Genomic DNA, 57,671 nt, shown 5'->3' with positions numbered 1-57,671 from the left:
TCGCGGGCGAGGGAGACGATCTCCACCACGCCGGACGCGATCTCGGGGACCTCGAGGGCGAACAGCTTGCGCACCAGCGACGGGTGGGTGCGGGACACCTGGACCGACGGGCCCTTGGGTCCGCGGCCGACGCTCGTGACGTAGACGCGGATGCGGCGTCCGTGGCTGTAGTCCTCGCCGGGCACCTGCTCCTCGGGCGAGAGGATCGCCTCGATGGAGCCGAGGTCGACGTGGATCATCCGCGGGTTGGGGCCCTGCTGGATGACGCCGGCGACGATGTCGCCCTCGCGGCCCTTGAACTCGCCGAGCACGTGCTCGTCGGCGATGTCGCGCAGGCGCTGGTTGATGACCTGCTTCGCGGCGAAGGCGGCGATGCGGCCGAAGTCGCGCGGGGAGTCCTCGGCCTCGCCCACGACGGCGCCCTCCTCGTCGAGCTCGGGCACGAAGACCGAGACGTGACCGGTCTTGCGGTCGAGGTGCACTCGCGCGTCGACGGCGGTGGCCTTGTCGGCGTCGTCGGCCTGGCCGATGTGCTTGAGGTAGGCGGTCAGGATCGCCTGCTCGATGATCTGCACGAGTTCCTCGAAGGGGATCTCGCGCTCGCGCTCCATGAGTCGCAGAACGCTCAGGTCGATGTCCACGGGCGGGCCTTTCTCTCTATTCACTTGGATGCCGCGGTGGTGACCGCGGTCGTTCGCCTGCCGGGCTCTCACCCGGATCAGCCCTCAAGGGTACCCGACGCGGCCCGGGGTTCCACCCGCGGATCCTGCCGACGCACGGAGGGCCCCGCCTGCCACGGGAAGCGGTGGCGGGGCCCTCGGCGTGTCGGGTCTAGGCGCCCAGCCGGGCGAGCGCCTCGGCGACCGGGAGCTGCTCGCGCTCGCCGGACCGGCGGTCCCACAGCTCGACGATCCCGTCGGCCGCTCCTCGGCCCGCGATGACGATCACGGGCACCCCGATCAGCTCGGCGTCGCCGAACTTGACGCCGGGCGAGACCTTCGGGCGGTCGTCGATCAGCACGTCGCGGCCGGCGGCCTCGAGGGAGGCGCCGACCGACTCGGCGAGCTCGAGAGCCGCCGCGTCCTTGCCGGTCGCGATGACGTGCACGTCGAACGGCGCGACGTTCGCGGGCCAGAGCAATCCTCGGTCGTCGTGGGTGGCCTCGGCGATGATGGCGAGGATGCGGGTCACGCCGATGCCGTAGGAGCCCATCGTGACGGTGACGAGCTTCCCGTTCTCGTCGAGCACCTTCAGCCCGAGGACGTCGGCGTACTTGCGGCCGAGCTGGAAGACGTGGCCGATCTCCATGCCGCGGGCGGTCTCGATCGGGCCCGAGCCGTCGGGCGCCTCGTCGCCGGTGCGGACGTCCGCGACCTCGACGGTGGCGTCGCCGTGGAAGTCTCGGCCGGCGACCAGATCGAGGACGTGCTGCCCGGAGACGTTGGCCCCGGTGATCCAGGCGGTGCCGTCGACCACGCGCGGGTCGAGCAGGTAGCGGACGCCGGTCGCCGACTCCTCGCCCAGGACGGCTCCCTCGGCCGACCAGGGTCCGATGTAGCCCTTGACCAGTCCGGGGTGCTTCGCGAAGTCCTCCGCGGTGGCGGCCTCGACCTCGGCCGGGGCGAAGGCCACTTCGGCGCGCTTGAGGTCGACGTCGCGGTCGCCGGGCAGGCCGACGATCACGAGCTCGCGGGTGCCGTCGAGCGCGGTGAGCGCGAGGACGACGTTCTTCAGGGTGTCGGCGGCGGTCCAGGCGCGGCCGTCGGGGCGGGGCTGCGTCGCGTTCGCCAGGTCGACCAGGGTCTGGATGGTCGGGGTGTCGGGCGAGTCGAAGACGCGCGCCTCGGGCAGGCCCTCGACGGGCAGCGCCGCGGGGACGGGCGTGCGGTACGCCTCGACGTTCGCCGCGTACCCTCCCGCCGACCGGACGAAGGTGTCCTCGCCGACGGGGGTGGGGTGCAGGAACTCCTCGCTCCGGGAGCCGCCCATCGCTCCGGCGTCGGCCTGCACGATCACGTACTCCAGGCCCAGGCGGGCGAAGATCCGCTCGTAGGCGTCGCGCTGGCGCTGGTAGCTCGCGTCGAGGCCGGCGTCGGTGTAGTCGAAGGAGTACGCGTCCTTCATCGTGAACTCGCGGCCGCGCAGGAGGCCCGCGCGGGGCCGCGCCTCGTCCCGGTACTTGTCCTGGATCTGGTAGATCGACAGGGGCAGGTCCTTGTAGGAGGAGTAGAGGTCCTTCACGAGCAGCGTGAAGAACTCCTCGTGCGTGGGAGCCAGCATGTAGTCGGCGTCCTTGCGGTCCTTCAGGCGGAACACGCCGTCGCCGTACTCGGTCCAGCGGCCCGAGAGCTCGTAGGGCTCGCGGGGCAGGAGCGCGGGGAAGTGCACCTCCTGGGCGCCGGCGGCCTCCATCTCCTCGTGGATGATCCGCTCTATGCGGCGCTTGACGCGCAGTCCCAGCGGCAGCCAGGCGAAGACGCCGGGCGCCTGACGGCGGATGTAGCCCGCGCGGACGAGGAGGCGGTGGCCCGCGACCTCGGCGTCGGCGGGATCCTCCCGGAGCGTGCGGACGAACAGATGCGAGAGACGGGTGACCACGAGGGACGATCCTATCCGCTGCGCTCCCCCGGCTCGCGAGGGCGCCGGGAGCCTCAGTCGGGGATCCGCGAGAAGACGACCGCTCCGCCCGTGCCGTCCAGCAGCACGTCGTCGGGGGTGCCGCCGATCGTCATCGGGCCGGAGAGGAGCGCCCGGAGCCGGATGGCCTCGGGGCTCGGCGTGTCGGAGCAGGTGTCGGAGCCGGTCACCTCGTCGCCGGGGATCAGCACGCCGTCGTCGATCCGGTAGGCGGCGCTGACCAAGAGGCAGCCGGTGCCGACGACCAGGGTCGGCGCACCCCCGACGCTCTCGGAGCGGAGGCGGACGCGGGCGTCCTCGACCCAGGCCGTGTACGGGGTCTCCCCCTCGGCCGCGGTCAGCACCCAGCGGTCGCAGCCGAAGGGGTCCTGCGGGGTGCGGCTGTCGATGCACTCGCCGGCCTCGGAGGACGGGCCGCTGCGGAGCGCGGCGACACCGGAGGCGAGGAGCGCGGCGGCGACGACCACGAGCGCGAGGCGCAGTGCGGGGCGGACCACGTCGATCCGCCCCGCGCCGTCAGTTCGCGCCGACGGTGACGACCGGGGCTCCGGTCGAGGTGTCGTCGGCCGGCATCTCGGCGGCCAGGCGGTTGGCCTCCTCGATGAGGGTCTGGACGATCTCGGCCTCGGGGACGGTCTTGATGACCTCGCCCTTGACGAAGATCTGGCCCTTGCCGTTGCCGGAGGCGACGCCCAGGTCGGCCTCGCGGGCCTCGCCGGGTCCGTTGACGACGCAGCCCATGACGGCGACGCGCAGCGGGACGCTCATGCCCTCGAGGCCGGCGGTGACGTCGTTGGCGAGCGTGTAGACGTCGACCTGCGCGCGGCCGCAGCTGGGGCAGGAGACGATCTCGAGCTTGCGCTCGCGGAGGTTCAGCGACTGGAGGATCTGCAGGCCGACCTTGACCTCCTGCGCGGGCGGGGCCGAGAGGGACACGCGGATGGTGTCGCCGATGCCCTCGCCGAGGAGGATGCCGAAGGCGGTGGCGGACTTGATCGTCCCCTGGAACTCGGGGCCGGCCTCGGTGACGCCGAGGTGGAGGGGCCAGTCGCCGCGCTCGGCGAGCTGGCGGTAGGCCTTCACCATGACGACGGGGTCGTTGTGCTTGACCGAGATCTTGAAGTCGTGGAAGTCGTGCTCCTCGAAGAGGCTGGCCTCCCAGACGGCGCTCTCGACGAGGGCCTCGGGGGTGGGCTTGCCGTACTTCTGGAGGATGCTCGGCTCGAGCGAGCCGGCGTTGACGCCGATGCGGATCGAGACGCCGGCGGCCTTCGCGGCGGCGGCGATTTTGCCGACCTGGTCGTCGAACTTGCGGATGTTGCCGGGGTTCACGCGGACCGCGGCGCAGCCGGCGTCGATCGCGGCGTAGACGTAGTTGGGCTGGAAGTGGATGTCGGCGATGACCGGGATCTGGCTCTTCTTGGCGATGATCGGCAGCGCCTCCGCGTCGTCGCGGCTCGGCACCGCGACGCGGACGATGTCGCAGCCGGACGCGGTGAGCTCGGCGATCTGCTGGAGGGTCGCGTTGATGTTCGTCGTCGGTGTGGTGCACATCGACTGGACGCTGACCTGCGCGTCACCGCCCACGAGCACCTTGCCCACCTTGATCTGGCGGGACTTGCGGCGGGGGGCGAGGGTCATGGGGACCTTGGGAAGACCCAGATTCACTGCTGGCACGCGCCCCATCGTACGCGCGCCGCGGGACCCCTCGTCCGCTCGCCGCACCTTCCCAGCCGCCGCCCCTCCTGCGCGCCTCGGAACCCGTCCACCGCACCTGCTCTCAGCCCGAGACCGCACGACGATCCGCGGTCGCCGCGCCCCGAGCCGAACCGCCGATCCCGTCCAAGCGATTCACCGCAGACGCTGCCAGCCCGCTCCCTTCACAGAGCGGACCGCGCCACGCCGGTCAGCGACCGCCCTGCCACCCCCGAGGCGAACGGGTGAATCGCGTCCCAGCGATTCGCCCTAGCCGTCCGCACCCCGCTCCACCCACGCCCCCACCCCGAGAAGCCGACCGCGCCACGCCGGGCGAGGCCCGTGCTCCCACGCTCGAGGCGAACGGGTGAATCGCGTCCCAGCGATTCGCCCCAGCCGTTCGCACCCCGCTCCACCCACGCCCCCACCCCGAGAAGCCGACCGCGCCACGCCGGGCGAGGACCGGCGTGGAATCCAACTCAGAACAGCGTGATCGGCTTGACGATGTCGGCGTAGATAAGGAGGGCGCTCATGCCGCCGAGGACGAGGACGACGACGTAGGTGAGCGGGAGCAGGCGGGCGATGTCGACGGGGCCGGGGTCGCGGCGTCCGAAGAGCTTGGCGATCCGGCGGCGCAGGCCCTCCCAGAGGGCGCCGGCGATGTGGCCGCCGTCCATGGGGAGCAGCGGCACCAAGTTGAAGACGAGGAGGGCGACGTTGAGCGAGGCGAGGACGCCGACCATCGTCTGCACCTTCGACACGACGGGGAGCTGGTCGGAGGCGGCGATCTCGCCCGCGATCCGGCCGACTCCGACGACGCTGATCGGGCCGTTGGCGTCGCGTGCCTCCGAGCCGAACGCCGCCTGGGCGACGTCGATGAGGCGCTGCGGCAGGTTGAGGATCACGTGGGCGACGCTGGTGATGTTCGACCAGACCGTCTCGGGCACCGCGGTGACCGGCTGCTGCGCGAGGGCCGACGTGGGCGAGATGCCGATGAAGCCGACCGTCTGCGTCTCGATCGCACCGGAGGCGTCGGTGACGGGGGCGCCGTTCGCGTCGGTCACCGCGACCTCGTTCTCGGCGGGGGTGATCGTGAGGGTCAGCGGCGCGCCGTCGCGCTGGACGGACACGCTGAGCGGGACGCCCGCGGAGCGCTGGATGATCGGGGTCAGGTCGTTCCAGGTGCTCACCGGAGTGCCGTCGATCGCCGTGATCGTGTCGCCCGGCAGCAGGCCGGCCGCGGCTCCGGGTGCCAGCGGGTCGTCGGCGGTGCAGGTCGCGGTCGCGCGCTGCGACTCCGGGACCACGCACTGCGAGACCGCGGCGAGGGTGCTGGTGCTCTGCGGGATCCCGATGCCGCAGAGGAGGACGGTGAAGAGGACCGTGGCGATCACGAGGTTCATGAAGGGGCCGCCGGCCATGACGATCACGCGCTTCCACACGGGGAGCCGGTAGAACGCGCGATGGTCCTCGCCGTCGCCGATCGTCTCGGCGCTGGCGGCACGGGCCTCGTCGATCATCGTGGCGTAGGCGCCGCGCCGGGGCTCCTCGAGCTGGGCCTCGGAGGACGCCAGGCCGTTGAAGAAGCCTGTGCTCGACTCCGTGGGCCGGTCCCCCGGGTGCTTCGGCGGGTACATGCCGATCATGGCGATGTAGCCGCCGAGCGGGATCGCCTTGACGCCGTACTCCGTCTCGCCTCGGCGCCGGGAGAAGAGGGTCGGCCCGAACCCGATCATGTACTGCGTGACCTTGACCCCGAACAGCTTGGCGGGGAGCAGGTGCCCGACCTCGTGCAGGGCGATGGAGAGGGCGACGCCGACGGCGATGATGACGACGCCGAGGACGAAGAGCAGCACGGATTCCACCGACACACTGTAGGCCGGGCCCGCCCGTCCACGCTGGGGTGCGCCTGCACGGATCCGATGAACTCCGCGGCCGAGCGGATCAGCGGCGCGACGTCCGCCGACACGGATCCGCGGAGAAGGAGCCCGTTCGGATGACCCCTGGTCAGACTCCGGCGATCCGCTCGTCCGCCGTGCGGCGCGCCCACTCCTCCGCCGCGGCCAGCGACTCGCGGGTCAGCGAGCCGTCGACGCTGTGCGCGTCGACCACCGCCTCCACCGTCTCGAGGATGTCGAGGTAGCCGATCCGCCCCGCGTGGAACGCCTGCACGGCCTGCTCGTTCGCCGCGTTGAACACGGCCGGGTAGGAGGCGCCCGCCTCCCCGACGCGCTTCGCGAGCCGGACCGAGGGGAACGCCTCCTCGTCCAGCGGCTCGAACGTCCAGGAGTGGGAGCGGGTCCAGTCGAGCGGGACGCCGACCCCGGCGACGCGGTGCGGCCAGTCGAGGCCGAGCGAGATCGGGAGCCGCATGTCCGGCGGCGAGGCCTGGGCGATCGTCGAGCCGTCGACGTACTCGACCATCGAGTGGATCACCGACTGCGGGTGCACGGTGACGTCGATCCGGTCGTAGGGGACGTCGAAGAGCAGGTGCGCCTCGATCACCTCGAGCCCCTTGTTGACCAGAGTGGAGGAGTTGGTCGTGACGACCAGGCCCATGTCCCAGGTCGGGTGTGCGAGCGCCTGCGCCGGAGTGACGTCGCGGAGGGAGGCGCGGTCGCGTCCCCGGAACGGCCCGCCGGACGCGGTCAGCACGAGGCGGCGGACCTCGCGGTGCTCGCCCGCGAGGAGGGCCTGGGCGATCGCGGAGTGCTCGGAGTCGACCGGCACGATCTGGCCGGGACCGGCGAGCGAGGTGACGAGCTCGCCGCCGACGATCAGCGACTCCTTGTTGGCGAGGGCGAGCGTCCTGCCCTCCTCGAGCGCCGCGAGCGTCGGGCCGAGCCCCACCGAGCCGGTGATCCCGTTCAGCACGACGTCCGCGTCGACCGAGCGGATCAGCTGCTCGGCCTCCTCCGCGCCGAACGCCGTGTGCTCGACGCCGAACGCGGACGCCTGCTCGTCGACCGCCGTCCGGTTCGAGCCGGCGGCGAGGCCGACGACCTCGAACCGCTCGCGGTTCGCGCCGATGACGTCGAGAGCCTGCGTGCCGATGGACCCGGTCGAGCCGAGGATGATGACCCTGCGCATCCGCCCATCCTGGCACGGAGCGCCCAGCGCCTCCCGGTCAGCTGATGGCGAGGATGTCGACCACGAAGACGAGGGTGTCGGTCCCGCTGATCCCCGCGTTCTGGTTGCCCTGGTCGCCGTAGCCCTTCGACGGCGGGATGGTGACCAGCACCTGCGAGCCGACGGTCTGGCCTACCACGGCCTCCTTGAAGCCCTCGATCACGTCGCCGGTGCCGAAGGCGGCGGGAGCGGGCTTCCCCCAGCTCTGGTCGAACACCTCGCCGGTGCCCCAGACCACGCCCTGGTACTGCACGATCAGCTGGTCGCCGTCGGCCACGGTCGCGCCGCTCCCCTTCTTGAGGACGGCGAGCTGCAGGTCGGCGGGCGGGTCGGTCGAGGGGATGGTGACGGTGGGCGCCCCGTCCTCGGCGAGCGCCACCGTCGGCAGGCCGTCGACCGGGGGCTGCGGCTCGCCGTCGGCGGCGGTCGGCACGATCTGCTCGACGTCGATCACCATGACGATCGAGTCGGTCGCGGCGATGCCGAACTGGCTCTGCCCGGCGTCGCCGAACGCGTCGGCCGGGGGAACGACGGCGACGACGCGCGAGCCGACGGTCGCGCAGTTGACGGCCTTCACGAGGCCGGCGAGGTACTGGTCGGTGTCGACCTCGAAGGCCGCGCGGCCACCGGACGCGTAGCTGCTCGCCGAGAACTCGGCACCGCTCGTCCCGTTGTAGAGCGTGTAGTCGACCAGCACGGTGTCGCCCTCGGCGACCTCCTCGCCGGTGCCCTCGATCGCGACGGAGCGCTCGGTGGCGTCCACGCTGACCGGGCTGGGGAACACGGTGACCGGCTTGGTGGCGAAGTCGCCGCTGGTCTGCACCGCGGCGGTCGCCTCGCCCTCGGTCGCGCAGCCGAGCGGGGTGGCGGAGGCGGACGGCGCTGCATCCGGCTCCCCGGGGGTGCAGGCCGCCAGGCTCAGGGAGGCGCCGAGGACGGCGAGGATCGCGAGGGTTCTGCGCACAGGGGCACCTTTCGTGACCGGCGGCGGCCGGTGGACGTTTGGGGATCGGCTCCATCCTGCACGGCGCGCCTCGCAACGCGCTGGGTGCGGGTCCTCGAACGGTCCCAGGCCTACCATCGGGGAATGCGTGAATTCTCGGTCCCCCAGTCCCGAGAGCTCGTCACCGAGCTCCCCGGCCCGCGCTCCGTCGCCCTCCAGGAGCGCCGCGTCGCCAGCGTCTCCCGCGGCGCCGGGACGCTCGCGAACATCTACATGGACCACGCGTCGGGCGCGGTCCTGGTCGACGTCGACGGCAACCGCCTGATCGACCTCGGCTGCGGCATCGGAGTGACCACCATCGGCCACGCGCACCCCGCGGTCGCCGCGGCGGCCGCCGCGCAGGCCGAGAAGCTGACGCACACCCTCTTCACCGTCACTCCGTACGAGAACTACGTCCGGGTCGCCGAGAAGCTCGCCGAGATCACCCCCGGGGACTTCGAGAAGCACTCGATCCTGGTCAACTCCGGCGCGGAGGCGGTCGAGAACGCCGTCAAGATCGCGCGGAAGTTCACCGGCCGCCGCGCCATCGCGACGCTCGACCACGCCTTCCACGGCCGCACCAACCTCACGATGGCGATGACCTACCGCCCCTGGCCGGAGCGCGCGGGCATGGGCCCCTTCCCGGGAGAGATCTACAGCCTCCCGATCAGCTACCCGTTCCGCGACCCCGAGGGCATGACGGGCGAGGAGGCGGCCGAGCGCACCATCGACTACATCACCACCCACATCGGCGCGCAGGAGCTGGCCGCGCTCTTCGTCGAGCCGATCCAGGGCGACGGCGGCATCATCATCCCGGCGCCGGGCTACTTCCGCCGCCTGTCCGAGTTCTGCACCGAGAACGGCATCGTCTTCGTCGCGGACGAGATCCAGGCCGGCATCGCCCGCACCGGCACCTGGTACTCCATCGAGCACCACGGCGTGGTCCCGGACCTCATCACGACGGCCAAGGGCATCGCCGGCGGCTTCCCGCTCGCCGCCGTCACCGGCCGCGCCGAGATCATGGACGCCGTGCAGCCAGGCGGCATCGGCGGCACGTTCGGCGGCAACCCCGTCTCCACCGCCGCGGCGCTCGCGACGTTCGAGGCGATCGAGTCCGAGGGCCTGCTGGAGGAGGCGCAGCGGGTCGAGCGCCTGCTGCAGGCGCGGATCGGCGACTGGGCCGAGCGCTTCGCGGTCGTGGGCGAGGTCCGCGGCAAGGGCGCGATGTGGGGCGTCGAGCTCGTCCACCCGGGCACGAAGAAGCAGTACCCGGAGGCGCTCACCGCGATCCTGAAGCACGCCACCACGAACGGCGTGATCGTCCTCGACGCGGGCAGCTGGGACAGCGTGCTGCGGATCATGCCGAGCGTGGTCATCAGCGAGGAGCTCATCGACGACGCCGCGACGGTCATCGAGGAGGCGCTCGCCCAGTTCGGCTGATCCGCCGCATGACCGGAGCGGCATGGACGCCCCGGTAGCTTCGTCGGAATGCGGATCGACGACGACCACGAGAGGCCGACTCCCCCGGGGATCGGCCTCTCCGCGCGTCTGGCGCGCCTGTCCATCGGCGGCGTCGGCCGGCTGGTCTACCGGCCGATCGTGGAGGGGCGCGACAACGTCCCGGCCGAGGGACGCGTGATCCTGGCGGCCAACCACCTCTCGTTCATCGACTCCCCGGTGCTGACGCTGCTCGCCCCGCGGCCGGTGCAGTTCCTGGCCAAGTCGGACTACTTCACGGGGACCGGCGTGCGGGGCGCCCTCTCGCGCGCCTTCTTCACGAGCGTCGGAGCCGTCGCGGTCGAGCGCGGCGCCGGCCAGGCCGCTCAGGAGGCGCTGGACCTCGGCCGGGCGATCCTCGAGCGGGACGAGGCGTTCGCCGTCTACCCCGAGGGCACCCGCTCCCGCGACGGGCGCCTCTACAAAGGCCGCACCGGAGTGGCGTGGCTCGCCCTCACCACGGGCGCGCCGGTGGTCCCCGTCGGCATGATCGGCACGCAGGAGCTCCAGCCGGTGGGCACGAGGGTGCCGCGCCTGCACCGGATCACGGTCCGCTTCGGGGCTCCGCTGGACCTCTCGCGGCACGGCTCCGCCGACTCCGGCCGCGTCCGACGCCACGCCACCGACGAGGTGATGGCGGCCGTCCACGCGCTCTCCGGGCAGGAGCTCGCCGGTGCGTACAACGAGTCGCCGCCGACGACCACGGTCGAGCGCATCCGCCGGGCGCTCCCGCACGAGCGCCGCTGAGCCTCAGCGCGCGGACGCCTCCGGCTCGTGGGAGACGGGGAAGTTCACCGAGTTGGCGATGAAGCAGAGCCGGGAGGCCTCGGCGTGCAGCGTCTGGGCGATCGCCACCATCGACTCCTCGGCGACAGTGACGCGGGGCCGGAGGGTCACCGAGGTGAAGCGGCCGCTCTCCCCCTCCTGCAGCATCGAGCCCACCGCGTCGTCCGTGTAGCCGGTGACGACGACTCCGTTCTTGACCGCCACGTGCAGGTAGGAGAGGAGGTGGCACTGCGCGAGCGCCGCGAGGAGCAGCTGCTCCGGGTTCCAGCGGTCGGCGTCACCCCGGAAGGGCGTGTCGGCCGAGGCGAGGATGGGCGCCGGGCCCTCCGCCGTGACGGTCAGCTGGCGCCCGTACTCGCGGTAGCCGCTCGTGCCGGTGCCCCGGTCGCCCTCCCAGACGACGGACACCGCGTACTCGTGCTCGGACTTCATCGGGCTCCTCCTCGACGGCGGTGGATCAGGCCGGTCGCGCCGGTCTGGACCTCTGGACGCGGAACCCCCGCGGGTAGACTCCGAGGACCATGACAGACACGCTCGCCCCCCAGGTTCCCACGTCCGCAGTCCCCCAGGAGCGGCGCGTCGCGACCGAGATCCCCGGGCCGCGATCCCGGGCCCTGCACGAGCGCCGCCTCGCCGTCGTGCCCACCGGCGTCGGCACCGCGCTCCCCGTCTACATCGACCGCGCGCACGGCGCGATCCTGGTCGACGTCGACGGCAACAGCTTCATCGACCTCGGCGCCGGCATCGGCGTCACGACGATCGGGCACACCGACGACTCCGTCGTCGCGGCCGCCGCGGAGCAGCTCGCGCGCCTCACGCACACCCTCTTCACCGTCACTCCGTACGAGCCCTACATCCGCGTCGCGGAGCTGCTGGCCCAGCACACCCCCGGCGACTTCGCCAAGAAGACCGTCCTGGTCAACTCCGGTGCCGAGGCGGTCGAGAACGCCGTCAAGATCGCGCGCAAGCACACCGGCCGCCCCGGCGTCGCGGTGCTCGACCACGCGTACCACGGACGCACGAACCTCACGATGGCCATGAACTTCAAGGCGCTGCCCTACGGCCTGGGCTTCGGACCCTTCGCCAGCGACGTCCACCGTGCGCCGAGCTCGTACCCGTACCACGACGGCCTGTCTGGAGCCGAGGCCGCCCAGCGCGCGATCTCGTACCTCGAGAAGACCGTCGGCGCGTCCGCCCTGGCCTGCCTCGTCGCCGAGCCCATCCAGGGCGAGGGCGGCTTCATGGTCCCCGCCGACGGCTTCCTCCCGGCACTGCAGGAGTGGTGCACGGCCAACGGCATCGTCTTCGTCGCCGACGAGATCCAGTCGGGCATGGCCCGCACCGGCGCCTGGTTCGCCAGCGAGCACCTCGGCCTCGTCCCCGACCTCGTCCTCTCGGCCAAGGGCATCGCCGGCGGCCTGCCGCTCGCGGGCGTGACGGGTCGCGCCGAGATCATGGACTCGGCGCAGGCCGGCGGACTGGGCGGCACCTTCGGCGGGAACCCCGTCGCCGCCGCCGCCGCCGTCGCGGTCTTCGAGCGCATCGAGCGCGAGGGCCTCCTCGCCGAGGCCGACCGGATCGGCGCACGCCTGGGCGCGGCGCTGCGAGGCCTGCAGGAGCGCTACGACATCATCGGCGACGTCCGCGGCATCGGCGCGATGATGGCGATGGAGCTCGTGCAGCCCGGCACCGCCGGCACCACGAAGGAGCCGAACGCCGTCGCGGTCCAGGCGATCATCGACTACGCCGCCCAGCACGGGGTCCTCGTGCTGAGCGCCGGCACCTACGGCAACGTGGTCCGCTTCCTGCCGAGCCTCGCCCTCACCGACGAGCTGCTCGACGACGCCGTGTCGGTCATCGCCGACGCGTTCGCCACCCTCTAGGCGCGATCCTCCGAAGGCCACCGCGGGCGCCGAGGCGCTCCCCGGTGGCCTTCGGCGTCTCCGGGAGCGCGGGACCGGTCGGCGCATCGGGCAGGATGGGTGGATGCCAGCAGGAACCTTCACCGTCGCCGAGTCCGTCGAGCTGGCCGTCGTCGAGCGATCCGGGTTCGTCGAGTCGCGCCACGCCGGCTCCGCCGTCCTCCTCGACTCCGAGGGCCGCGTCGCCCGCAGCCTCGGCACCCCGACGGCTCCCGTCTTCCCCCGCTCCTGCCTCAAGCCGTTCCAGGCCCTCGCGGTGATGACCGCCGGAGTCGAGCTGAACGGCGCGGAGGCGGTCATCGCCACCGCGAGCCACGCCGGCATCCCCCAGCACGTGGCGCTGGTGCAGAACCTGCTCTTCCGCGCCGGCCTGGACCACACCGCCCTGCAGTGCCCGGCCGACTGGCCCGGCGACTCCGGGACCCGCGCTCAGCTGCTGCGGGCGGGCGCGACTCCGGACCCGCTCTACATGAACTGCTCGGGCAAGCACGCGGCGATGCTGCTGGCCTGCGTGCAGAACGGCTGGAGCACCGAGGACTACCTCGAGCGGACGCACCCGCTGCAGCAGCACATCGTCGACACGATCGAGCGCCTCACCGGCGAGCGCGTCGTGGCCTCGGGGATCGACGGCTGCGGAGCTCCCGTGCACGCCCTTCCTCTGACCGCGCTGGCGAAGGGCGTCTCGCGGATCGTGTCCTCCTCCCCCGCCTCACCGTTCGGCCTCTACCGCCAGGCCGGCGTCCTCACGGCCGCGATCCTCGAGAACGCGTGGGCGATCGACGGCCCGGGCCGGGACAACACCGTCGTGATCGAGCGCCTGGGCCTGGTCGCCAAGCTCGGCGCCGAGGGCGTGCTCGTGATGGCCTCGCCCGACGGCACCACCGTCGCCCTGAAGATCCTCGACGGGAGCCTCCGCGCCGCGACCGTGGTCGCGCTGAAGCTCCTGGTCGAGGCGGACGCGGTGGACCGGACCGCGGCGAACGACGTGCTGGTGCGGCTGAACCCGGTCGTGTCGGGCGGCGGGCGCCCGGTCGGCGCGATCCGTGCCTCCTACGTCTGACCGCACCTCCCGGCACACCCTGAGCTACTGCTCGCGCGTGAGGCGCTTCGCCCGGGCCGCCGCGGAGACCTGCGTGATCACCACCACGAGGATCGCCAGGACGAACACCGCCGACGCGATGACGTTCGCCTCCGCCGGGATGCCGCGCGCCGCCGCGATGTAGATGTACTTCGGGAACGTGGTGACCGATCCGGAGTTGAAGTTCGTGATGATGAAGTCGTCGAAGCTCAGCGCGAACGAGAGCAGCGCCGCGGCGAGGATGCCGGGCAGCAGCAGCGGGAAGGTGATCCGCCAGAAGACCTGGTTCGGCGACGCGTAGAGGTCGCGTCCCGCCTCTTCCAGCTTCGGATCCAGGCTCGCCACCCGCGCCTTCACGGTGACCACGACGAAGCTGATGCAGAACATCGTGTGCGCCAGCACGATCGTGACCAGTCCCTTCTCGGCGCCCACGCTGAGGAACTGCGCGGCGAGGCCGGCTCCGAGCACCACCTCCGGAGTCGCCATGGGGAGGAACAGCAGCAGGCTGATCGCCGACCGGAACCGGAAGCGGAACCGCACGAGCGCGATGGCGATCATGGTGCCGAGCGCAGTGGCCAGCACGGTGGCGATCACACCGACCAGCAGGCTGTTCCCGAAGGCGGTCATCACCTCTTCACTGGTCCAGGCCGACACCCACTTGTCGAGGGTGAAACCGCGCCAGGCGAGGTTGCTCTTCCCCGAGTCGTTGAAGGAGAAGACGAAGGTGTACCCGATAGGGATGAGCAGGAAGAGCAGCGCCAGCGCCGTGTACACGCCGAGCCCGAGGCCCCGGAAGCGGCGGCGGCCCCGGATCGGGGCGGGGGGCGGCGCGCCGAGCGCCTCCTGGGCGCTCGCGAGCGGACGGTCGGCCGTCGCGGTCACAGGAGGTCCTCCGTTCCACTGCGCTTCACGTAGAAGCCGACGATGACCAGGATCACGGCCATCAGCACGATCGAGAGCGCGGCGGCCGCCGGGTAGTTCTCGAGCGTGAGGAAGTTCGCCTCGATCGCGTTGCCCACCATCGAGGTCTGCGACGAGCCGAGGAAGTCCCGGCTCGCGTTGATGTAGTCGCCCGCCGCGGGGATGAACGTCAGCAGCGTGCCCGAGACGATGCCCGGCATCGACAGGGGGACCGTCACGCTCCAGAACACGGAGGCGGGGTGCGCGTAGAGATCCGACCCTGCCTCCAGGAAGCGCACGTCGAGGCGCTCGAGCGTCGTGTACAGCGGCAGCGTCATGAACGGGATGAAGTTGTAGGTGATGCCGAAGATCACGGCGATCGGCGTCCCCGTGAGGTGGCCGTCGCTCGGCAGGACCGCCACGGCCTTGAGCGCCTGCACGAGCGGGCTCTCGTCCGCGAGGATCTGCTTCCACGCCAGCGTCCGGAGCAGGAAGCTGATGAAGAAGGGCGCGATCACCAGCGTGAGGAGCAGGTTCTGCAGCAGCGGCCAGGGCCGCGCCTTCACTCCGATGAAGTAGGCCAGCGGGTAGCTGATCACCAGCGCGAGCACCGTCGCGATCAGCGCGTAGCCGAAGGAGCGGAGCACGTGCGGCCAGTAGTCGCCCATCACCACGAGGTAGTTCTGCCAGGCGAACCCGGGGGCGTACTCGCCGATGTCCCCGTCCGGCACCTCGGCCTGGAAGGACGTGAGCACGAGCGAGATCAGCGGCGCCAGGAAGAACAGCAGCATGTAGGCGATGCCCGGCAGCAGCAGGACCAGCGCGATCGTCGACCGCCGGCGGACCGGAGCGTCCTGAGGATCCGCCTGCCCCGTGGCGAAGGCGGCGAAGGCCATGCCTACGCTCCCCCGCTGCGACCGGCCAGGAGCCCCCGGCGCTGCACGGCGATGGCGCTGGTGGAGTCGTCCGCCTCGAAGCGCGGGACCGAGCCCGGTTCGTCCGCGAGTCCGAAGCCGTGCTCGGTGCTGAAGCCGACCCACACCTCCGCTCCCTCGCCGACGACCGGCCCGAAGACCATGTTCTGCGCGAAGACGACCACCGGGCCCAGGCCCGGCATCCGGATCGTGTACTGGGTGCTGACCCCGCTGAAGGAGACGTCGACCACGCGGCCGGGCCCGAGCACGTTCCGGCCGGAGTCCGCCGACGGCTCCTGCGTCAGCAGCAGGAGCTTCTCGGGGCGGACGCCGACCGTGATCTCCCCGCTCGTACGGGCGCAGCGGGCGACGGGCACGACGATCCGGTGCCCGCCCGCGTCGACAGTGAGTGCGCGGTCGGTGCTGCCGACCACCTCGCCCGTGAAGAGGTTGGACTGGCCGAGGAAGTTCGCGACGAACGCGGTGCGCGGGAGCTCGTAGAGCTCCTCCGGCGCGCCCATCTGCTCGATCCTGCCCTTGTTCATCACCGCGACGGTGTCGGCCATCGTCATGGCTTCCTCCTGGTCGTGCGTGACGTGGAGGAAGGTGAGGCCCACCTCCTCCTGGATCGACTTGAGCTCCAGCTGCATCTGCCGGCGGAGCTTGAGGTCGAGGGCGCCGAGCGGCTCGTCGAGCAGGAGCAGGGCGGGCCGGTTGACGAGGGCGCGCGCGAGGGCGACCCGCTGCTGCTGACCACCGGAGAGCTGCGCGGGGCGGCGCTGGGCGAGGTGGTCGAGCTCGACCAGGCGGAGCGCCTCGTGCGCCTTGCCGACGGGGTCGGCGATCCTCCGCCGCTTCAGGCCGAAGGCGACGTTCTCGAGGATCGACATGTGCGGGAACAGCGCGTACGACTGGAACACGGTGTTGACGGGCCGCTGGTACGTCTTCGTCTCGGTGACGTCCCGCCCGCCGATGAGGATCCGGCCGGCGGAGGGCTCCTCGAGCCCGGCGACCAGGCGCAGCGTCGTCGTCTTGCCGCAGCCCGAGGGGCCCAGCAGGGCGAAGAAGGAGCCCGCCGGGATGGTGAGGTCCAGGGAGTCGATGGCCGTGAAGCCCGGGTACTGCTTGCTGATCCCGACCAGCTGGAGGTCGGCGCCGCTCTCGGCGAAGGTCCCGATCGCCATCAGATGCCCAGGAGCACCTTCTGGAACTCGGCCTGGTACTCCTTCTCCTCCGCGGCGGTCAGGGTCCGGAACACGTGCGCCTGCGCGAGCGTGTCCTCGTCGGGGAAGATCAGCTGGTTCTCGGCCAGCTCCGGATCGATGCTCTCCATGACGTCCTTCGCTCCATCCACGGGGGTGATGTAGTTGACCCAGGCGGCCACCTCGGCGGCGACCTCGGGCTCGTAGTAGTAGTTCATCAGGGCTTCGGCGTTGGCCTTGCGCTCGGAGCCCATCGGGACCACGAAGGTGTCGTTCCAGAGTGCGCCGCCCGAGTCGGGGAAGGCGAACTCCCACTTGTCGCCGGCCTCGGCGTTGATCAGGGTGATGTCGCCGGACCAGCAGATCGCCGCGAGGGTGTCCTCGTTCTGCAGGTCGTTGAGGTACGCGTTCCCCTTGATGTTGCGGATCTGTCCGGCGTCGACCTGCTCGCGGAAGACGTCGATCGCGTTCATGTACTCGTCGTCGCCCCAGGAGCCGGCGATGTCCGTCCCCTGAGCGAGCATGATGAGCCCGATCGTGTCGCGCATCTCGCTCAGCACGCCGACGCGGCCGCGGAGCGACGGATCCCACAGCTCCTCGATGCTCGAGAGGCCCTTCGGCAGCTTCTCCTTGTTCCAGCAGATGCCCGAGAACCCCGCCTGGTACGGGAGGGAGAGCCGGCGGCCCGGATCGAAGTCGGGGTTCGCCAGCGAGGGGGTGAGGTTGGCGATGTTCGGGATGTTCGCGTGGTCGAGCTCCTGCACGTAGCCGCGGCGGACCAGGCGCGAGACCATCCACTCCGTCAGGCAGACCGTGTCGGCGCCGATGTACTGCCCGAGCGCGAGCTGGTCCTTCACCTTGCCGTAGTAGGAGTTGTTGTCGTCGACGGCGACGTTGTAGGTCACCGCGATGCCCGTCTGCTCCTCGAAGCCCTGGAGCGTGGGGTGGTTCCCGTCGTCGTCCTCGTCCATGTAGGCGGGCCAGTTGTCCCACACCAGGCGCGGGTCGCCGGCCGATCCGTCGGCGGCGGCGGTCGGAGCGGCACGGGTCTGCGGGGCGCAGGCGGCCAGGGCGAGGGCACCCGCTCCGAGGCCGATCCCGCCGAGGACCGCCCGACGCGAGAGGACCGCCCGGCGCTCGCGCTCGTGCGAGCGTGCCGCGGCGACGGCCCGGCGGAGGACGGGATCCCTCGGGAGGGGACGGGTCATGGCGGGGGCTCCTGACTGCGTCGGGGCTCGTGCCTCGGGGGCCGAACGTGGGGAAATACTGGCACAGCGCTCATCCGCCTGTCACGGCGAACGGAGGAGAACGCTCATCCGGAAACATGATCGTCACGAATTCCGCACCCGGAGGCCGTGTCGACCGCCGATTCGGTCCCCGGAGGCCGTGCCGTCAGCGGGTGAGGGGCGGGCGTCCCGAGCCGCCGGCGGACCCGTCGACGCGCTCGACCGCCATCTCGACCGAGGAGAGCAGGATCCGGCTGCCGAGCTTCGCACGGTAGCGGCGGCCGGCCTCGAGCGGGAGCGGCGCCTGGGTCGGCGCGACCAGCACGGACCCGTTGGCCGACCAGCGGTCCCTGACCCAGAGCCCGCCCTCGTCGAAGCCGAACTCGAGGTGGGTCTTGGAGAGGGATCGCGACGGATCCGGGATCGCGAGGATGTGCCGGAACGTCTCGTTGGGGTCCGGGAGCGGCTGGCGTCCGATCAGGCCGTTGCCGGTCACGATCGCGTGCTGCCCGGTCGCGAAGCTGAGGCGCACGAGCCCCTGCGAGGGCGGCGCCATCGGTGCGCCGGGGGCGGGACGCCGGTGCCGGCCGGGGGCCAGGCCCGGCAGCCAGGCACGGCGGGACGGGTCGAGGACCGTCGTGTCGCCGGAGGACGAGGGGCGGGACGCACCCGTCGTGGCATGCGCCGCCACCGACGAACCGCACTCGCCGCAGAGGATCGCCCCGGGAGCGAGGTTGGAGCCACACGTGCTGCAGATCACCGAGAACGCCCTTCCGCTCACCATCGTACCCAGCGCCGGCGCGGGGAGCCTCGAGCCGGCCGAACCCGACGCGAACCGGCAGGCGCAGGGCCGTCGTAAGGCCGTTCGGCGCGTGCGGGCGGTCGGGCGGCACCGCGACCGCGGCCGTCCCGTGCCGGAGCTCTGCTCGTCAGACCGGTGCGCCGGCCTCCTCGTCGCCGGTGACCGCGAGGACGTCGACGACGATCACGGTGACGTTGTCGCGCCCGCCGTTGTCCAGCGCGGCGTCGACCAGGGCGTCGGCCGCCTCCTGAGCGGAGCCGGTGCCGCTGAGCAGGTGGCCGACGCCGGCATCGGTCAGCTCCTTCGTGAGTCCGTCCGAGCAGATCAGCAGACGCGATCCGGCGAGGACGGGCACGAGCCGGTAGTCGGGGACGGGCGCCTCGTGGAAGCCGACCGCGCGGGTGATCACGTTGCTGTGCGGATGCACGTCGGCCTCGTCGCGGGAGATCAGGCCCGCGTCGACCAGCTCCTGGACGATGGAGTGGTCCACGGTGAGCTGCACGAGGGTCCCGGCGACGCTCAGGTACACGCGCGAGTCGCCGATGTTGAAGACGGACCAGTAGGGCTCTCCCCCGACCACCGTGAGCGCGATCCCGGTGACCGTGGTCCCGGTGCCGACGTCGGCCGTGTGCGACTGCCGGGCGATGTCCCCGACCGCCTCCCGAAGCGCCCGGTCGATCTCCTCCGCTCCGACGGTCGCGCCGAGCGCCGCGGTGGACAGGCGCGACACGACCGCGTCGCTGGCGACCTCTCCTGCCGCGTGCCCGCCCATCCCGTCGGCGACAGCGAAGAGCGGGCTCTTGGCGAGGTAGCTGTCCTCGTTCGCGCTGCGCACGTGGCCGGTCTCGGTGCGCGCGGCCCAGCCGAGGGTCACTTCGGCCGAGGGCGCGTCGGAGCTCCAGGCGGAGACGGGGACGGTGACGGACGCGCGGCTGCGGCCGATCTGCGTCATCGCTGCTCCTCGCATCCCCGTGGCCCGCGCCCGTCCGGTCCGACGGCCCGTGACCGCCGGCTCCAGGGGTGCCCGGCCGCCTCCCGATGGTAGTCGCTGACGGCCCTCCGCCGAGCCGGCCGCCATCGCTGTCGCCCGATGTCCGTCGCGCAGACGGGACCACGCTTAGACCACCGGATCCGATGCCGGAGCGAGCTCCGACGTGCGGATCCACTTGCCCGGGCCCCCGTGGACTGCCAGAATCGCCGCATGGCCCCGTCTCGCCCACCCTCTCAGCGTCCTGTCCAGCTCGACGAGGTGTCGAAGGCGATCATCGAGCAGCTGCAGGCGGACGGTCGGCGCTCGTACGCCGAGATCGGCAAGGCCGTGGGCCTGAGCGAGGCGGCCGTCCGGCAGCGGGTGCAGAAGCTCACGGAGTCGGGCGTCATGCAGATCGTCGCGGTGACGGATCCGATGCAGCTCGGCTTCTACCGCCAGGCGATGATCGGTGTGCGCGTCACCGGCGACACCCGCGACGTCGCGGACCGGCTCGCCTCCATCCCCGCCGTCGACTACGTCGTGCTGACAGCCGGCTCCTTCGACATCCTCGCCGAGGTCGTGTGCGAGAACGACGACGATCTGATCGCCCTGCTCAACCAGGAGATCCGGTCGCTTCCCGGCGTGCTCTCGACCGAGACCTTCGTCTATCTGAAGCTCCACAAGCAGTTCTACAACTGGGGAACGCGGTAAAAGATGACCACCGAGACAGCCTTCTCGACCTCCGGCCTCGAGTCGGGCGATCCCGTCCGCGGGACCGACGCGCCAGGGGGGATCGACGACGCCTCCCTGCAGAAGAAGGCGAAGGACCACCTCTGGATGCACTTCACCCGTCAGTCGACGATGGACTCGGGCGCGGGCGTGCCGATCATCACTCGCGGCGAGGGACACCACATCTGGGACAGCACCGGGCGCAAGTACTTCGACGGCCTGTCCGGCCTCTTCGTCGTCAATGCGGGACACGGGCGGCGCCGACTGGCGGAGGCCGCGGCGAAGCAGGCGTCCGAGCTCTCCTTCTTCCCGCTCTGGTCCTACGCGACCCCCTCGGCGATCGAGCTGGCCGACCGGCTCGCCGACCACGCGCCGGGCGACCTGAACCGGGTCTTCTTCTCGACCGGCGGCGGCGAGGCTGTGGAGACGGCTTTCAAGCTCGCCAAGCACTACTGGAAGCTGCAGGGCAAGCCGGGCAAGCACAAGGTCGTCTCGCGCTCGGTCGCGTATCACGGCACTCCCCAGGGAGCGCTCGCGATCACGGGCATCCCCGGGATGAAGTCGATGTTCGAACCGCTGGTGCCGGGCGGCTTCCGTGTCCCCAACACCAACTTCTACCGGGCTCCCGAGCACGGCGACGACCTGGAGGCGTTCGGCCTGTGGGCGGCGAACCGCATCGAGGAGATGATCGAGTTCGAGGGGCCGGACACGGTGGCCGCCGTGTTCCTGGAGCCCGTGCAGAACTCGGGCGGCTGCTTCCCGCCCCCTCCCGGGTACTTCCAGAGGGTCCGCGAGATCTGCGACAAGCACGACGTGCTGCTGGTGTCCGATGAGGTGATCTGCGCGTTCGGCCGCATCGGGCACATGTTCGCCTGCGACGAGTACGGCTACGTGCCGGACATGATCACCTGCGCGAAGGGGATGACCAGCGGCTACTCCCCCATCGGCGCGACGATCGTCAGCGATCGGATCTACGAGCCCTTCCGCCACGGTCAGGTCGTCTTCCCGCACGGCTACACCTTCGGCGGCCACCCCGTCTCGGCCGCGGTCGCGCTCGAGAACCTCGACATCTTCGAGGAGGAGGGCTTGAACGAGCGCGTGCGAGAGAACTCGCCCGTCTTCCGGTCCACGCTCGAGAAGCTGCTCGACCTGCCGATCGTCGGCGACGTCCGGGGCGACGGCTACTTCTTCGGCATCGAGCTGGTGAAGGACAAGGCGACGAAGGAGACGTTCGACGAGGACGAGTCGGAGCGGCTGCTGCGCGGATTCCTCTCGAAGGGGCTCTTCGACGCGGGGCTGTACTGCCGGGCGGACGACCGCGGCGATCCCGTCGTCCAGCTCGCGCCGCCGCTCACCATCGGCCCGCGCGAGTTCGACGAGATCGAGCAGATCCTCCGGAGCGTGCTCACCGAGGCCTGGTCGCGGCTCTAGCGCCCTCACGCGGCGCGCTCCCGACGATCGGCGGCGAGTGCGGCCGCGACTCGGCGCGCACCTGCGTGGTGCGGATCGAGAGCGACGGCCTCGTCGGCGAGCCGTCCGGCCTCGTCGGCACGGCCCTCACCGGCCAGGATCCGCGCGAGGAGGACGAGCACTCCGGCTCGCTCGCTCGCGGGTGCGACGACGGCGGCACGGCGGAGCAGCGGGGCGAGCGCTCCCGCCGCGCCGGGGTCACCGCTCCGCGCCGACCGCAGCACGCGGTCCGCACCGCGGCTGCGCTGCACGGCCACGACGAGCGCAGCCAGGCCCGCAGGCCGGACCTCGGGATCGGGACCGGTGAGAGCTCGCCGGACGAGGTCGTCGACGCCGTGCAACAGCACGTCGGGCAGTTCGGCCCGCGGGTGGCGGTCGAGGAGACGGTCGACCGCGGCGGCCACCGCTCGCGGGTCGTCCCGGTCGCCGGCCTCGAGCCCGTCGTCGCGGCCGGACGACGGGAGCACGGCGACGCGGAGGGCGAGGCCGGGGAGCCGGCGCGCACGCTCCTCGAGGGCGGCGACGAGTCCCTCGCACGACTCCGGACCCGCCTCGCCGGGATGCACCAGCGCGAGTGCTCGCTGCACCCGCCCGAACCGCCCGAGCGCGCCGAGGCAGGCCCGCGCGACCAGGGCCGGATCCGCCCCCGACAGCTCGAAGCGGAGCGAGCCGCTCGGCGCGCCGGCCCGGAACGGGACGAGCACGAGGCTCGCCTCCGCCGCACCCCGCCGGGATCCGTGAGCGGCATGGAACAGTGCGGCGTCGTCGGGTGAGGCCGGGACACGCGAGGCGGGAGCGGGGCGGAGGAGGAGCGCTGAGGAGGTCATGCTGCGATCCTGCCGACCACCGCACCCGCCGGGAGCGACGGTCCTCCGGGATCATCGGAAGGATCTCGAGATCGTCGCCTGTGGAGGAATAGGTCCCATCGACACCGAATCGCCGGCGCACGGATGGCGCCCTCTGGCCAGGAATCCCTCCACAGGGGCCGATCGGCCGAGTTCTGCACCGGCGTCCGATTCCCGCCGGTCGGTGGGGAGTCCCGCGGATACTCTCGACGCATGAGAACGACTCCCCTTCACGTCCGACGGACGACGAGCCCCCTCGGCCGCATCGAGGTGGGCAGCGACGGCGATGCGATCGTCTCGCTCGCCATCGAGCAGGCCGGTCTGCTCCCGCACGAGCACCTCCCGGAGTCGGACCTCCCGGTGCTCCTGCGGGCCGTCGAGCAGCTGGACGAGTACTTCGACGGGACCCGCCGCTCTTTCGATCTGCCGGTCGCTCTGCGCGGCACGCCCTTCCAGCTCGAGATCTGGCAGCGGCTCCAGGCTCTGGGCTTCGGGGAGATCACCTCCTACGGCGCACTGGGCACGGCCGCCGGTCGCCCCCGGGCGGGCCGGCCCATCGGCGGAGCGGTCGGTGCGAACCCGGTGCCGATCATCGTGGGCTGCCACCGCGTCCTCGCGAGCGACGGACGGATCACCGGCTTCAGCGCGGGCGAGGGCGTCGCCACGAAAGCCTGGCTTCTCGATCACGAGGGGATCCCCCACCGATGAGCACGGCCGACGGACTCGTCGAGGGAGAGGACGGCCTGGTCCGCTGCGCCTGGAGCGGCGCGGATCCGGAGTACCGCCGCTACCACGACGAGGAATGGGGCACCCCGCTGCACGGAGATCGCCCGCTGTTCGAGAAGATCTCCCTCGAGGCGTTCCAGTCCGGCCTCTCCTGGATCACGATCCTCCGCAAGCGGCCGAGGTTCCGCGAGGCCTTCGACGGCTTCGATCCGGCCCGGGTCGCCCGGTACGACGACACCGATGTCGAGCGGCTGATGGAGGACAGCGGCATCATCCGGAACCGCGCGAAGATCATCGCCACCCGGGACAACGCCCGGGCCGTGCTCGCGCTCCTGGAGCAGAGAGGCGAGGGCGCGCTCGACGAGCTCGTGTGGTCCTTCCACGATCCGGACGTCGAGGACCGGGTGGTCCGAGCCGCCGACGTCCCTGCGACGACGCCCGGGTCGACGGCGCTCGCGCGAGCGCTGAAGGCCGCTGGGCTCCGCTTCGTCGGACCGACCACCGCGTACGCGCTGATGCAGTCGGCCGGAGTCGTCGACGACCACCTCACCGGCTGCTGGCGCCGACGCTGACGCCTACGACTCCGGCACGACGAGGTCGAGCTCTCCCGTGTGCCGGTTCTCGGCGAGCAGGAACCCGCGCCCGGCCGCCCACGCCGAGAGCTCGCCGAGTGACTCCGTCGCCACCCGGTCCTCCGCCAGCGCCCTGACGAAGCGCCCCTTGCCCTGCTTGTTGAAGTGGTTCAGCGACCGGAGGGCGCCGTCGGCCCCGCGCGAGCGGACGCGGACGAAGAACCGCCCCTCGCCCGCGGGAACCGGTCCGAGCGCCGCGTACGCCTCGCTCCGCAGATCGAGGACGAGCCCGTCGAGCGCGCTCAGCACCCGCCCGGCCTCCGCTGCCCACCAGCGCTTGAGCGGCCTCCCCGGGACGCGGGAGTCGTGGGACAGACGGTAGGCAGGGATCAGGTCGAGGGCGCGGATCGGCCCCCAGAGCGCGGACTGCACGATCGCCGTCCGACCGAGCACCTCCCGTGCACCGGGATCGAGGCTGCGCGCGTCGAGCGCATCGAAGAGCACCCCGTCGAAGCGGTCGACCGCGGGGAGGCCTGCCGCGGTCGCGAGCGCCGCGTTGCGATCGATCTCGCCGAGCTGACGCGGACCGAGCTTCAGCGCCCGGGCCGAGAGCTCGCGGTCCCCGGCCAGCGCGATCAGCGCCTCCGCCAGCTCGCGCCGCTTCGGGTGGAGCTCGGGGAAGGCGAGCGACTCGAGCACGAACGGCTCGTCGCCGCCGTCGCGCTTCGTCTCGGACGGTGGCAGCAGGACGTGCACAGGACTCCTTCGGAGAAGAGGGACGGGCGGCACGACGAAGGGGCCGGACGATCGCGATGATCGTCCGGCCCCTCCGTGCCGCGGTGAGCGGCGGTGTACTAGACCAGCGATGCCTGACGGGCGACCACGGTCACCACGTCGTTCTCGACGGACAGGAAGCCGTCGTCGGCCTGCGCGGTGAGACGCGTGCCGTCCAGGGCCGTGACGCGCACCTCGCCGGTGGCGAGGATCGCGAGCATCGGCTCGTGGCCGGCGAGGATGCCGATCTCGCCCTCGACGGTGCGAGCCGTGAGCTGCTTCGCCTCTCCGGACCACACCTCGGCGTTCGCGGACACGACGCTGACCTTCAGGGTCCCGGCCATGATCAGCCGTTCTCCTTCTGGATCTGGGTCCACTTCTCCTCGACGTCCGAGATCGAGCCGACGTTGAAGAACGCCTGCTCGGCCACGTGGTCGAACTCGCCCTTGGTGATCGCGTCGAACGACTCGATCGTGTCCTTCAGCGGGACGGTCGAGCCCTCGACACCCGTGAACTTCTTCGCCATGTAGGTGTTCTGCGAGAGGAACTGCTGGATCCGGCGCGCACGCGACACCGTGATCTTGTCCTCCTCCGACAGCTCGTCGACACCGAGGATCGCGATGATCTCCTGCAGCTCCTTGTTCTTCTGCAGGATCTGCTTCACGTTCGTCGCCACGCGGTAGTGGTCGGCGCCCAGGTAGCGGGGGTCGAGGATGCGCGAGGTGGACGTGAGCGGGTCGACGGCCGGGTAGAGGCCCTTCGACGCGATCTCGCGGGAGAGCTCGGTGGTCGCGTCGAGGTGGGCGAAGGTGGTTGCCGGCGCCGGGTCCGTGTAGTCGTCGGCGGGGACGTAGATCGCCTGCAGCGAGGTGATCGAGTGTCCGCGCGTCGAGGTGATGCGCTCCTGGAGCACACCCATCTCGTCGGCGAGGTTCGGCTGGTAGCCCACCGCGGAGGGCATGCGGCCCAGGAGGGTCGACACCTCCGAGCCGGCCTGCGTGAAGCGGAAGATGTTGTCGATGAAGAGCAGCACGTCCTGCTTCTGCACATCGCGGAAGTACTCCGCCATGGTCAGTGCCGACAGGGCGACGCGCAGACGCGTTCCCGGCGGCTCGTCCATCTGGCCGAAGACGAGCGCGGTCTTGTCGAAGACGCCCGCCTCCTCCATCTCGGCGATGAGGTCGTTGCCCTCACGGGTGCGCTCGCCGACGCCGGCGAACACCGACACTCCACCGTGGTCCTGCGCGACGCGCTGGATCATCTCCTGGATGAGGACGGTCTTGCCGACGCCCGCTCCGCCGAACAGGCCGATCTTGCCGCCCTGCACGTACGGAGTGAGCAAGTCGATGACCTTGATGCCGGTCTCGAACAGCTCGGTCTTGGACTCGAGCTGGTCGAACTGCGGGGGCTTGCGGTGGATGGGCCAGCGCTCGGTGATCTCGAACGACTCTCCGTTGATCTTCCCGTCGGCGTCGGCGTTGAGCACCTCACCGATCACGTTGAAGACCTTGCCCTTGGTCACGTCGCCGACCGGGACCGAGATCGGCAGGCCGGTGTCGTGGACCTCCTGGCCGCGGACGAGTCCGTCGGTGGGGTTCAGGGAGATGGCCCGGACGAGGTCGTCGCCCAGGTGCTGCGCGACCTCGAAGGTCAGCTTGCTCGAGACGCCCTCGACCTCGACGTGCGTGTAGAGCGCGTTGTAGACCTCGGGGATCGCGTCGTGGGGGAACTCGATGTCAACGACGGGGCCGGTGACGCGGGCGATGCGGCCGATGGCCCCGCCCGACGTCCCGGTCGCCGCCTCAGGTGCGGTCAGTGTCATTGCTACTTCCTTCTGTGGTCTCACCGCTCCCGGAGGGCGGAGTCGAAACTGTGTGGAGCGGAGCCCTCTTACTTGGAGGAGGACAGGGCGTCGGCGCCGCCGACGATCTCGGCGATCTGCTGCGTGATCTCGGTCTGGCGGGCGTTGTTGGCGAGACGGGTGTAGGTCTTGATCAGCGTGTCCGCGTTGTCGCTCGCCGACTTCATGGCCTTCTGGCGTGCCGCGTGCTCCGAGGCCGCCGACTGCAGCATCGCGTTGAAGATGCGGCTCTCGACGTACACGGGCAGGAGGCGGTCGAGGACCGTCTCGGGGTCGGGCTCGAACTCGTAGAGCGGGTACAGCTCGCTGTTCTGCTCCTCGGCGCCCTCGACGACCTCGAGCGGCAGCAGCCGGACGACGGTCGGCTGCTGGGTGACCATGCTGACGAAGCAGTTGTAGACGAGGTGGATCTCGTCCACGCCGCCCTCCTCGTCATCGAGGTTGTACGACTCGACGACCGCGTCCGCGATCTCCTTCGCCGTCTCGAACACGGGCTGGTCGGTGCCGCCCGTCCAGACGCGGACGCTGGCCCGCTTCCGGAACGAGAAGTACGCGTTCGCCTTGCGGCCGACCAGGTAGAAGACCACCTCCTTGCCCTCGCTGCGCAGCAGCGCGGCCAGCTCCTCGGCCTCCTTGAGCACGCTCGAGGAGAACGCGCCGGCGAGGCCGCGGTCGGAGGTGAAGATCACGATCGCGGCCGTGTCCAGCTTCTCGCGCTCGGTCGTGAGCGGGTGCTCCACGTTCGAGTAGGTCGCGACAGCGGACACGGCGCGCGTGATCGCGTTCGAGTACGGCGCCGCGGCAGCGACGCGGTTCTGCGCCTTCTGGATGCGCGAGGCCGAGATCAGCTCCATGGCCCGAGTGATCTTCTTGGTCGTCTGGGCCGAGCGGATCTTCGACCGGTAGACCCGGAGTTGCGCTCCCATGTGTCTCCTGTTGTCCTAAAAGTGGCGAATCGACGGGGTGCCGCTGGTCAGCGACGGCCCTTGACGATCTTCTCCTGGCCGACCTCGTCGGCCGCGATGGCCTGGTGCTCCTCGCGCCCGACCGAGGCGAGCGGCTTGCCCTCACCGGTCTGGAACTCCAGCTTGAAGCCGTCGACGGCACGGTTGAGCTCGGCGACGGTGTCGTCGGAGAGCACGTTGGTGTCGCGGAGGGTGTTCAGCACCTGGGTGTTGCGGCCCAGGTAGTCCAGGAGCTCGCGCTCGAAGCGCAGCACGTCGGGGACCGGGACCTCGTCGAGCTTGCCGTTCGTTCCGGCCCAGATCGAGACGACCTGCTCCTCTACGGGGTACGGCGAGTACTGCGGCTGCTTGAGCAGCTCGGTCAGGCGGGCGCCGCGGGCGAGCTGACGGCGCGAGGCGGCGTCGAGGTCGGAGGCGAACATCGCGAAGGCCTCGAGCGAGCGGTACTGCGCCAGCTCGAGCTTCAGCGTGCCGGAGACCTTCTTGATCGACTTGACCTGCGCGTCGCCGCCGACCCGCGAGACCGAGATGCCCACGTCGACCGCGGGACGCTGGTTGGCGTTGAAGAGGTCGGACTGGAGGAAGATCTGGCCGTCGGTGATCGAGATCACGTTGGTCGGGATGTAGGCCGAGACGTCGTTCGCCTTGGTCTCGATGATCGGGAGACCGGTCATCGAGCCGGCGCCGAGCTCGTCGGACAACTTCGCGCAGCGCTCCAGCAGACGGGAGTGCAGGTAGAAGACGTCACCCGGGTACGCCTCGCGTCCCGGCGGGCGGCGCAGGAGGAGCGACACGGCGCGGTAGGCCTCGGCCTGCTTCGACAGGTCGTCGAAGATGATCAGGACGTGCTTGCCGCCGTACATCCAGTGCTGGCCGATGGCCGAGCCGGTGTAGGGGGCGAGGTACTTGAAGCCGGCGGGGTCGGAGGCCGGGGACGCGACGATGGTCGTGTACTCCATCGCTCCGGCGTCCTCGAGCGCGCCCTTCACCGAGGCGATGGTCGAGCCCTTCTGGCCGATGGCGACGTAGATGCAGCGGACCTGCTTGTTCGTGTCGCCCGACTCCCAGTTGGCCTTCTGGTTGATGATCGTGTCGATCGCGATGGCCGTCTTGCCGGTCTGGCGGTCGCCGATGATGAGCTGGCGCTGGCCGCGGCCGACCGGGATCATCGCGTCGATGGCCTTGATGCCGGTCTGCAGCGGCTCGTGGACCGACTTGCGCGACATGACGCCGGGAGCCTGGAGCTCGAGGGCGCGGCGGCCCTCGGAGGCGATCTCGCCGAGCCCGTCGATCGGGTTGCCGAGCGGGTCGACGACGCGGCCGAGGTAGCCGTCGCCGACGGGGACCGAGAGGACCTCGCCGGTGCGGGTGACCTCCATGCCCTCCTCGATGCCGGAGAACTCGCCGAGGACGACGACGCCGATCTCGTTCTCGTCGAGGTTCTGGGCCAGGCCCAGGACACCGTTGGAGAAGCGGATGAGCTCGTTGGCCATGACGCCGGGGAGGCCCTCGACGTGGGCGATGCCGTCGGCGGCGTCGATGACGTAGCCGACCTCGGTGGTGGAGGCCTTGCCCGGCTCGTACGACGAGACGAAGTCCTTCAGCGCGTCGCGGATCTCATCCGGGCTGATGGTGATATCTGCCATGGGAATTCCTATTCGTTGGGTCCGTGCGAGCCGAAGAGGTCGTCGGGGCCTGACCTGGATGGTGCGGGGGTCGAGGGCAGTGCCCTCTGAGGATACGTGCGCCCGTCAGGACGCGAGCTGGAGCTTCAGGTCGGACAGCCGTGCGGAGACGGTTCCGTCGATGACCTCGTCGCCGACGTGCAGGCGCATCCCGCCCAGGAGGGAGGGATCGACCACGACGTTGACGGAGACCGGTCGGCTGTACTGGCGCGTGAGCGCCGAGCGGAGCCGGTCGAGCTGCTCGGGGGCGATCGGTGCGGCGACCGAGACCGTGGCGAGGATGAACCCGCCCTGGTCGGCGACCACGCCTGCTGCGAAGCGGACGAGCTCCGGGATGCGGCGACCGCGCGGGTGCGCGATCAGCTGCCGGAGGATCGCCAGCGTCTCGGCCGCGGCCTTGCCCTCGAGGAGGCGCTGCACGAGCGCGACCTTCGAGTCGGCGGCGGCGAGCTTGCTGCCGAGCGCGAGCTCGAGCTGGGCGTCGGAGGCGACGACCTCGCCGAAGGAGTGGAGCTCCTTCTCGAGGTTGACGCCCTCCGGAGCGGAGGACGCGATCGCGCGGACCCCGACCTCCTCGACCCCGGCGACCATGTCGCTCGGGCTCGACCAGCGGTGGCCGACGATCACGGTGAGCAGGCGCTTGGCCGGCTCGCCGAAGGGACCGAACACGCGGGCGACGAGAGCCTGCTTGCTGCTCGAGTCGGCGCTCGGGTCGGCGAGGGCCGCGCGCAGCTGCGCCTGGCCGTCGATGACCCGTGCGGCCTCGAAGAGCTGCTGGGCCGTGTCGAGGGACGCCTGACCGGCGAGGGCGGAGAGCTCCGCCTTCGCCGATGCGAGTGCCTGCCTGGACGCGCTGCCCATCAGTTGTTCGCCTTCTCCGAGGCCTCGAGGTCGGCGAGGAAGCGGTCCACGATCGCGGACGCCTTCGCGTCGTCGTTGAGGCTCTCGCCGATCACGCCGGAGGCGAGGTCGATGGCGAGGGTTCCGACTTCGGAGCGGAGCGAGACCACGGCGGCCTGACGGTCCGCCTCGATCTGGGCGTGCGCGTTGTGGAGGATGCGCTCGGCCTCGACCTGCGCCTGCTCCTTCTTCGCCGCCACGATCGCGTTGCCGTCGGCGTTCGCCTTCTCGCGGATCACTCCGGCCTCGGCGCGGGCCTCGGCCAGCTGGGCGGTGTACTTCTCGAGGGCGGCCTCGGCCTGTCGCTGGGCCTCGTCGGCCTTCGCGATGTTCCCCTCGATCGCGGCGGAGCGCGCGTCGAGCATCTTCTGCAGGCGCGGCAGGACCAGCCTCCAGAAGAAGAACAGCAGGATGAGGAAGATCACCCCCGACCAGAAGAAGTCGTAGAACTCCGGGATCAGAATGACCGCGGGGACGTCACCTTCTTCCGCAGCGATGTTCACAGCGGTGCTGAACACGACTACGCCGCGAAGATGAAGTAGGTGGCGAGGCCGATGAGCGCGAGCACCTCGGTGAACGCGATGCCGAGGAACATCGTGGTCTGGAGGCGGCCGGCCATCTCGGGCTGGCGCGCCATGGCCTCGACGGTCTTGCCCGCGACGATGCCGACACCGATGCCGGGGCCGATCGCTGCGAGGCCGTAACCGACCGTCGCGATGTTGCCGGTGAGTTCGGCGAGAACGGTGACTGAGTCCACGAGTGGGTCCTTTCAGTGGGGTGATCGTGAGAACGGGCGGGAGCCCGTGAGTAGTGGGGTCAGTGCTCCTCGGCGACGGCCAACTGGATGTAGACCGCAGCGAGGAGGGTGAAGATGTAGGCCTGCAGCACGGCGACGAGGAGCTCGAAGAGCGTGAACGCACCGCCGAAGGCGAAGGTCACGACGCCGAAGAGCTTGAAGCCCGGGTCGATCTGGGAGCTGAAGAGGAAGAACTGCGTGGCCGAGAAGCACAGCACCAGCAGGAGGTGGCCGACGATCATGTTCATCACGAGCCGCAGTGCGAGCGAGAGCGGACGGATGATGAACGTCTGCAGCAGCTCGATCGGCGTGAGGATGAAGTAGATCAGGAACGGCGCTCCGGGCGGGAACAGGGCGTTCTTGAAGAAGCCCATCCCCCGGTCCTTGATGCCCGCGTAGATGAACGTCACGTAGGCGACCAGGCCGAGGAAGAGCGGCATGCCCACCACGGAGGTCCCCGCGATGTTCAGGAACGGGACGATGCCGGTCAGGTTCATCGAGATGATCGCGAAGAAGATCGTCACGAGGATCGGGAGGAACCGGCGCGCGTCCTTCTCGCCGAGGATGTCCTTGGCGATGGTGACGCGGACGAAGTCGAACGCGAGCTCGACGACGTTCTGGAATCGGCCGGGGACGAGGCGCAGCTTGCGCGTCCCGAGCCAGAAGAACAGCATCAGTGCGATGACCGCGATGAAGCGGACCAGCATGACGCGGTTGATCTCGAAAGGGGTTCCCTCGAAGAGGAAACCGGGCGGGAAGAACTCGGAGATCGACGGGGTGTGGAAGTCACTCTCACCGGTCGAGGACGAGACCAACAGGGTCACAGCGTTAGCAAACAGCGCTAGCTCCTGGAATTCGGGGCGTGGCACGTTGCAGCCGACCGAATCGAATCATTCGGACGCAACGCTCTCGCGACGACGAAAGGTGGGGTTTTCCGCTCGGACGGCGATCGTGCTCGACGACCGCCATCAACGATGAGACGATCTGAGGACACGTTCGCCTGCGGGATTCGTCCCTACTGTAGCAACAGAACGGCCTGAGAGCCGAATCGTGGTCCTCTCAGGAACCGTTCGGCTCGTCCTCATCGAGCGATGTCGCTGACGTTCGGCATGCGCGAGCGCGAGACGACGAGGACGTCGATCACCAGGGACCCCAGGACGGCGACGATGATCGTGACGAACATCGCGGTGCTGTTCAGCCACGGCTGATCGCGCAGGACCAGGGCGGCGATCACGAACAGCACGAACTTGGCGAGCCACGTGCCGAGGACGACGGCGAAGAACCCGCCGATGTCGAGGCGGTTGGCGACGAGGATGCTCGCGGCGGTGAGGAGCACCATCACGCCGCCGACGATCGCGCCGAGGAGGGCTCCGATCGCGCCCTCTCCCCCGGCGGCGATCCCGCCGACGACGGTGCCGAGAACGGCCAGGGCGAGCACGAAGAGGCCGCCCACGACCAGCGCGCGGCGCAGGACGGGGACGGACGCGGGCTGCGGACGGGGGGTGGCCGGGGAGGCTCCGGTCATGATGCTTCCTTCCGCGCCGTGGTCGGCGCTGTCGTGTCCCGGTCGATCGGGAGTCCGGCCGGCGGACGGAGCAGCTCCGTCGAGGACGCGCGGTCGAGGGGGTCGAGGACGGGTGAGGCCTCCGCGGACTGCGCCGCCGCCTCGAGCCGCTTGCGGCGGCTGAGCGGGGCGAGCGTGACGACGGTGCAGACCAGCAGACCGACTCCGAGGAAGACGAGCGGGACCCACAGCACGTCGACCACGAACATCAGCAGGCAGCTGACGGCGACGACGGCGGTCCACGCGTAGAAGATCAGCACGGCGTGCAGGTGGGAGTGCCCCATGTCGAGCAGGCGGTGGTGCAGGTGCTTCCGGTCGGCGCTGAACGGCGACTTTCCCGCGCGCAGGCGCCTGATCACAGCGAGGCCGAAGTCCATCAGCGGCACCACGAGGATCGCGAACGGCAGGATGATCGGGATGAACGCGGGCAGGAGCTCCTTCGCCGCGAGCTGGGCCGGGTCGATCTGGCCGGTGACCGCGATCGCGGAGGTGGCCATCAGCATCCCGATCAGCAGTGCGCCGCTGTCGCCCATGAACATCCGCGCCGGACGCCAGTTGATGGGGAGGAATCCGGCGCAGGCGCCGACCAGCAGGACCGCGATGAGCGAGGCCAGGTTGAAGTAGTCGGTGGGCGAGGTCTGCTGCACCAGCAGGTAGCTGTAGAGGAAGAAGACGCCGTTGGCGATCAGGGCGACGCCCGCCACGAGGCCGTCGAGGCCGTCGATGAAGTTGAGAGCGTTGGTGACCAGGACGATCGCGAGCACGGTGATGATCAGCGACATCCACGGCGAGCCGACGGTCAGGCCGCCGATCGGCAGGGAGACGATCTGCACGCCCTTCCAGGCGATCAGGCCCGCGGCGATCAGCTGACCGGCCAGCTTCGTGGTCCAGTCCAGGTCCCAGATGTCGTCGGCGACGCCGATGAGGACGATGAGCAGGCTCGCGCCGAGGATCGCGAGGATAGGCTCGGGATTGGCGAACACCAGCCGGAAGTAGGGCAGCTGGGAGGCGATGCCGAAGCCGACGAGGATCCCGAGGAACATCGCGATGCCGCCCAGGCGGGGGGTCGGCCGCGTGTGCATGTCCCTGACGCGGATCTTCGGGTAGAGCCGGTACTTCAGGCTCAGCTTCCAGATGACCCACGACAGCGCTCCGGTCACGAGCGCGACCGCGAGCGAGACGAGGGCGAAGGTGATCACCGGTTACTCACCCGGAGCGGAGTCGGTGCGGGCGGCGCCGGTGCCGGGCGTCGGCGCGTTCGTGCTCGACGAGCCCGTGTCCGGCGCATCGGCGGAATCGACGGGCGCGGAGTCGCCGGGCGCGGAGTCGTCCTGCAGGCGGGCGCCGGAGGCCCAGTCGGGGCGCGCGGTCGGGGTCCGCTCGAAGGCGTACGGGTCGCTGCCGGTCGCGGTCTCGGCGGGCTCCTGCTGGTCCCCGGCCTGCGCCGCGCCGGCCGTGGAGGCGTCGGGCTCCGACGTCTCGGCACGAGGCGCGTCCGGATCCGGCAGCAGGTCTCCGACGACCTCGCGGATCCGCTCGGCCGACACGACGCCCTGGCGCAGGATGCGCAGGGTGCCGCCCTCGAAGCTCAGCGCTGTCGCGTCGACGATCGTCGAGGACTCGCTGGCGCCCGCGGGGCGGTCGCTGTAGCGCGATCCGGCGGCGCCGGCGTCGAGATAGACGTCGACGGAGTCGCCGAGCTGGTCGAACGCCTCCTGTGCGGTCGTGGCCGAGGGCTGCCCCGTGCGATTGGCGGAGGAGACCGCCAGCGGGCCGGTCTCGGCGAGGAGCTCGATCGTCACCGGGTTGTCCGGCATGCGCAGCGCCACGGTCCCGCGCGTCTCGCCCAGGTCCCAGACCAGTGAGGGCTGGGCGTGCAGGACGATGGTGAGCCCGCCGGGCCAGAACTCGCGCGCGAGGTCGCGCACCGCCTCCGGCACGTTCTCGGCGAGGGCGTCGAGGGCGGCCACGTCCCCGATCAGGACGGGCGGCGGCGACTGCCTCGTCCGTCCCTTCGCGTCGAGCAGGCGCTGGACCGCGGCGGCGTCGAACGCGTTGGCCGCGACGCCGTAGACGGTGTCGGTGGGGATCACCACGAGCTCGCCGCGGCCGATGGCCGTCCGCGCGAGACGGGTGCCGGTCAGGAGGTCCGTGTCGACGGAGCAGTCGTAGATGCGTGCCATAACGGGTCGATGATACCGGCGCGGTCCGTGTCCGGACCGGCTGCGGCGCGGCGGTCGCGTCAGCGCCGCCCGAGGCCGGGGCTCGGCGGCCGTCGCAGCGGCGCCCGACCCGCGCCGGCCGAGGCCGCCGGAGCGCTTCCGTGAGGCACTCGGCCCGGCGTGGCGGGCGCCTCCGCCGACAGGACGCCCACGAGCGCCACGGAGACGGCGAGCGTCGCGAGCGAGTGCTGATCGCCGAACCAGGTGGTGTTGTCGGCCATCCCGTGCAGGAACGTCCAGAGGACGGCGACGGCGAGCGCCCCGACGGCGACGGCCTCGTTCCGGGCGACCCGGAGGAGCAGGCGCACGACGGCGACGGTGGTGAGGAGGAGGAACGCGAGGACGGGGAGCGCGATCAGGAGCCCGCCGTTGGTCCACGCGGTGACGAGGAGGTTGTGAGGCGGGCGCGGCTCGCTGTGCTGGGTGAACTGCGACCCGCGCGCCAGCCACAGCTCCTGCCATCCGCCGTACCCCAGCCCCAGCAGCCAGTTGTCGGGGAACGCACTCGCAGCCAGGCGCAGGAAGTCGCCGCGGGCCCCGAGCGTGAGCAGGCCCGCCTCCGCCAGCTGAGGGAAGGACACGGCGACGGCGTACACGGCCGTGATCCCGGAGGGGATGGTGATCATCCAGGCGACCGGACCGAGGCTGCGTCCCTTGAGTCCGCGGATCGCGGCGACCAGCAGGGGCAGGACGATCGCGAGGACGATCGCGGTCTTGGACAGCGTGAAGAGGGCGCCGACCAGCCCGGCGACGGCGACGAGCAGGAGGAGCCTCCCCCGCTGCCGTCTCCAGACGGCGAAGGCCAGCGCGCCGGTCGTGGCCATGTACATCGAGGCGATGTTGCCGTTGAGGAAGAACCCTCCCGACTTCTCCTGCAGGACGTTGTTGAAGGACGTCGTGAAGATGTCCCGCACGTAGATGTCGGAGAACAGCACCGCGTCCGGCCACCGGAGGTAGGCGGTCTCCTGCACGGGATCGAGCTGGAAGAGGATCGTGAGCGTCACCTGGAGGAGGAACACGGGCGCCGCCCAGTTGAGGGCGCGGCCGACGACACGCCAGGCGCCGTCGCCGAGCCCGCGGACGGCCAGGTACGGAGTGAGGAAGGAGACGACGGAGACCACGTCGCGCAGCGCGGCCGCGCGTGCTCCGGAGTAGGTGAGCGCGAAGAGGGTGCCGGCGATCACGAGGAGGACCACGACCACGAACCGGTCGATCCGCCCGCCGCGCAGCCGAGCCACGGAGTACGGGAGGAAGAGCAGGCTCCAGGCGACCGGAGCGGTGACGGGGCCCAGGGTGTAGAGCTGCACGACGCTCAGCGCCAGGAGCACCGCGAGGAAGACGAGGACGATCCGCTCGTGCCGCCGCTGAGCGGGATCCGCCGACGCGCGCGACGGCCGCCCGCGGGTCTCCGGAGCGTCGGTGACGCGGGTCGCGGCGATGACGGAGGGACGAGAGGCGGTCGGGCGGCGGAGGAGGGCGTCGTCGGCGTGGCGGCCCATGTCAGAGCCGTTCCGCGGAGGTGCCGGTGGCGGCCTCCGTCTGGCGGAGCGGAGGAGCGGCGCGCCGATTCCGGGACGACGGGCCGACCTCTCGCGGCGGGAGGGTCGTCCGCGGGCGCCGGTCCGGGGCGGGAGGCGGATCGAGCAGCACGGGAGAGGCGGTGGCGTCGGCGGACGCGGGCGGGAGAAGGGATGCAGGTGGCATGTCGCGCCGACACTAATCGCGCGGCACGAGCCTCGACGGGCTTGGCGCGGAACGTCGATCCGTGTGCGCGCGGCGGTCCCGCCTCAGTCGCGGGGGTGTGCCAGCAGCTCGTCCGCGCGGCGGGCGATGCCCGGCCAGCCGAAGTCCGCCGCTCGGCGCCGCGACGCCGCAGCGACCTCCGCGCGTCGCCGGGGATCGCGCAGCGAGGCGATGAGGGCGGGGAGCTCCGCGAGGACGGCGTCCGCGACCTCCTCCTCCGTGCCCGGCGGGACGAGGACGGATCCGTCGACCACTCCGTCGGAGGTGCGCAGGATCTCGGGGAGGCCTCCGCGCTCGACCGTCACGACGGGGATCCCCCGCGAGAGCGCCTCCACCACCACCATCCCGAACGGCTCGTCCCAGCGGCAGGGGTAGAGCAGGAGCGCCGAGGAGCCGAACAGCTCCAGCAGGTCCTCGTGCCGGAGGAACGGGAGCCGGCGCACGACGCCGGGCAGGGTGGCGACCGCCTCGTTGAGCGCTCGGACGTACGGGGTGGGCGTCGCGTCGTCCCCGAGGCCCGATGCGCCGGCGATGACCAGCCGCAGATCGGCGCCGTGCTCGGTCCGCATCCGCTTCACGATCTCGACGGCCTCGCGGGCTCCCTTCTCGGCCACCAGCCTCCCGGCGAAGACCGCCTCCGCAGTACCGCCGAGCGGCGCCGGCGGGACCTCGGGCGGAGGGACGACCCCGTTGTACAGGACGGCTGTGGCGATCAGGCCGTACCGGTCGACCGCCCGGGCGCGCAGGAACTCGCTGCAGAAGATCCACTCGTCGACCGCGTCGAGGTAGCGCCGGGACGCGGCGGGATCGGGCGGCAGGTGATCGAGCAGGTCGTTGTGAAGGTGTGCGACGATCCGCCCCCGGTAGCCCAGGCGGCGCAGGCGCACGGCGTAGCGGGGGCGGTTGTGGATCCAGACCGTCGGGACACGGCGCAGCGACGGAGCGAGCACCAGCAGCCAGAAGCGGCCACCGAAGGACAGCCGACGCAGCTCGGCGCCCGGGTCGCTGTCGCGCCGACGCGCCAGGAGGAGTGCCGCGCGCCGCTGGACCGCGTAGATCCGCCGGTACAGGCGGTGCGGCCGGACGTCCACACCCGGTGACGCCGACGACCACGGCGCGTGCACGGCGATCCGGAGCGAGGACCGGGACACCGTCTCGCGGACCCAGGTCGCCACGGCTCCCCCGCTGCCGTCGAAGCGCTCCTCGGCGGCCAGCACCACGGCGACCTCGACCGGGGCGGCGGAGCCGAGCCGGAGCCGGGCGGGCAGTCGCGACAGGACGAGCGATCGCGCCTCGGCGATGTCGCGCCCCGGCGCCAGGAGGGCGGTCGCTCCCAGCACGAGGACCGCGAGCGCCAGCTCCACCGGGAGCAGCCGCAGGGGCGCGCCCTCGGGGAGCAGGCGGAGCAGGAGCAGCACGATCGCCATCGGTGCGGCGAGCAGCGGCCCCGCGGCGCACGCGCGCAGGAACGCGCCGAGGCGCACTCCGAGCACCACCCGCAGCACGGCGCAGGTGACGGCGAAGCCGAGAGCGCTCGAGAGCAGCAGCCCGCCGATCAAGCCGTCGAGTCCGAACAGCACTCCCCCGCCGACGATCATCGGGACCGTGATCGCGGTCTTCACGATGTTCACGACCAGCCCGAACCGCACCCGGTCCATCGCCATCAGGATGAAGCCGACCGGATTGCCGATCGCCCGCACCGCGCCCACCACCGTCAGTGCGCTCGTCATGCCCGCGATCCAGCCCCAGCCGGGTCCGTAGAACAGTCGCACGATCTCCTCGGAGCGCAGCGCCACCAGCATCAGCGGCGGGATGCTCGCCATGCTGAGCACCGCGGTGACGCGGAGGTGGTTCCGCGCGACGCGCTCACGGTCGTGCTGGATCGAGGAGAACACCGGGAACATCACCCGCGTCACGATCGGGTTGACCCTCGCGGGGAGGTTCACGGCGAGGTTGTATCCCAGGGTGTACCCGCCCAGCTGTGCCGGTCCGAGCAGGCGGCCGATCGCGAGCGAGCCGGCGTTCGAGCCCAGGTAGTTGACGATGCCGTCGAGGGTCTGGAAGACGCCGAAGGAGAGGAAGCGGGCGGTCTCGCGGATCCGGAACCGGAACCGCAGTCGGAACCAGCGCCGAGCCTGCAGGAGGGCGAGCACGGAGCGCAGAGCCGCGGTCGCGACGAGCCCCCACGCGTAGGAGAGCGCCCCTGCGCCCGAGACCGCGAGGCAGACCGTCACGGCGAAGCCGCCGACGAGAGCGATCGTCTCGGACACGGCGACCGCTCGGAACCGGATCCCCTTCTCGAGCACCGCTCTCGGCACCTGCCCGGCTGCGCTGCCCACGAACACGAGCGAGGCGACGGTGAGGACCGGCGCCGCGGCGGCGGACCCGAGCAGGGAGGCGATCGGTGCGGCGCCCAGGAGGACGGCGACGGTGACCAGGAGCCCGACGGAGAGGTTGAGCCAGAAGACCGACGAGAGCTCGAAGCTGGTCGCCCGCCGGCGCTGGATGATCGCCTGGGCGACCCCCATGCCGAGGAAGATGTCGACGAACGCGTTGAGCAGGGCGACGATCGCGATGATCCCCATCTCGGAGGGGTCCAGCAGTCTCGCCAGGAGCGCGAACTGCCCGAGCTGCACGACGAGCGCGACGGCGAACGAGACCGCCGTCCAGGCGGTCGCGTCGACGGTGCTCCGGCGCAGGCTCACCTTTCCCGCCCGGCGGAGGCCGGACGGAGGCCCGGTCGCGGATCGTCGGCGCGGTGCTCGGCGCGGCTCATCCGCGATCTCCGTCCGTCGTCGACGCTGACCGCCCGGCCGTCCGGTCGTAGAGGTCCTCTAGGTCGCGGATCCGCTCGGCGAGGTCGAACGAGGCGAGCACGCGCTCCCGCCCGGCCGCGCCCATCCGCGTCGCGCGGTCCGGGTCCCGGAGCAGGGCGGCGAGCGCCCCGGTCAGGCCGGGCACGTCCCCCTCCGGGACGAGCAGCCCGGTGACGCCGTCCTGGACCGCCTCCGGGACGCCGCCGTGGCGGTACGAGACGACGGGGACGCCTGCGAGCGCGGCCTCGAGGAAGACCATGCCGAAGCCCTCGGAGTCGCCTGTCGCCGCGGTCCGCGACGGTGCGCAGAAGACCGCGGCGCCGGCGAGGATGCGGGCGACCTCGGCGGGGGGCAGGGAGCCGGTGAAGGTCACCTGCAGGCCCAGCCGCGCCGCCTGCTCGACGAGCGCCTCCCGCAGGTGGCCGTCGCCGACGACGGTCAGGGGGACGTCCCGGATCGGTCCGGGGAGGGCGGCGACCGCCTCGAGCAGATCCGGAACGCCCTTCTTGTCGGTGAGGCGTCCGACGAAGACGATTCCCGCGCGCTCCGCAGCCGGTGCGGCCTCGGGGCGGGAGGTCGGGACGCCGATGTAGCCCACTCCGGTGCGCCGCGGGTCCGCCCCCAGGCGCAGGAGCCCGTCGGTGATGAAGCGGGACACGCCGATCACCGCGTGCGCGGTACGGAAGACGGTGCGGGCCTCGAGGGCGCGGTGAGCTCGGGCGAGGGGTCGGAGCAGGCGCGGAGCTCCGGTCGCGAGCGGCCAGCTGGTCACGTCGTAGCCGTGCCCCGTCACGACGAGCGGAAGGCGCCTCCTCCGTGCGTACCGGGCGATGGAGACGGCGTCGATGAGGAAGTGTGCATGGATGAGGGCGGGCCGGTGCTCATCGACGATCGCGTCGAGCCGTCGTGACACTCCGAGCCATCGCAGGAGGAGGGACCGCCGCCCGCGAGGGGTGATCGGATCGTGCAGGACGATGTCCGTGCGGTCGTGGAGGACGCCCGAGCCGGTGCGCTCGAGGCCCACTCCGAGGGCGCGCCAGCGCTCGAGTCCGTGCATCTGATTGCGGACGAACGTCTCGGAGTCCTGCAGCCACGCGCGCTTCCAGACCAGGACCAGCGGCCTCTCGCCGGCGACGCCGCCCGCGTGCTCAGCGGACGGCACGGCGCACCCGGTAGCGGAGGGCCGCGACCACGCTCGGCAGCACCCGCACGGCGTCGCCCAGATAGCGCCGCCAGAGCCTGCCGGGCTCCCGGCTGAGCCGGTGCGCCCACTCGAGGCCGAGGCGCTGCACCACGAGCGGCGCCCGCGGAATCTCGCCGGCGAGGAAGTCCACGGCGGCGCCGACGCCGAGGCACACCGCTCCCGTGCCGCCGACGACGAGCAGGCGCTCGCGAACCTCCTCCTGCTTGGGGGAGCCGAGGCAGAGCGCGACGATGCGGACGTCGGCCGTGCGCAGAGTCGAGGAGAGGCGGGCGAGGTAGGCGTCGTCCGCGAGCTCGGCCGGCTCCGGCGAGACGACGACCGGAACCTGGAGCCCGGCGAAGCGCTGCTGCAGCTCGGCGGCTGCGCGATCGCCGACTCCGGGGCGTCCGCCGATGAGAGCGACCGGCGCACCCTCGAGCGCCGCGCGGCGGCAGACCTCGGTGAAGAGGTCGATGCCCGTCACGCGGCTCGCCGTGCGGTGGCCGTACGAGCGGGCCAGCCAGACCAGAGGCGCCCCGTCGAGCACCACGAGGGACGCCCGGCCGTAGTACCGCCGGAACTCGCCGGAGTGCTTCCAGCGCACGAAGTGGTCGGTGTTCGGCGTGACGACCAGCTCGTCGCGGCCGCTCCGGGACAGCTCGAGCACGGCCTCCGCCGCCTCGTCGAGCGTGGTGATGCTGGCCGGCATCCGCTCGATGCGGCCGGTGATGTAGGAGGTCATGCCGGTGCTCCTCGGGGGTCGGTGCGGGAGGGAGGGAACGGAGCTGGTGTGCGGAAGGGGCCGGTCGCGGCCGCCTGCACGGGGACGGTCACGTCGTCCACCGGGTTCTCCTCCGATCGGAGAGCCGGCGGCGGGTGTCGTGCACGGCGTAGAGGATCCGGCTGAGCGCCGTGAAGGCGGCGGGGACGTGCTTGAGCACCAGCCCCAGGACGAGCAGCCGCGGCGACCGCGCGGAGCGGAGCACGCGGACGTCGCGCAGCGCCTCGGACCCGAGCCGGACGCCGGTCTCGACGAGCGCCGCGTCGGAGTTCTGGCGGATCGGGGTGAGCGCGACGGGGACGGCGTAGAACCAGGTCGTGAACCAGTCCGACAGCGGGCGCGGCACCTCCTCGAACGTTCGGGCGAGCGCCGCGCGCATCTCCTCGGCGCAGACCAGGAGGTTCCGGAGGTCCGGGTCGCGCCGACGGGTGATCGAGGACGCCGTGTAGACGTAGGAGTAGAGGATCTCCGGCACGAAGAGCACCCGTTCCGACGCCTGGACCGCCCGCAGCACGCCGACGAAGTCGGACTGGGAGCTCAAGCGCGGGAAGAGCTCCTCCTGCAGGACGGCGCGGCGGAAGAGCTTGTTCCAGAGGAAGCCGTGCAGGCGCCCGGACGCCATCCGCTCGAGAGCGAGTTCGGACGAGACCAGTTCGCGTCGGTCGAGACCGTCGATCACGCGTCCGGAGGTCGACTGCCGGGTGCGGTAGAGCGCCCGGCAGACGACGACGTCGGCCGCCGTCCGCTCGGCCTCGGCGGTGAGGGTCCGGAGGATCTCCGTGTCCCACTCGTCGTCGACGTCCACGAACCAGACGAACTCGGAGTCGATGCCGTCGAGGGCGCGGTTCCGGGCGGCAGCGACGCCGCCGTTCTGCTCGAGGAGCAGGACCCGGGCGTCCTCGCGTCCCTCGGCCCACTTCTCGAGCACCTCCGCCGTGCCGTCCGAGGACGCGTCGTCGACGAGGACGACCCGCGTCCCCGGTCCGAGAGTGAGTGCGAGCCGCGCGAGGAAGCCGTCGAGCCGGGCGATCGCGTTGTAGCAGGGAGCCACGACGGTCACCGAGTGCACGCCCCCGCTCACCGTCGGCCCCCGAGCTCGCGGTAGGCGGCGACGACGGGTCCGAAGACGGCGTCGGGCGAGGCGGCCTCGTCCACCCACGCCTTCGCGCGGTCGGCCTGCATCAGGAGCCCCTCGGGTCGCTCCAGAGCGGCGGCGACGAGCTCGGCGATCCGCTCCCCGTCGGCGTCGGCGGGGAGCAGGAGGCCCCGACCGTCGGCGAGCAACTCACCCACACCGCCGACGTCGGTCGCCACGACCGGGCGACGGCGTGCCATCGCTTCCAGCATCACGAGCGGAGTCCCCTCCCACCGCGAGGTCGACAGGAGGAGGTGCGCCGCGTCCAGCGCTCCGGTCACGTCCGCCGACGGACCGGCGAAGTCGACCACTCCGGCCCCCCGGGCTCGCTCGCGCAGCACCGGCAGCATCGGACCGTCGCCGAGCCAGGTGCCGGTGACGGGCCGGACCCGGGCGAGGGCCTCGACTGCCGCGAGGAAGCGGATCGGGTCCTTCTGCTCCGCGAGCCGCCCGATGCCGAGGACGCGGACGACCGGCTCGGCGAGTTCCGGCGCGAGCGCGGGCTCCGCGGTGACGTTCGCCGGGGCGTTGCCGGTGACCACGACGCGCTCCTGCGGGCGGCCGTAGCCCTCGACGACCATCCGCCCCACGGAGGCGGAGACGGCGAACACCCGCCGGGAGCGGAAGGAGAGCGCTCGACGGTCGATCCCGGGCAGCTCGGTGTGCGCGTGCTCGACCACGGGGACACCGAGCGCGGCGCCGACGAGGAGGGCCAGCAGAGCCTCGCGGCGCTGGTGGGCGTGCAGGACGTGCGGGCGGAACCGGCGGACGGCGAGTGCGATCTCGCGCAGATCGGCCGCGAAGCCCTGTCCGGGTCTCGGCACCACGAAGACGGGCGACTCCTGCGCGGCGCGGTCGCTGAGCGGCCCGGGACGCCCCCAGTAGGCGGTCTCGCAGCCGTGCTCGCGGCTCCACGCACCCAGGGAGAGGGCCACACGCTGCGCGCCCCCGTCCTCGAAGGAGTCGAGGACGTGCAGGATCCGCAGGGATCGGGAACGGGCGGCCCTCATGAGAGTGCCCCGTCGGGAACCGCGCCCGGGAAGCGGACGTCGAGTTCGGCCAGGACGGCGTCGACGTCGCGGCCCATCGTCCCGGGGTCGACGTCGTAGTGATCGGCGAGGAGGTCGACGACCTCGTCCCGGGGCCGGCGCTGCCGGATCGCGGCCTCGAAGACCGAGGCGGCGCTCAGCGAGAGCACGATCGGGGGCACCGACGGGCGGGACAGGTCGAGCACGTAGACCTGACGGTCCGTGCGCTCGACGGCGAAGCGCTGGGCCGGCGGCGCGCTGCCACCCTGCGCCTCGGCGGAGGCCTCCACCGGATGCACGGCGCTCGCCGCGGGATCGGACGAGGCCGGGAGGTCGCTCACCGGCGCCGTGGTCGCCGCGATCGCCTCGAACGAGGACGCCGGGCCCTGCTTCTCGCTGCGGCCGCTCAGCGCCACCCTGGCGAAACCGGTGAGGGCCAAGGGGAGGCCTCGGAGCGCCCGCAGGGTCCGCTCCCCCCGGAGCCGGAGCCGACGTCGGACCGTCGTCGCCTCGGGATGGCTCGCCTCGAGATCCGCGCGGGTGGGGAAGGCGGCTCTCAGCAGCAGGCCTCCCTTCAGGCGCCAGGGAGCGGACGCCACGGCATGCAGCCAGTTGAAGGTGTGCCGGTCGGAGCTGCGGCGCACGTCCCAGAGAGTCTGGGCGTGCCGGTAGCGCTCCTCAGGCGCGGCGGGGACTCCCCAGGAGGTGAGGAGCTCCGTCATCGGCGTCTGCGCGCCGAGCTCGACGGCCGCGTCGCGGATCGCCTCGCGCTCCTCGCTCGGAAGGCCGGCGCCGTGCGCCTTCAGAACCGCCAGCGCCGTGGTCGCCGAGGCGGAGCGCGCGCTGCGCAGCTGGTGCAGGGCGTGCAGCACGAGGTGGTGCGCGCGCCCGGGGATCCGCAGGGTCTCGTCGCTCAGCGGCAGATCCTCGGCGGCCGCCCAGAGGCGGTCGAAGACGATCCGCTCCTCCTCGAAGGCACCCGGGAAGGAGCGGTGGACGTCGACGTCGCACGGCCACGAGGGGTGGACGAGCGTGATCGAGTGGTCGACGAAGAGCGTCCAGCTGAGAGCCTCGGCGCGGCGGCGCCAGCCCATCGAGGCGAGCAGCCCGAGAGCCTCGTCGAAGCGCTCGGGGTCGACCCAGAGGTCGACGTCGGCCGACGTCATCGGCGCGCGGATCCCCTGGCGGTGCAGACCCTCGCCCTTCACCACGAGGCTGCGGACGCCGTGCGTCCGCAGGGTGTACTGCACCAGCACGGCGGCCAGGCGCAGGGCGACGGCGTTCGGCAGCATCGCGTCGGCGGAGGCGCCGACAGCAGGAACCGGTTCAGGCGACACGGACGCGTCCCTCCGCGAGGGCGAGGATCTCCTCGGCCGCGACGGACCACGGGCGCTCCCGCGCGAGCTCGGCGGCCCCCCGGGAGAGAGCCGTCCACTCGCGCCGGAGCCGATGGAGGGCGTCCTCGTACTCCTCGCGCGTCGCGTCGTCGGAGAGGACCACGCCCGCCCCCGCCGCGCAGAGATCGGCCAGGACGCTCGACTCGATCGCGAGGACCGGCAGCCCGCTCGCCAGCGCGTCGAGTCCGGCGGCCGCGCCGGTCGTCGACGGCGTCAGGTGGGCGTACACGTGGGAGTGGCGGAGCACCTCGACGACGCCGTCGCGGTCCTGCTCGCCGACGGAGCGCAGCCCCGACGCGAGGTCGTCGGCGATGCCGCCGCCGTCGTCGATCACGGTGACGTACTCGGTGCCGTCCAGCCGGGCGAGGAGATCGAGCCGCTCGGCGCCCCGGTCGAGACCGGAGGCTCCCACGGCGGCGAAGCGGAGGGGCCCGTCGGGGGCGGACGGTGTCGGGAACGACGCGTCCGGCAGGCCCAGGGGCACGACCGTTCCCGCGAGGGCTGACGCGAGCCGCTCCGTCGGGGCGACGACGACAGCACCGCGGCGCTCCTCCTCGAACCGGAGGCGCGGGAGTGCCGGGAGGTCGTCGGCCAGGAGGACGGTCATCGGAGCGAGCCCGGCGAGCTCCACGGCCGTCCCCGGGAGAGCCACCACGAGGTCGGGCCGCTCCGGAGCGAGCAGTCGGCGGGCCCGGCGCGTGACGACGGCGAGCCCGACGGACCCGGCGCCCCTCCGGCGGGCGGGCTCGAGGAAGCGGGCGAGCACGCTGGGGCGGAGCTCCGCCCCGCTGAACCCCTCCGGGTCACCGGTCACCACGACCACGCGGTGCCCCTGGCGGCGCCAGGCGCGCTCGAGCGGAGCCGCGTGCCAGGCGTCGAGGGCGACGATCCCGATGGTCAGCACGGGCGGACTCCCCCCGTCAGGGGGGATCGGCGGCAGGGACCGGGAGACGGGAGGAGCGCGGAGTCCCGCTGGTCGATGACCTCGTGCACAGGGCGGTACCTCTCTCCGTCGCGGCAGGCGGAGCCGCGGACGTCGGAGAAGTTATCCCCGTGCCCGGCGGCCTCCGAGTGGGAGGCGCGATACGGACGCGGAGGCGGCGTGCGCGCCGCTCACGGAGTCGGATCGCGTCGGCAGCGATCGCTCGACCGTCAGTCCCCGCCACGGGTTCCGCGCCCGCCGCACCGGCATGCGGAGGCACCGAGGCGCCGCCGATAGAGTCGGCTCCGTGACCCTCTCCCCGCAGATCTTCACGCTCCCCTCGGCGGTGCAGCGGACCCCCGCCGCCACTCCTCACCCGGGGCTGCTCCGATGAGGGGCATCGTCCTCGCGGGTGGTTCGGGGTCGCGGTTGTGGCCGATCACCAAGGGCATCTCGAAGCAGCTGATGCCGATCTACGACAAGCCGATGATCTACTACCCGCTGTCGACGCTGATGATGGCCGGGATCGACGAGGTCCTCGTGATCACGACCCCCGAGTACAACGACCAGTTCCGCGCCCTGCTGGGCGACGGGTCGAGCCTGGGCATGCGGATCGAGTACGCCGTGCAGCCCTCCCCCGACGGGCTCGCGCAGGCGTTCCTGATCGGCGAGGAGTTCATCGGCGACGAGTCGGTCGCCCTGGTCCTGGGTGACAACATCTTCCACGGCACCGCCCTGGGCACCGCCCTCGCGGCGAACACCACGATCGAGGGCGCCGTCATCTTCGCCTACCAGGTCGCCGACCCGCGCGCCTACGGAGTCGTCGAGTTCGACGAGCACTTCCGAGCCGTCTCCATCGAGGAGAAGCCCGAGCAGCCGCGGAGCAACTACGCCGTGCCCGGCCTCTACTTCTACGACAACTCCGTGATCGGGATAGCCAAGAGCATCAAGCCGTCCGCGCGCGGCGAACTGGAGATATCGACGGTCAACGAGCGGTATCTCGAGGCCGGTGCTCTCACTGTCCAGGTGCTCGATCGGGGAACGGCCTGGCTCGACACCGGGACCTTCGATTCCATGATCGAGGCGACGGAGTTCGTGCGCGTGATCGAGCAGAGGCAGGGATTCAAGATCGGCTGCATCGAGGAGATCGCCTGGCGCAACTCCTGGATCGACGACACCCGCCTCGCCGAGCTCGCCGCACCGCTGGTCAAGAGCGGATACGGCGCCTACCTCCAGCAGCTGCCCGCTCTCGCGCGGGGATCATCCTCCGTCTGAGCGCCCACCGGAGTCCGCCCGTGTCGTCGATCGCGACCCGGGCGTCCGACGCCTTTCGTCCCTTCCTCGAACCAGTAGGAGCACTCGTGCGGATCCTCGTCACCGGCGGTGCCGGCTTCATCGGCAGCAACTTCGTCCACCTCACCCTGCGCGAGCGCCCCGACGTCCGGATCACCGTGCTCGACAAGCTCACCTACGCCGGCGACCTCCGCTCGGTAGCGCCGGTGTCGGACCGGATCACCTTCGTCGAGGGCGACGTCGCCGACGCCCCGCTCGTCGACCGGCTGGTCCGGGAGTCGGATCTGGTGGTGCATTTCGCCGCGGAGTCGCACAACGACAACTCCCTGGAGGATCCGGCGCCGTTTCTGGCGACGAACATCCTCGGGACCGCCGCCCTGCTCGAGGCGGTGCGCCGGCACGACGTGCGGTACCACCACATCTCGACGGACGAGGTGTACGGCGACCTCGAGCTCGAGGACCTCGCGCGCTTCACCGAGCACACCCCCTACAACCCCTCCAGCCCCTACTCCTCGACCAAAGCCGCCAGCGACCTCCTCGTGCGCGCCTGGGTGCGCTCCTTCGGCGTGCGCGCCACGATCTCCAACTGCTCCAACAACTACGGCCCCTACCAGCACGTCGAGAAGTTCATCCCCCGCCAGATCACCAACGCCATCGACGGCATCCGCCCCAAGCTCTACGGCACCGGCGCCAACGTCCGCGACTGGATCCACGTCGACGACCACAACACCGGCGTCTGGGCCATCATCGACCGCGGCGAGATCGGCGAGACCTACCTCATCGGCGCCGACGGCGAGAAGAGCAACCTCGACGTCGTCACCCGCATCCTCACCGCCTTCGGACAACCCGAGGACGCCTTCGACCACGTCACCGACCGCGCCGGACACGACCTCCGCTACGCCATCGACTCCACCCGCCTGCGCACCGAACTCGACTGGCGCCCCCGCTACACCGACTTCGACGCCGGACTCGCCGCCACCATCGACTGGTACCGCGCCAACGAGGACTGGTGGCGCCCCGCAAAGGCCGCCACCGAGGAGAAGTACGCGGTGCGGACAGCGTGACCGGACCGTACTCGAGGTCGGCCGCTGCGCGGAACCGGGGACCAGTGGCCTCGGCCGGATCGCCCTGCCTCCGTCACCGGAATCCGCGCGCCGCCGGACTCCGGGGGACGGGGCGTGCCGCATGCTGATCGTCGCCGCCGCCCTCGCTCTGCTGTTCCTGGTCGTCACCTTCCCGCGGCGCGCCGTCGGCCTCCGCGGCTACGCCGTCGGCCTCTCGATCTTCGTCCTCGGCATCGGCGCGAGCACCTCCGCTCCGGACGCCGTCCGCTACGCCTCGACGGGCGTCGCTGCGGTGTTCCTGATCCTGGCCTGGGCGTTCGGCGAGCGGACGCGGCCGAGGAAGCGCACGCGGCTCCTCCTGCTCGCCTGGTTCGTCTGGACGACCGGGGTGAGCCTCCTGATCTCCTCGAGCTCCCCGGCGACCGTCCTCGCCCTCATCGCGGTGCCGCTGCTGCTGTTCCCCGTCGTGTCCCGCCTCGGCGAGCAGGACCTGGTGCCGCTGCTGCGCTGGACGGCGCTCACCGTCCTCGTGCAGGTCGCCGTCGGCATCGCCGAGCTCACCGTCCTGCCCGAGCCGGTCTGGGGCTACCGCAACCTCACCACGGCGGGTCTTCCCGTCATCCGGTACAACCCGTTCCTCCCCGGCCTGATCCGGATCCAGGGCACGACCGGCCACCCGATCATCTTCTCGCTCATCGTGATGTTCGGCTTCTTCCTGATCCTCGCTCTCGGGTCGAAGCTGTCCCGAACGGTCCGGCTCGTCTCGCTCGCTGCTGCGGTCGCCGGCCTCGTCCTCTCGGGGACGCGCAGTGCGTTCGTCGCAGCGGCCATCGGCTTCGTCGTCTACCTCTTCTTCGCTCCCAACACCCGGACGCGGGTGAAGAACGTCCTGATCGTCATCGGGGCGGGAGTCGCGATCTTCCTCGGCGACTTCGGGCTCTCGGCCGTCGCGACTCAGGCGGCCACCTCGGACTCCTTCGGCCACCGCCTCGAAGGATGGGCGAGCGCGGATCAGCTCCTGCACCGCGGCTCTCCCACCGGAGCGATCGGCAGCGGCTTCTTCTCGGAGCTGAGCATCTTCGCGCAGGGCCTGCTGCAGCAGGACGGCTTCCTGGTCATCGACAACCACTTCATCTGGACGCTCGCGATCAGCGGTGGCATCGGGCTCGCCCTCATGGTGCTGGCGATGGGGGGCGCGTGGATCGGCTCCGACCGCCTCGGCCGGGCCCAGGTCGCCGTGATGCTCGCGATGGCCTTCTCCTTCGACCTGATGACGTGGGTCGTCTCAGTGAGCGTCTTCGTGATCTCGCTGACGCTGCCGCCGGACCTGATCGCGCTCGCCCGCCCGGCTCCGCCCCGCGAAGCGGAACCGCCTCCGACGCGGCGGGGGACGCCGAGTCCTCAGCGCGGAGGGGACCGCACCCGCGTGAGGACCTTCCCCCGCTCCTCGCGGTGACAGCACGCTCCCCCTTGCCCGACCAGACCGCACCAGACCAGCCGATCGGAGCTCACATGCCTGAGATCATCGACACCGAGACCTTCGTCATCGGCGATTCGACGAAGACGAACTCCCTGGGCCGTGCGCTGAGCATGGCGCTCACCGCGGCTGAGCTCGGACGCGTGCGGGTTCTCGCCTTCGAGGACGGGGAGCTCTGGGCCGGAGCGAGACAGTTCCCTGCGGAGGTCGTTCCTTTCGGTCGGAGGGATCTGGCGCGCATCGAGCGGGACGTCCGCGCGTCAGCGTCGGAGCGGAGGACCATCGTCTGGTTCTCGAAGGGGACGGACCCCCTGCCGCGTCTGGCTCGGCGCCTCTCCCGCATCCCGAACACAGTCGTGGTCGCGGATTTCGACGACGACGACGTCTCGATCATGGAGGCCTTCCGATCCGAGTCCCTCCTCAACCGGGCGAAGGCGAATCCGCTGCGCCGGAAGGCTCCGTCCCGGCTCCGCCGGAGCCAGGCCAGGATCGCGCGCGACGCCGGCCTCGTCACCTTCTCGAGCGCGGGACTCCGCGGGGTGTACGCCGAGCGCTTCGATCTCGGTGACGCGTCCGCGGTCATCCCCCACACCCGGGTGTCGACGACGCGTGATCGGCCGCGCGGGCCCTCCACCGACGGCCGTCTGACTCTGGGCTTCATCGGGACCGTCCGCAGCTACAAGGGCGCGGACACTCTGAACGCCCTGCTGCGGGCCGATCCGGACGTCGGCATCGTCACCTTCGCCCAGTCATGGACGCCGCCCTCCGATGTGGCGGCGCAGTGGGTCATGCGGCCTCCAACGACACCGCTGTCCGAGATCTACGCGGACGTGGACGTGCTCGTCCTCCCCATGGACATCCGCAGCCCGGCAGCGCTCTACCAGCTCCCCGCGAAGCTCGTGGACGCGGCCGTGTTCGGGACTGCCGTGGCGGCGACGCCGACCCCGCCGATCGAGGAGTTCGCGGCCGGAGCCTTCCTGCCGGTCACCGACTGGTCGGATCCCGTCGGCGTCCTCGCAGCGATCAGAACCGCCGACAAGGAGCAGCTGGGAGCAGCGCTCCAGGCGAGGTTCACCACTCTTCTCTCCCCCGAAGCAACAGCCGACACTCTCGACACCGCTGTCCAGAAGGCACTGATCAGAAAGAGCACCCACCGTGCATGAACGACCGGCAGCCGTCCAGGTCCCCCTTCTCTCCGTGAAGGTCACTCCGATGACCGCTGCGGGAGTCGCCGACCTCGTGTCGAGCGAGCCCTCCGGGCCGACGCTGATCCTCAACCACAATCTGCACAGCAGCTACCTCCACCTCAAGCACGCCTGGTTCCGCAGGTTCTACGAGCGCAGCGACATCGCGGTGATCGACGGGTGGCCCGTCCTGGCCCTGGCCTCCCTGAAGCGCCGGGTCACGACCGAGGAGCGCATCGGGTCGACCGATTGGATCCACGCGCTCTGGTCCGACACGCGCTCGCCCGGCCGCCGGGTCTTCATCCTCGGCGGCACCGAGGAGATCAACGCCGCGGCCGTCAGCGCCTGGAGCAGGGCGCGTGCCGTCGACGACGTCGCCGGGATGTCCGGGTACTTCGCACGGGAGGACGAGGAGTCGGTGGTCGACGCGATCCGCAGCCACGCGCCGACCCTCCTCATCGTCGGCCTCGGGATGCCGAAGCAGGAGCGATTCCTGGACGAGCACTGGGACGACCTCCCCGACGCGTACATCGCCACCGTGGGCGGGGCCGTCGACTACATCGCAGGCGCTGTCGAGCTGAGTCCGCGCTGGCTCGGCTCGGTCGGCCTGGAGTGGGCGTGGAGGTTCCTGCACGATCCGCGGCGCCTCTGCACCCGGTACTTCGTGGAGCCGTTCGCGCTGGCCGGACTGATCCTCCGCAACACGCTCCGCGGAGCGGGGACCCGATGAGCCTCACCACCCGCGACGTGACCACCGTCGTCCCGACCCTCGGCAGGCCTGCGCTCGCCCGCGCTCTGCAGTCGGTGCGCGGACAGACGGGCGCTGGAGGCCGGACGGTCGTCGTCCTCGACGACCCCTCCCGCGAGAACCACGTACGGAGTCTTCTCGAGGACGAGGTCCTCCTGGTGACGGCGGGCAGAACCGGCGGGGCGAACGCCCGCAGCACCGGAGCCCGAGCGGCCGAGACCTCGCACGTCGCGTTCCTCGACGACGACGACTGGTGGGAGCCGGAGAAGCTCGCTCGCCAGGTGAAGGCGCTCTCCGAGTCCTCGGCCGATCTCTGCTACACCGCCACCTACTTCCACGAGTCGGGCGACGGCGTGCGCCGACTGCCGACGCGCGAGCTCGCGGCGGGTCAGTCCGTCGCGTCCTATCTCGTCGCCCGTCCGAGCCTCAAGCACGGCACGGGGTACATCCAGACGAGCTCCCTGCTCGCGAGCAGGCGCCTCCTGGACGAGCACCCGTGGGACCCCTCGATGAAGAAGCACCAGGACTGGGACCTCGTCGCGCGGTGGGCTGCGGCCGACGCGCGGATGACCTACGTCCCCCTCGCTCTCGTGCACGTCCAGCAGGGTTCCGCCGCCTCGATCTCGAAGACGGCGGACTGGCGCGCGAGTGCCGCCTGGCTCGCCCGCCACGGCGACGCCCTGGACTCCCGCGCCTACGGAGACTTCGTCGCCACGCAGATGCTGCGGGGCGCCCTCAGCGCCCGCGATCCGCGCGGAGTCGCCGCCTCGGTCGCGGAGCTGTCCCGCCGCCGACCCCACGTCGCCGCGATGATCGTGGGTCTCCACGGTCTCGTGGAGAAGTAGATGCGGGGAGCCGCTCCGAACGGTCCGCGGCGCTCGAAGCCGATCCTTCGCCTCCTCGGTTTCGTCCTGATCCCTCTGATCAGCGCCCTGAGCCCGCTGATCGTCATCCCCTCCATCACCAGCTCCTTCGGAGCGACGGCGTGGGCGTCCGTCGCCGTCGCCCAGTCCATCGGGTCCGCCGCAGCGGTCGTCGTCGAACTCGGCTGGGGCCTGAACGGCCCCCAGCGGATCGCCCGGATGGGGCGGCGGGCTCGATCGCAGACCTATGCTCTGGCCACGGCGACGAAAGTCCTCGTCTTCCTGCCGCTGGTCGTCCCCGTAGTGATCGTCACCGGCCTGCTCGCGCCGGCGGATCCGGTCGCGGCCGCGTGGATCGCCGTCGCAATCGCACTGAGCACGCTGTCGCCGGCGTGGTTCTTCATCGGCGCAGGCCAGCCGCGGAACATCCTGCTTTTCGACGCTCTGCCCAGACTGGCCGCCAACGGGCTCACCGTGCTCCTGATCAGTGCCGCGGGAGCGCCGCTGGCGGTCTACCCGCTGCTACTCGCCGTCGGTACGATCGTGCCTCCGGTCCTCGGCTGGTCCGCTGCAGGGAGCCGACTCGGGTTCCTGCGCTCTCTGGGCCCGCGCCGGATCCTCCGTGCTGTCCGCGCGCAGAACGTCGCCCTCCAGGGACGACTGGCCAGCGCGGCCTACATCGCCCTGCCGGTGGCGATCGTCGGAGCGGCCTCGCCGGGAGCTCTCGTCGTCTTCTCCGCCGCGGAGCGGCTCCAGCGCCTGGTGCTGGCGCTGCTCGCCGCCTTTCCCAACGCGCTGCAGGCATGGGTCGGTGCGCCCGGATCCGATGCCGACCGCTTCCGCCGCATCGCGCGCGCCGTCGGCGCCAACGCCGTCCTCGGGCTCGTCGCCGGAACCGGCTTCGCCTTCTTCGGGGGCTTCGCGGCTCAGATCCTGTTCAGCGGGGAGATCACCCTCCCGCTCCCCATCACCGCTCTCTGCGGAGGGGTCATCGCCATCACCTGCGTGTCGCGGGCTACCGGCGGTCTCGGCCTGGTCGCTCTCCGTCGCCTGAAGGCGCTGCGCAACAGCGCGCTCGTCGGAGCGGCGACGGGGCCGGTGCTCATCTGGCTGCTGTCCCGGACCTTCGGCGCGCCCGGAGGTCTGGCCGCCGAGGTCGTCACCGAGCTCACCGTCCTCATCGTCCAGATCGTCTTCCTGCTCCGCGCTCGGAAGCGCTGAGCCCGTACCCGGAGCGGACGACCCGCGTCTCCTCCTACCCTTTCGAGGGTCACCGGCCTCGAGGCTTCGTCAGTCCGGCCCGATCGCTCCTCACCGTGGATACCGTCGCAAGCGCACCGCATCGGCAATCCCGGGAGGACGCGCCATCATGCTCGACGCCCCTGAAGCGACTCCCCTGCACGACCGCTCTCACCGACGGCCGGACCGGTCCTCCTCCTCGCGCCGGCGGTTCCTCCGCTTCGGCAAGGCGTTCGCGGTGTCCTCGGTCATCGCTCTGCTGGCCGTTCTCGGCGCGGTGTCACCGGCCGGCAGCGCAGCCGCAGCGGGCACGGGCCCCACGGCCGCCGACGTCACGACGGCGCACCCGAGGCTCGAGCTCGACCAGCAGTCGGTCGTCGATCTGCGAGCGTCGGTGTCGTCCGATCCCGCCGTCACCGCCGTATGGAACCGCGTCCGCGCGGAGGCCGACCGGATGCTCACTGAACCGGTTCTGAAGCGGAGCTCTCCGGACGGCATCCGCATCCTGGAGACGTCGCAGACCCTCGTCCAGCGCGCCCGGACTCTGGGCATCAGCTATTTGGTGACCGGGTCCCCCGCCTACGCGGACCGGCTCTGGCTCGATCTCGACGCGGCATCGAAGTTCGCCGATTGGAATCCGGATCACTTCCTCGACACCGCCGAGATGACGCAGGGGATGGCCATCGGCTACGACTGGCTCTACGCCCGCTGGACACCCTCCCAGCGGAGCACACTGAGCTCCGCCATCCAACGGCTCGGCCTCCAGCCGTCCGTGCCCGTCTACTCCGCGCCGGCGAACACCTCCGGCCCCTATGCGCACGGCGGCAATTGGGCCGTCGTCACCAACAACTGGAACATCGTGGCGAACGGAGGGATGATCGCCGGTGCAGTCGCGACGGCGCAGGACAATGCGGGCCTCTCCGATCGGATCCTCGGCTACGCGACCCCCAGTCTCCGCCGGGGCCTCGCGCAGTTCGGGCCCGACGGCGGGTACGCCGAGGGGCCGACGTACTGGGAGTACGCGACGCGGTATCTCGCCTCTGCGTTGAGCACACTCGATGTCGCAACCGGGACGGACTGGGGCCTGGCAGCCTCGCCCGGCGTCAGCACGACGGGCTACTTCCCCGTGCAGATGCTCGGGGCGTCGAAGGAGATGTACGACTTCGGCGACAGCGACTCGACGCAGCTCAACCCGCCGTCGCAGCTGTACCTGGCGAAGAAGTTCGACAACGCCGACTTCCTCTCCGTCGGCGGCAAGCAGACCGGCAGCGATGCGCAGCGGCTCATCTGGTACCAAGCCGCCACGACCGCCGCGGCCGGCCCCGGGGCGTCGAGGGACTCCTTCTCCGCAGCCGCCGGCGTGAGCACGATGAGATCGTCCTGGGACGCGGACGGCACCTCCGTCGGCTTCCGCTCGGCCAGCAGCCCCACGAGCGGGCACCAGCACCAGGACTCCGGCTCCTTCATCCTCGACGCTCTGGGCGAGAGGTGGTCCTCCGACCTCGGACGGGACGACTACAGCCTCGCCGGCTACTTCGAGGGCGAGTCCCGGTGGACCTACTACCGGAACAGGCAGGAGGCGCACAGCACCCTCCTCGTCGACCCCTTCAGAAGCTCGACCGCCTACGCGACCGGGCGGTCGACGATGGTCCGCTCGGACGCCAACGCCTCCTCGTCGCTGGCGGTCAGCGACCTGTCCGCCCTTCTCCCGGGCGGCACCACCTGGCAGCGGGGCGTGAAGCTCTTCGACGGACGCGACCAGTTCCTCGTTCAGGACGAGGTCGAGCGGTACGGCCCCGTCGAGGCGCTCTGGTCCATGAACACCGAGGCCCTGATCGACGTCTCGGACGACGGCCGCAGCGCCACCCTCTACCGCGACGGCCAACGGATGCTGGCCCGCATCGTCACCGACGACTCCTTCCGGTTCTCCGTCATGGACGCCGCTCCCCTGGCCACCTCACCGCGACCGGCCGGTCAGAGCTCGAACCTCGCCGACAGAAAGCTGACCATCGCGGCCTCCGGGACCGACAGCGTCCGGATCGCCGTGCAGTTCTCCCCGCTCCACGGCGACGCCCCCGTGGCAGCGGCAGCCCCGGTCGTCGGCCTGTCATCGTGGTCACTGGATGCGGTCGGGACGAGCCGGGCCACCGGCGTGACGGTGGGCGGCACCCCCCTCCCGTCCTTCGCGGGCGACGACGTCGCCTACACAGCAGCAGTCGACCCGACCGGCCCGGTGCCCGTGGTCGCCGCGCAGGCCGCGGCCGGATCGGTCGTCACCTCGACCTCGCCCGCCGCCGTTCCCGGCTGGGCCTCGACCACCATCACAGAGCCCGGCAGGACTCCGACCACCTACCGCGTCCTCCTCACACCGGGGCCGATCCGGATCGAGAGCGCGGTCGCCTCCCGGACGACGGCGGGGTCACCGGAGGTGACTTTCGACGGGACCGAGGGAACGTACTGGTCCACGTGGGGCGACAACTCGATCACGTGGCAGCTCGCGCGCGCCACGGCGGTCGAGCGCCTCGATCTCTCCTGGGTCGCCAACTCCAGTCGACTGTCGAAGTTCGATCTCCTCAGCTCCCCCGACGGCCGGACGTGGACCGCTCGTACCTCCGGGTCCTACCTCGGGACCGGCGGATGGGCCTCCGTCGCTGCGGCGATGCCCTCCGATTCCCGGTTCGTCCGCCTGGTCGGTCACGGGGACGGCACGAAGGACGTCTGGACGGCGCTGCGGGAGGTCAGGATCTACAGTTTCACCGAGGACGCGCACGTGCACGTGCCGGACAAGAGCCTCTCGTTCGCGACGGCCGCGATCTCCGCGTCCGAGGTGCAGGCCGGCGCAACGGCCGCGGCCTCGGCGACGGGTACCGGGCCGGACGGGCGGACGCTCCCCGCGTCCTCGGTGAGGCTCACCTGGGGCTCCTCCGATCCCGCCGTCGCCTCGGTCGACCGGTCGGGTTCGGTCACCGGGCGCACCGCGGGGACCGCCATGATCGGCGTGCTCGTCGAATCGGGCGGCGTCATCCGCTCGGCGAGCGTTCCGGTGACGGTGGTCGACAGGACGAAGGTCCGTCTCTACCCGACCGCCGACTCCTACGTCCAGGGCGGAGCATCAGCGGGCACCAACTACGGCGCCATCACCGGAATGCTCGTCAAGACCAGCGCCTCCACCACCACCGACCAGAGCTACACCCGCGTCGGCTACCTCCGCTTCGACCTCAGCGCCCTCCAGGGCCGCACCGTCACCGGCGCCACCCTCACCACCACCGCCGCCATCACCGACAACGGATCCCCCGTCCTCCTCGACTTCCACGACACCCCCACCACCTGGACCGAGAAGGGACTCACCTTCACCAACCGCCCCGCCCTCGGCCCCATCCTCGGCAGCACCCTCGTCGACACCACCAAGACCACCCGCACCACCGACCTCACCGACGCCCTCGCCGCCAAAGCCGCAGCCTCCACCCCCACCCTCTCCCTCGGCATCGACCAAGCCCACCTCCCCCCGGGAACAGCAGGCAGCGTCGTCCGAATCGAGACCCGCGAATCCACCACCACCCCCTACCTCGACATCACCTTCGACACCCCGCCGCCGGTTCGAGCGCCGCTGTACCCAGGCGAGGTCGGGATCGCACCGACAGTGACGACGCTCGACCTCGGCGCACAGGTCCAGCTCGCGCCGACGGCCACGGACACGACGGGTGCGCCACTGGACAGCACCGGCGTCGCCTTCGCCTACTCCTCGTCCAGCACCCCGGTGCTCGGCGTCGATCCGACCGGCGCACTCACCGCGCTCGCGCCCGGATCCAGCACCCTCACGGTCACGGCGACTCTGAACGGCGTGACCGCGTCGGCGAGCGTTCCGGTGACGGTGGTCGACAGGACGAAGGTCCGTCTCTACCCGACCGCCGACTCCTACGTCCAGGGCGGAGCATCAGCGGGCACCAAC

Annotated in this window: 51 protein-coding genes (1 of these 51 running past the window's edge); 16 read left to right on the top strand and 35 right to left on the bottom strand. The window is 71.3% G+C overall.

Going from position 1 to position 57,671, the window contains the following annotated elements:
• The 7 genes from nusA to C5C82_RS06940 all read right to left on the bottom strand — a co-directional run.
• Positions 1-641, bottom strand: the 5' portion of a protein-coding gene (gene nusA, locus C5C82_RS06970; RefSeq protein ID WP_104225180.1) for a transcription termination factor NusA. The gene continues 361 nt to the left of window position 1, outside the view; only the first 641 of its 1,002 coding nucleotides appear in the window; the start codon lies at positions 639-641; the stop codon falls past the left edge of the window.
• Between the two features lie 190 nt (positions 642-831).
• Positions 832-2,598: a proline--tRNA ligase gene (locus C5C82_RS06965; RefSeq protein WP_104225179.1), complete on the bottom strand. Its 1,767-nt coding sequence runs from the start codon at positions 2,596-2,598 to the stop codon at positions 832-834.
• Between the two features lie 53 nt (positions 2,599-2,651).
• A complete protein-coding gene (locus tag C5C82_RS06960) occupies positions 2,652-3,134 on the bottom strand; it encodes a hypothetical protein (RefSeq protein ID WP_104295008.1) in 483 nt (160 codons plus the stop codon).
• 19 nt (positions 3,135-3,153) lie between these two features.
• Positions 3,154-4,314, bottom strand: coding sequence for a flavodoxin-dependent (E)-4-hydroxy-3-methylbut-2-enyl-diphosphate synthase (ispG, locus tag C5C82_RS06955; RefSeq protein ID WP_173244694.1), 1,161 nt, complete (start codon positions 4,312-4,314; stop codon positions 3,154-3,156).
• Positions 4,315-4,811: 497 nt separating this feature from the next.
• Complete coding sequence (locus C5C82_RS06950; protein WP_258062217.1) at positions 4,812-6,197, bottom strand: RIP metalloprotease; 1,386 nt, start codon at positions 6,195-6,197, stop codon at positions 4,812-4,814.
• Between the two features lie 142 nt (positions 6,198-6,339).
• The gene (dxr, locus tag C5C82_RS06945) at positions 6,340-7,422 is read right to left on the bottom strand and encodes a 1-deoxy-D-xylulose-5-phosphate reductoisomerase (protein ID WP_104295007.1); all 1,083 of its coding nucleotides are present in this window, start codon (positions 7,420-7,422) and stop codon (positions 6,340-6,342) included.
• Between the two features lie 37 nt (positions 7,423-7,459).
• Entirely contained in the window at positions 7,460-8,425 is a 966-nt protein-coding gene (locus C5C82_RS06940; RefSeq protein WP_159939270.1) for an FKBP-type peptidyl-prolyl cis-trans isomerase, read from the bottom strand.
• A 123-nt stretch (positions 8,426-8,548) separates the two neighbouring features.
• Here C5C82_RS06940 and C5C82_RS06935 point away from each other — a divergent pair, with 123 nt between their 5' ends.
• Together C5C82_RS06935 and C5C82_RS06930 are read left to right on the top strand one after the other, a co-directional pair.
• A complete protein-coding gene (locus C5C82_RS06935; protein ID WP_104223043.1) occupies positions 8,549-9,883 on the top strand; it encodes an aminotransferase class III-fold pyridoxal phosphate-dependent enzyme in 1,335 nt (444 codons plus the stop codon).
• 48 nt (positions 9,884-9,931) lie between these two features.
• Positions 9,932-10,687 carry a 1-acyl-sn-glycerol-3-phosphate acyltransferase gene (locus C5C82_RS06930; protein ID WP_104295005.1) on the top strand — a complete coding sequence of 252 codons (756 nt, stop codon included), beginning with the start codon at positions 9,932-9,934 and terminating at the stop codon, positions 10,685-10,687.
• A gap of 3 nt (positions 10,688-10,690) precedes the next feature.
• On the opposite strand, the gene C5C82_RS06925 is transcribed toward C5C82_RS06930, so the two are convergent.
• Positions 10,691-11,158, bottom strand: coding sequence for an OsmC family protein (locus C5C82_RS06925; protein WP_104232692.1), 468 nt, complete (start codon positions 11,156-11,158; stop codon positions 10,691-10,693).
• An 89-nt stretch (positions 11,159-11,247) separates the two neighbouring features.
• On the opposite strand from C5C82_RS06925, the gene gabT reads away from it, so the two are divergent.
• Positions 11,248-12,609, top strand: a complete 1,362-nt coding sequence (gene gabT, locus C5C82_RS06920; protein WP_104223040.1) for a 4-aminobutyrate--2-oxoglutarate transaminase — start codon at positions 11,248-11,250, stop codon at positions 12,607-12,609.
• A gap of 103 nt (positions 12,610-12,712) precedes the next feature.
• Positions 12,713-13,708: an asparaginase gene (locus C5C82_RS06915; protein WP_104223039.1), complete on the top strand. Its 996-nt coding sequence runs from the start codon at positions 12,713-12,715 to the stop codon at positions 13,706-13,708.
• Between the two features lie 24 nt (positions 13,709-13,732).
• Here C5C82_RS06915 and C5C82_RS06910 read toward each other — a convergent pair whose 3' ends face one another.
• The 6 genes from C5C82_RS06910 to C5C82_RS06885 form a co-directional block, all read right to left on the bottom strand.
• Positions 13,733-14,500: an ABC transporter permease gene (locus C5C82_RS06910; protein WP_374953765.1), complete on the bottom strand. Its 768-nt coding sequence runs from the start codon at positions 14,498-14,500 to the stop codon at positions 13,733-13,735.
• A 104-nt stretch (positions 14,501-14,604) separates the two neighbouring features.
• Positions 14,605-15,522, bottom strand: coding sequence for an ABC transporter permease (locus tag C5C82_RS06905; protein ID WP_104223037.1), 918 nt, complete (start codon positions 15,520-15,522; stop codon positions 14,605-14,607).
• 2 nt (positions 15,523-15,524) lie between these two features.
• Complete coding sequence (locus C5C82_RS06900; protein WP_104225585.1) at positions 15,525-16,724, bottom strand: ABC transporter ATP-binding protein; 1,200 nt, start codon at positions 16,722-16,724, stop codon at positions 15,525-15,527.
• Positions 16,724-17,950 (bottom strand): PotD/PotF family extracellular solute-binding protein, encoded by a 1,227-nt coding sequence (locus C5C82_RS06895; RefSeq protein ID WP_104295003.1) that lies wholly within the window; start codon positions 17,948-17,950, stop codon positions 16,724-16,726. The genes C5C82_RS06900 and C5C82_RS06895 overlap by 1 nt, the downstream gene beginning before the upstream one ends.
• Positions 17,951-18,134: 184 nt before the next feature.
• A complete protein-coding gene (locus C5C82_RS06890; protein WP_104223034.1) occupies positions 18,135-18,659 on the bottom strand; it encodes a hypothetical protein in 525 nt (174 codons plus the stop codon).
• Between the two features lie 238 nt (positions 18,660-18,897).
• The gene (locus C5C82_RS06885; protein ID WP_104225583.1) at positions 18,898-19,722 is read right to left on the bottom strand and encodes a PP2C family serine/threonine-protein phosphatase; all 825 of its coding nucleotides are present in this window, start codon (positions 19,720-19,722) and stop codon (positions 18,898-18,900) included.
• A gap of 249 nt (positions 19,723-19,971) precedes the next feature.
• On the opposite strand from C5C82_RS06885, the gene C5C82_RS06880 reads away from it, so the two are divergent.
• Both C5C82_RS06880 and C5C82_RS06875 read left to right on the top strand, forming a co-directional pair.
• Complete coding sequence (locus C5C82_RS06880) at positions 19,972-20,451, top strand: Lrp/AsnC family transcriptional regulator (RefSeq protein WP_104223032.1); 480 nt, start codon at positions 19,972-19,974, stop codon at positions 20,449-20,451.
• 3 nt (positions 20,452-20,454) lie between these two features.
• The gene (locus C5C82_RS06875) at positions 20,455-21,900 is read left to right on the top strand and encodes an aspartate aminotransferase family protein (protein WP_104223031.1); all 1,446 of its coding nucleotides are present in this window, start codon (positions 20,455-20,457) and stop codon (positions 21,898-21,900) included.
• A 5-nt stretch (positions 21,901-21,905) separates the two neighbouring features.
• On the opposite strand, the gene C5C82_RS06870 is transcribed toward C5C82_RS06875, so the two are convergent.
• Positions 21,906-22,766: a hypothetical protein gene (locus tag C5C82_RS06870; protein ID WP_104295002.1), complete on the bottom strand. Its 861-nt coding sequence runs from the start codon at positions 22,764-22,766 to the stop codon at positions 21,906-21,908.
• 231 nt (positions 22,767-22,997) lie between these two features.
• Between C5C82_RS06870 and C5C82_RS06865 the strand changes: the two genes are divergently transcribed.
• Positions 22,998-23,492: a methylated-DNA--[protein]-cysteine S-methyltransferase gene (locus C5C82_RS06865; RefSeq protein ID WP_104223029.1), complete on the top strand. Its 495-nt coding sequence runs from the start codon at positions 22,998-23,000 to the stop codon at positions 23,490-23,492.
• Positions 23,489-24,082: a DNA-3-methyladenine glycosylase I gene (locus C5C82_RS06860; protein ID WP_104260210.1), complete on the top strand. Its 594-nt coding sequence runs from the start codon at positions 23,489-23,491 to the stop codon at positions 24,080-24,082. Before C5C82_RS06865 ends, C5C82_RS06860 begins: the two co-directional genes overlap by 4 nt.
• A 3-nt stretch (positions 24,083-24,085) precedes the next feature.
• Here the strand turns inward: C5C82_RS06860 and C5C82_RS06855 are convergent, their stop codons facing one another.
• The 20 genes from C5C82_RS06855 to C5C82_RS06760 all read right to left on the bottom strand — a co-directional run bounded on the left by C5C82_RS06855 (position 24,086) and on the right by C5C82_RS06760 (position 45,836).
• On the bottom strand, positions 24,086-24,838 hold the full coding sequence (locus tag C5C82_RS06855; RefSeq protein ID WP_104232700.1) for a YaaA family protein: 753 nt from the start codon (positions 24,836-24,838) through the stop codon (positions 24,086-24,088).
• A gap of 98 nt (positions 24,839-24,936) precedes the next feature.
• Positions 24,937-25,200, bottom strand: a complete 264-nt coding sequence (locus C5C82_RS06850; RefSeq protein ID WP_104223026.1) for a F0F1 ATP synthase subunit epsilon — start codon at positions 25,198-25,200, stop codon at positions 24,937-24,939.
• A 2-nt stretch (positions 25,201-25,202) separates the two neighbouring features.
• Positions 25,203-26,678 (bottom strand): F0F1 ATP synthase subunit beta, encoded by a 1,476-nt coding sequence (gene atpD / locus C5C82_RS06845; protein ID WP_104223025.1) that lies wholly within the window; start codon positions 26,676-26,678, stop codon positions 25,203-25,205.
• 68 nt (positions 26,679-26,746) lie between these two features.
• Positions 26,747-27,643 carry a F0F1 ATP synthase subunit gamma gene (locus tag C5C82_RS06840; protein WP_104354836.1) on the bottom strand — a complete coding sequence of 299 codons (897 nt, stop codon included), beginning with the start codon at positions 27,641-27,643 and terminating at the stop codon, positions 26,747-26,749.
• A 47-nt stretch (positions 27,644-27,690) separates the two neighbouring features.
• Positions 27,691-29,328 carry a F0F1 ATP synthase subunit alpha gene (gene atpA / locus C5C82_RS06835; RefSeq protein ID WP_104223023.1) on the bottom strand — a complete coding sequence of 546 codons (1,638 nt, stop codon included), beginning with the start codon at positions 29,326-29,328 and terminating at the stop codon, positions 27,691-27,693.
• A gap of 105 nt (positions 29,329-29,433) precedes the next feature.
• On the bottom strand, positions 29,434-30,228 hold the full coding sequence (locus C5C82_RS06830) for a F0F1 ATP synthase subunit delta (protein ID WP_104232703.1): 795 nt from the start codon (positions 30,226-30,228) through the stop codon (positions 29,434-29,436).
• Positions 30,228-30,785: a F0F1 ATP synthase subunit B gene (locus C5C82_RS06825; protein WP_244229449.1), complete on the bottom strand. Its 558-nt coding sequence runs from the start codon at positions 30,783-30,785 to the stop codon at positions 30,228-30,230. Before C5C82_RS06825 ends, C5C82_RS06830 begins: the two co-directional genes overlap by 1 nt.
• A gap of 2 nt (positions 30,786-30,787) precedes the next feature.
• Complete coding sequence (locus C5C82_RS06820; protein ID WP_055794702.1) at positions 30,788-31,024, bottom strand: ATP synthase F0 subunit C; 237 nt, start codon at positions 31,022-31,024, stop codon at positions 30,788-30,790.
• Between the two features lie 59 nt (positions 31,025-31,083).
• The gene (gene atpB / locus C5C82_RS06815; protein WP_068254016.1) at positions 31,084-31,887 is read right to left on the bottom strand and encodes a F0F1 ATP synthase subunit A; all 804 of its coding nucleotides are present in this window, start codon (positions 31,885-31,887) and stop codon (positions 31,084-31,086) included.
• 257 nt (positions 31,888-32,144) lie between these two features.
• On the bottom strand, positions 32,145-32,588 hold the full coding sequence (locus C5C82_RS06810) for a hypothetical protein (RefSeq protein ID WP_104223021.1): 444 nt from the start codon (positions 32,586-32,588) through the stop codon (positions 32,145-32,147).
• A complete protein-coding gene (locus C5C82_RS06805; RefSeq protein WP_181065442.1) occupies positions 32,585-33,826 on the bottom strand; it encodes an MraY family glycosyltransferase in 1,242 nt (413 codons plus the stop codon). Before C5C82_RS06805 ends, C5C82_RS06810 begins: the two co-directional genes overlap by 4 nt.
• A gap of 3 nt (positions 33,827-33,829) precedes the next feature.
• The gene (locus C5C82_RS06800) at positions 33,830-34,810 is read right to left on the bottom strand and encodes an L-threonylcarbamoyladenylate synthase (protein WP_104295001.1); all 981 of its coding nucleotides are present in this window, start codon (positions 34,808-34,810) and stop codon (positions 33,830-33,832) included.
• Between the two features lie 59 nt (positions 34,811-34,869).
• On the bottom strand, positions 34,870-36,348 hold the full coding sequence (locus C5C82_RS06795) for an O-antigen ligase (RefSeq protein WP_104295000.1): 1,479 nt from the start codon (positions 36,346-36,348) through the stop codon (positions 34,870-34,872).
• Between the two features lie 288 nt (positions 36,349-36,636).
• The gene (locus C5C82_RS06790; protein WP_104354835.1) at positions 36,637-39,297 is read right to left on the bottom strand and encodes an MOP flippase family protein; all 2,661 of its coding nucleotides are present in this window, start codon (positions 39,295-39,297) and stop codon (positions 36,637-36,639) included.
• Between the two features lie 67 nt (positions 39,298-39,364).
• Positions 39,365-40,570 carry a glycosyltransferase gene (locus C5C82_RS06785; RefSeq protein WP_104291523.1) on the bottom strand — a complete coding sequence of 402 codons (1,206 nt, stop codon included), beginning with the start codon at positions 40,568-40,570 and terminating at the stop codon, positions 39,365-39,367.
• Positions 40,557-41,333, bottom strand: coding sequence for a WecB/TagA/CpsF family glycosyltransferase (locus C5C82_RS06780; RefSeq protein WP_104291524.1), 777 nt, complete (start codon positions 41,331-41,333; stop codon positions 40,557-40,559). The genes C5C82_RS06785 and C5C82_RS06780 overlap by 14 nt, the downstream gene beginning before the upstream one ends.
• A gap of 88 nt (positions 41,334-41,421) precedes the next feature.
• Positions 41,422-42,441 carry a glycosyltransferase family 2 protein gene (locus C5C82_RS06775; RefSeq protein WP_181072712.1) on the bottom strand — a complete coding sequence of 340 codons (1,020 nt, stop codon included), beginning with the start codon at positions 42,439-42,441 and terminating at the stop codon, positions 41,422-41,424.
• An 8-nt stretch (positions 42,442-42,449) separates the two neighbouring features.
• Positions 42,450-43,517 (bottom strand): glycosyltransferase family 4 protein, encoded by a 1,068-nt coding sequence (locus C5C82_RS06770; RefSeq protein WP_104232710.1) that lies wholly within the window; start codon positions 43,515-43,517, stop codon positions 42,450-42,452.
• Complete coding sequence (locus C5C82_RS06765) at positions 43,514-44,872, bottom strand: PqqD family peptide modification chaperone (RefSeq protein WP_146083677.1); 1,359 nt, start codon at positions 44,870-44,872, stop codon at positions 43,514-43,516. The genes C5C82_RS06770 and C5C82_RS06765 overlap by 4 nt, the downstream gene beginning before the upstream one ends.
• Positions 44,862-45,836, bottom strand: coding sequence for a hypothetical protein (locus C5C82_RS06760; protein ID WP_104291528.1), 975 nt, complete (start codon positions 45,834-45,836; stop codon positions 44,862-44,864). Before C5C82_RS06760 ends, C5C82_RS06765 begins: the two co-directional genes overlap by 11 nt.
• Positions 45,837-46,244: 408 nt before the next feature.
• Between C5C82_RS06760 and rfbA the strand changes: the two genes are divergently transcribed.
• The 8 genes from rfbA to C5C82_RS06720 form a co-directional block, all read left to right on the top strand.
• Entirely contained in the window at positions 46,245-47,129 is an 885-nt protein-coding gene (rfbA, locus tag C5C82_RS06755) for a glucose-1-phosphate thymidylyltransferase RfbA (RefSeq protein WP_104354834.1), read from the top strand.
• A gap of 86 nt (positions 47,130-47,215) precedes the next feature.
• Positions 47,216-48,211: a dTDP-glucose 4,6-dehydratase gene (rfbB, locus tag C5C82_RS06750; protein ID WP_104232716.1), complete on the top strand. Its 996-nt coding sequence runs from the start codon at positions 47,216-47,218 to the stop codon at positions 48,209-48,211.
• A 121-nt stretch (positions 48,212-48,332) separates the two neighbouring features.
• Positions 48,333-49,667 (top strand): O-antigen ligase, encoded by a 1,335-nt coding sequence (locus tag C5C82_RS06745; protein WP_104232717.1) that lies wholly within the window; start codon positions 48,333-48,335, stop codon positions 49,665-49,667.
• 56 nt (positions 49,668-49,723) lie between these two features.
• Positions 49,724-50,851, top strand: a complete 1,128-nt coding sequence (locus C5C82_RS06740) for a hypothetical protein (RefSeq protein WP_104232718.1) — start codon at positions 49,724-49,726, stop codon at positions 50,849-50,851.
• Positions 50,844-51,602: a WecB/TagA/CpsF family glycosyltransferase gene (locus C5C82_RS06735; RefSeq protein WP_146078400.1), complete on the top strand. Its 759-nt coding sequence runs from the start codon at positions 50,844-50,846 to the stop codon at positions 51,600-51,602. Before C5C82_RS06740 ends, C5C82_RS06735 begins: the two co-directional genes overlap by 8 nt.
• Positions 51,599-52,465 carry a glycosyltransferase family 2 protein gene (locus C5C82_RS06730; RefSeq protein WP_104232720.1) on the top strand — a complete coding sequence of 289 codons (867 nt, stop codon included), beginning with the start codon at positions 51,599-51,601 and terminating at the stop codon, positions 52,463-52,465. Before C5C82_RS06735 ends, C5C82_RS06730 begins: the two co-directional genes overlap by 4 nt.
• Positions 52,466-53,704: a hypothetical protein gene (locus tag C5C82_RS06725; RefSeq protein ID WP_104232721.1), complete on the top strand. Its 1,239-nt coding sequence runs from the start codon at positions 52,466-52,468 to the stop codon at positions 53,702-53,704.
• A 148-nt stretch (positions 53,705-53,852) separates the two neighbouring features.
• Positions 53,853-57,671 (top strand): DNRLRE domain-containing protein (locus C5C82_RS06720; protein WP_104354833.1); only part of this gene is annotated, 3,819 nt, incomplete at its 3' end.

This window comes from Rathayibacter sp. AY1D5 (assembly GCF_002932515.1).
Taxonomy (GTDB): domain Bacteria; phylum Actinomycetota; class Actinomycetes; order Actinomycetales; family Microbacteriaceae; genus Rathayibacter.
The sequence above is the reverse complement of the archived record's forward strand: the minus strand, read 5'-3'. Positions and strand labels throughout refer to the sequence as shown.

What these genes read in the sequence shown, in the direction of transcription:
- dxr (WP_104295007.1), bottom strand. Translation starts at nt 7,422, where the DNA reads ATGCGCAGGGTCATCATCCTCGGCTCGACCGGGTCCATCGGCACGCAG.
- C5C82_RS06935 (WP_104223043.1), top strand. Translation starts at nt 8,549, where the DNA reads ATGCGTGAATTCTCGGTCCCCCAGTCCCGAGAGCTCGTCACCGAGCTC.
- C5C82_RS06930 (WP_104295005.1), top strand. Translation starts at nt 9,932, where the DNA reads ATGCGGATCGACGACGACCACGAGAGGCCGACTCCCCCGGGGATCGGC.
- gabT (WP_104223040.1), top strand. Translation starts at nt 11,248, where the DNA reads ATGACAGACACGCTCGCCCCCCAGGTTCCCACGTCCGCAGTCCCCCAG.
- C5C82_RS06745 (WP_104232717.1), top strand. Translation starts at nt 48,333, where the DNA reads ATGCTGATCGTCGCCGCCGCCCTCGCTCTGCTGTTCCTGGTCGTCACC.
- C5C82_RS06780 (WP_104291524.1), bottom strand. Translation starts at nt 41,333, where the DNA reads ATGACCTCCTACATCACCGGCCGCATCGAGCGGATGCCGGCCAGCATC.
- C5C82_RS06900 (WP_104225585.1), bottom strand. Translation starts at nt 16,724, where the DNA reads ATGGCGATCGGGACCTTCGCCGAGAGCGGCGCCGACCTCCAGCTGGTC.
- C5C82_RS06905 (WP_104223037.1), bottom strand. Translation starts at nt 15,522, where the DNA reads ATGGCCTTCGCCGCCTTCGCCACGGGGCAGGCGGATCCTCAGGACGCT.
- C5C82_RS06895 (WP_104295003.1), bottom strand. Translation starts at nt 17,950, where the DNA reads ATGACCCGTCCCCTCCCGAGGGATCCCGTCCTCCGCCGGGCCGTCGCC.
- C5C82_RS06800 (WP_104295001.1), bottom strand. Translation starts at nt 34,810, where the DNA reads ATGGCACGCATCTACGACTGCTCCGTCGACACGGACCTCCTGACCGGC.
- C5C82_RS06730 (WP_104232720.1), top strand. Translation starts at nt 51,599, where the DNA reads ATGAGCCTCACCACCCGCGACGTGACCACCGTCGTCCCGACCCTCGGC.
- atpD (WP_104223025.1), bottom strand. Translation starts at nt 26,678, where the DNA reads ATGACACTGACCGCACCTGAGGCGGCGACCGGGACGTCGGGCGGGGCC.
- C5C82_RS06885 (WP_104225583.1), bottom strand. Translation starts at nt 19,722, where the DNA reads ATGACGCAGATCGGCCGCAGCCGCGCGTCCGTCACCGTCCCCGTCTCC.
- C5C82_RS06795 (WP_104295000.1), bottom strand. Translation starts at nt 36,348, where the DNA reads ATGGGCCGCCACGCCGACGACGCCCTCCTCCGCCGCCCGACCGCCTCT.
- rfbA (WP_104354834.1), top strand. Translation starts at nt 46,245, where the DNA reads ATGAGGGGCATCGTCCTCGCGGGTGGTTCGGGGTCGCGGTTGTGGCCG.
- C5C82_RS06860 (WP_104260210.1), top strand. Translation starts at nt 23,489, where the DNA reads ATGAGCACGGCCGACGGACTCGTCGAGGGAGAGGACGGCCTGGTCCGC.
- C5C82_RS06880 (WP_104223032.1), top strand. Translation starts at nt 19,972, where the DNA reads ATGGCCCCGTCTCGCCCACCCTCTCAGCGTCCTGTCCAGCTCGACGAG.
- C5C82_RS06870 (WP_104295002.1), bottom strand. Translation starts at nt 22,766, where the DNA reads ATGACCTCCTCAGCGCTCCTCCTCCGCCCCGCTCCCGCCTCGCGTGTC.
- atpA (WP_104223023.1), bottom strand. Translation starts at nt 29,328, where the DNA reads ATGGCAGATATCACCATCAGCCCGGATGAGATCCGCGACGCGCTGAAG.
- C5C82_RS06865 (WP_104223029.1), top strand. Translation starts at nt 22,998, where the DNA reads ATGAGAACGACTCCCCTTCACGTCCGACGGACGACGAGCCCCCTCGGC.
- C5C82_RS06850 (WP_104223026.1), bottom strand. Translation starts at nt 25,200, where the DNA reads ATGGCCGGGACCCTGAAGGTCAGCGTCGTGTCCGCGAACGCCGAGGTG.
- C5C82_RS06915 (WP_104223039.1), top strand. Translation starts at nt 12,713, where the DNA reads ATGCCAGCAGGAACCTTCACCGTCGCCGAGTCCGTCGAGCTGGCCGTC.
- C5C82_RS06725 (WP_104232721.1), top strand. Translation starts at nt 52,466, where the DNA reads ATGCGGGGAGCCGCTCCGAACGGTCCGCGGCGCTCGAAGCCGATCCTT.
- C5C82_RS06840 (WP_104354836.1), bottom strand. Translation starts at nt 27,643, where the DNA reads ATGGGAGCGCAACTCCGGGTCTACCGGTCGAAGATCCGCTCGGCCCAG.
- C5C82_RS06875 (WP_104223031.1), top strand. Translation starts at nt 20,455, where the DNA reads ATGACCACCGAGACAGCCTTCTCGACCTCCGGCCTCGAGTCGGGCGAT.
- C5C82_RS06810 (WP_104223021.1), bottom strand. Translation starts at nt 32,588, where the DNA reads ATGACCGGAGCCTCCCCGGCCACCCCCCGTCCGCAGCCCGCGTCCGTC.
- C5C82_RS06740 (WP_104232718.1), top strand. Translation starts at nt 49,724, where the DNA reads ATGCCTGAGATCATCGACACCGAGACCTTCGTCATCGGCGATTCGACG.
- C5C82_RS06770 (WP_104232710.1), bottom strand. Translation starts at nt 43,517, where the DNA reads ATGAGGGCCGCCCGTTCCCGATCCCTGCGGATCCTGCACGTCCTCGAC.
- C5C82_RS06830 (WP_104232703.1), bottom strand. Translation starts at nt 30,228, where the DNA reads ATGGGCAGCGCGTCCAGGCAGGCACTCGCATCGGCGAAGGCGGAGCTC.
- C5C82_RS06925 (WP_104232692.1), bottom strand. Translation starts at nt 11,158, where the DNA reads ATGAAGTCCGAGCACGAGTACGCGGTGTCCGTCGTCTGGGAGGGCGAC.